Origin of the sequence: Pseudomonas sp. T8, from assembly GCF_024610635.1 — a bacterium.
GTDB classification, from domain to species: domain Bacteria; phylum Pseudomonadota; class Gammaproteobacteria; order Pseudomonadales; family Pseudomonadaceae; genus Aquipseudomonas; species Aquipseudomonas chlororaphis_I.
The window spans coordinates 57,672-113,914 of sequence record NZ_CP102374.1; the positions used below are offsets into that span (position 1 = coordinate 57,672).

Annotated in this window: 50 protein-coding genes and 1 pseudogene (2 of these 51 cut by a window edge); 31 read left to right on the top strand and 20 right to left on the bottom strand. The window is 62.5% G+C overall.

Annotation, left to right across the window (positions count from 1 at the left end; all coding sequences use genetic code 11):
* From NRG23_RS00205 to mhpT, 4 genes are all read right to left on the bottom strand, one after another.
* Window positions 1-715 carry the 5' end (the start) of a dipeptidase gene (locus NRG23_RS00205; RefSeq protein ID WP_257373457.1) on the bottom strand. The gene continues 1,025 nt to the left of window position 1, outside the view, so the window shows 715 of its 1,740 coding nt (coding positions 1-715); the start codon lies at window positions 713-715; its stop codon lies beyond the left edge, outside the window.
* A gap of 210 nt (window positions 716-925) precedes the next feature.
* Window positions 926-1,150: a hypothetical protein gene (locus tag NRG23_RS00210; RefSeq protein WP_016704029.1), complete on the bottom strand. Its 225-nt coding sequence runs from the start codon at window positions 1,148-1,150 to the stop codon at window positions 926-928.
* Window positions 1,147-2,223, bottom strand: coding sequence for a colicin E3/pyocin S6 family cytotoxin (locus tag NRG23_RS00215; protein WP_257373458.1), 1,077 nt, complete (start codon window positions 2,221-2,223; stop codon window positions 1,147-1,149). The genes NRG23_RS00210 and NRG23_RS00215 overlap by 4 nt, the downstream gene beginning before the upstream one ends.
* A 451-nt stretch (window positions 2,224-2,674) precedes the next feature.
* On the bottom strand, window positions 2,675-3,910 hold the full coding sequence (gene mhpT / locus NRG23_RS00220) for a 3-(3-hydroxy-phenyl)propionate transporter MhpT (RefSeq protein ID WP_257373459.1): 1,236 nt from the start codon (window positions 3,908-3,910) through the stop codon (window positions 2,675-2,677).
* Between the two features lie 331 nt (window positions 3,911-4,241).
* Here mhpT and NRG23_RS00225 point away from each other — a divergent pair, with 331 nt between their 5' ends.
* Window positions 4,242-5,552 carry an OprD family porin gene (locus NRG23_RS00225; protein WP_257373460.1) on the top strand — a complete coding sequence of 437 codons (1,311 nt, stop codon included), beginning with the start codon at window positions 4,242-4,244 and terminating at the stop codon, window positions 5,550-5,552.
* Between the two features lie 492 nt (window positions 5,553-6,044).
* On the opposite strand, the gene NRG23_RS00230 is transcribed toward NRG23_RS00225, so the two are convergent.
* A complete protein-coding gene (locus NRG23_RS00230; protein WP_257373461.1) occupies window positions 6,045-6,536 on the bottom strand; it encodes a MarR family winged helix-turn-helix transcriptional regulator in 492 nt (163 codons plus the stop codon).
* A 213-nt stretch (window positions 6,537-6,749) separates the two neighbouring features.
* On the opposite strand from NRG23_RS00230, the gene NRG23_RS00235 reads away from it, so the two are divergent.
* From NRG23_RS00235 to NRG23_RS00250, 4 genes are all read left to right on the top strand, one after another.
* Window positions 6,750-7,580, top strand: coding sequence for a p-hydroxycinnamoyl CoA hydratase/lyase (locus NRG23_RS00235; protein WP_016704034.1), 831 nt, complete (start codon window positions 6,750-6,752; stop codon window positions 7,578-7,580).
* A gap of 108 nt (window positions 7,581-7,688) precedes the next feature.
* Window positions 7,689-9,137 (top strand): aldehyde dehydrogenase, encoded by a 1,449-nt coding sequence (locus tag NRG23_RS00240; RefSeq protein WP_257373462.1) that lies wholly within the window; start codon window positions 7,689-7,691, stop codon window positions 9,135-9,137.
* A gap of 99 nt (window positions 9,138-9,236) precedes the next feature.
* Entirely contained in the window at window positions 9,237-11,120 is a 1,884-nt protein-coding gene (locus tag NRG23_RS00245) for a feruloyl-CoA synthase (protein ID WP_257373463.1), read from the top strand.
* A 384-nt stretch (window positions 11,121-11,504) separates the two neighbouring features.
* Window positions 11,505-12,521 (top strand): GlxA family transcriptional regulator, encoded by a 1,017-nt coding sequence (locus tag NRG23_RS00250; RefSeq protein ID WP_257373464.1) that lies wholly within the window; start codon window positions 11,505-11,507, stop codon window positions 12,519-12,521.
* A 19-nt stretch (window positions 12,522-12,540) separates the two neighbouring features.
* On the opposite strand, the gene NRG23_RS00255 is transcribed toward NRG23_RS00250, so the two are convergent.
* From NRG23_RS00255 to NRG23_RS00275, 5 genes are all read right to left on the bottom strand, one after another.
* Entirely contained in the window at window positions 12,541-13,023 is a 483-nt protein-coding gene (locus tag NRG23_RS00255; RefSeq protein WP_257373465.1) for a DUF4265 domain-containing protein, read from the bottom strand.
* 96 nt (window positions 13,024-13,119) lie between these two features.
* Complete coding sequence (locus tag NRG23_RS00260) at window positions 13,120-13,497, bottom strand: cytochrome c (RefSeq protein ID WP_080684179.1); 378 nt, start codon at window positions 13,495-13,497, stop codon at window positions 13,120-13,122.
* 259 nt (window positions 13,498-13,756) lie between these two features.
* Window positions 13,757-14,089 carry a helix-turn-helix domain-containing protein gene (locus tag NRG23_RS00265; RefSeq protein ID WP_257373466.1) on the bottom strand — a complete coding sequence of 111 codons (333 nt, stop codon included), beginning with the start codon at window positions 14,087-14,089 and terminating at the stop codon, window positions 13,757-13,759.
* A 42-nt stretch (window positions 14,090-14,131) separates the two neighbouring features.
* Window positions 14,132-15,343 carry an MFS transporter gene (locus NRG23_RS00270; RefSeq protein WP_257373467.1) on the bottom strand — a complete coding sequence of 404 codons (1,212 nt, stop codon included), beginning with the start codon at window positions 15,341-15,343 and terminating at the stop codon, window positions 14,132-14,134.
* A gap of 274 nt (window positions 15,344-15,617) precedes the next feature.
* Window positions 15,618-16,667: an NAD(P)-dependent alcohol dehydrogenase gene (locus NRG23_RS00275; RefSeq protein WP_257373468.1), complete on the bottom strand. Its 1,050-nt coding sequence runs from the start codon at window positions 16,665-16,667 to the stop codon at window positions 15,618-15,620.
* Window positions 16,668-16,834: 167 nt separating this feature from the next.
* Between NRG23_RS00275 and NRG23_RS00280 the strand changes: the two genes are divergently transcribed.
* Window positions 16,835-17,752: an AraC family transcriptional regulator gene (locus NRG23_RS00280; protein WP_257373469.1), complete on the top strand. Its 918-nt coding sequence runs from the start codon at window positions 16,835-16,837 to the stop codon at window positions 17,750-17,752.
* Between the two features lie 151 nt (window positions 17,753-17,903).
* Here NRG23_RS00280 and NRG23_RS00285 read toward each other — a convergent pair whose 3' ends face one another.
* Together NRG23_RS00285 and NRG23_RS00290 are read right to left on the bottom strand one after the other, a co-directional pair.
* Entirely contained in the window at window positions 17,904-18,794 is an 891-nt protein-coding gene (locus tag NRG23_RS00285; RefSeq protein WP_257373470.1) for an LOG family protein, read from the bottom strand.
* A 30-nt stretch (window positions 18,795-18,824) separates the two neighbouring features.
* Complete coding sequence (locus tag NRG23_RS00290) at window positions 18,825-19,802, bottom strand: endonuclease/exonuclease/phosphatase family protein (RefSeq protein ID WP_257373471.1); 978 nt, start codon at window positions 19,800-19,802, stop codon at window positions 18,825-18,827.
* A 468-nt stretch (window positions 19,803-20,270) separates the two neighbouring features.
* Between NRG23_RS00290 and NRG23_RS00295 the strand changes: the two are divergent.
* The 4 genes and pseudogenes from NRG23_RS00295 to NRG23_RS00310 all read left to right on the top strand — a co-directional run.
* Window positions 20,271-20,735: pseudogene (locus NRG23_RS00295) on the top strand (helix-turn-helix domain-containing protein); the annotation flags it as partial.
* Between the two features lie 162 nt (window positions 20,736-20,897).
* Complete coding sequence (locus NRG23_RS00300; RefSeq protein WP_257373472.1) at window positions 20,898-22,691, top strand: ATP-dependent endonuclease; 1,794 nt, start codon at window positions 20,898-20,900, stop codon at window positions 22,689-22,691.
* Window positions 22,692-22,903: 212 nt separating this feature from the next.
* Window positions 22,904-23,644 carry a hypothetical protein gene (locus NRG23_RS00305; RefSeq protein WP_257373473.1) on the top strand — a complete coding sequence of 247 codons (741 nt, stop codon included), beginning with the start codon at window positions 22,904-22,906 and terminating at the stop codon, window positions 23,642-23,644.
* Window positions 23,645-23,654: 10 nt separating this feature from the next.
* On the top strand, window positions 23,655-23,942 hold the full coding sequence (locus tag NRG23_RS00310; protein ID WP_257373474.1) for a hypothetical protein: 288 nt from the start codon (window positions 23,655-23,657) through the stop codon (window positions 23,940-23,942).
* A gap of 92 nt (window positions 23,943-24,034) precedes the next feature.
* On the opposite strand, the gene NRG23_RS00315 is transcribed toward NRG23_RS00310, so the two are convergent.
* The 3 genes from NRG23_RS00315 to NRG23_RS00325 all read right to left on the bottom strand — a co-directional run bounded on the left by NRG23_RS00315 (window position 24,035) and on the right by NRG23_RS00325 (window position 26,230).
* Window positions 24,035-24,580, bottom strand: coding sequence for a histidine phosphatase family protein (locus NRG23_RS00315; protein WP_257375114.1), 546 nt, complete (start codon window positions 24,578-24,580; stop codon window positions 24,035-24,037).
* A 174-nt stretch (window positions 24,581-24,754) separates the two neighbouring features.
* Window positions 24,755-25,807 carry an SDR family oxidoreductase gene (locus NRG23_RS00320; RefSeq protein ID WP_257373475.1) on the bottom strand — a complete coding sequence of 351 codons (1,053 nt, stop codon included), beginning with the start codon at window positions 25,805-25,807 and terminating at the stop codon, window positions 24,755-24,757.
* Between the two features lie 3 nt (window positions 25,808-25,810).
* Window positions 25,811-26,230, bottom strand: coding sequence for an ester cyclase (locus tag NRG23_RS00325; RefSeq protein WP_016704050.1), 420 nt, complete (start codon window positions 26,228-26,230; stop codon window positions 25,811-25,813).
* Window positions 26,231-26,347: 117 nt separating this feature from the next.
* Between NRG23_RS00325 and NRG23_RS00330 the strand changes: the two genes are divergently transcribed.
* Window positions 26,348-27,250 carry a LysR family transcriptional regulator gene (locus tag NRG23_RS00330; RefSeq protein WP_028682332.1) on the top strand — a complete coding sequence of 301 codons (903 nt, stop codon included), beginning with the start codon at window positions 26,348-26,350 and terminating at the stop codon, window positions 27,248-27,250.
* A 74-nt stretch (window positions 27,251-27,324) separates the two neighbouring features.
* Here the strand turns inward: NRG23_RS00330 and NRG23_RS00335 are convergent, their stop codons facing one another.
* Window positions 27,325-28,089 carry a lipopolysaccharide assembly protein LapB gene (locus tag NRG23_RS00335; protein WP_257375115.1) on the bottom strand — a complete coding sequence of 255 codons (765 nt, stop codon included), beginning with the start codon at window positions 28,087-28,089 and terminating at the stop codon, window positions 27,325-27,327.
* Window positions 28,090-28,418: 329 nt separating this feature from the next.
* Between NRG23_RS00335 and NRG23_RS00340 the strand changes: the two genes are divergently transcribed.
* A complete protein-coding gene (locus NRG23_RS00340; protein WP_257373476.1) occupies window positions 28,419-28,919 on the top strand; it encodes a GNAT family N-acetyltransferase in 501 nt (166 codons plus the stop codon).
* Between the two features lie 73 nt (window positions 28,920-28,992).
* Here NRG23_RS00340 and NRG23_RS00345 read toward each other — a convergent pair whose 3' ends face one another.
* Window positions 28,993-29,664: a bifunctional 2-polyprenyl-6-hydroxyphenol methylase/3-demethylubiquinol 3-O-methyltransferase UbiG gene (locus tag NRG23_RS00345; RefSeq protein ID WP_028682335.1), complete on the bottom strand. Its 672-nt coding sequence runs from the start codon at window positions 29,662-29,664 to the stop codon at window positions 28,993-28,995.
* Between the two features lie 512 nt (window positions 29,665-30,176).
* Here NRG23_RS00345 and estP point away from each other — a divergent pair.
* The gene (gene estP, locus NRG23_RS00350; protein WP_257373477.1) at window positions 30,177-32,081 is read left to right on the top strand and encodes an esterase EstP; all 1,905 of its coding nucleotides are present in this window, start codon (window positions 30,177-30,179) and stop codon (window positions 32,079-32,081) included.
* Between the two features lie 230 nt (window positions 32,082-32,311).
* Here the strand turns inward: estP and NRG23_RS00355 are convergent, their stop codons facing one another.
* Window positions 32,312-33,295, bottom strand: coding sequence for a TerC family protein (locus NRG23_RS00355; RefSeq protein WP_009049490.1), 984 nt, complete (start codon window positions 33,293-33,295; stop codon window positions 32,312-32,314).
* Between the two features lie 311 nt (window positions 33,296-33,606).
* Between NRG23_RS00355 and NRG23_RS00360 the strand changes: the two genes are divergently transcribed.
* Entirely contained in the window at window positions 33,607-36,003 is a 2,397-nt protein-coding gene (locus tag NRG23_RS00360; protein WP_257373478.1) for a TonB-dependent siderophore receptor, read from the top strand.
* 181 nt (window positions 36,004-36,184) lie between these two features.
* Complete coding sequence (locus tag NRG23_RS00365) at window positions 36,185-37,510, top strand: LLM class flavin-dependent oxidoreductase (RefSeq protein ID WP_257373479.1); 1,326 nt, start codon at window positions 36,185-36,187, stop codon at window positions 37,508-37,510.
* A gap of 4 nt (window positions 37,511-37,514) precedes the next feature.
* Here NRG23_RS00365 and NRG23_RS00370 read toward each other — a convergent pair whose 3' ends face one another.
* Window positions 37,515-38,414 carry a LysR substrate-binding domain-containing protein gene (locus NRG23_RS00370; protein ID WP_009049486.1) on the bottom strand — a complete coding sequence of 300 codons (900 nt, stop codon included), beginning with the start codon at window positions 38,412-38,414 and terminating at the stop codon, window positions 37,515-37,517.
* A 207-nt stretch (window positions 38,415-38,621) separates the two neighbouring features.
* Here NRG23_RS00370 and NRG23_RS00375 point away from each other — a divergent pair, with 207 nt between their 5' ends.
* The 10 genes from NRG23_RS00375 (at window position 38,622) to NRG23_RS00420 (ending at window position 49,404) form a co-directional block, all read left to right on the top strand.
* A complete protein-coding gene (locus NRG23_RS00375) occupies window positions 38,622-39,569 on the top strand; it encodes a branched-chain amino acid ABC transporter permease (protein ID WP_038633198.1) in 948 nt (315 codons plus the stop codon).
* Window positions 39,566-40,669, top strand: a complete 1,104-nt coding sequence (locus NRG23_RS00380) for an ABC transporter ATP-binding protein (RefSeq protein ID WP_041989363.1) — start codon at window positions 39,566-39,568, stop codon at window positions 40,667-40,669. The genes NRG23_RS00375 and NRG23_RS00380 overlap by 4 nt, the downstream gene beginning before the upstream one ends.
* On the top strand, window positions 40,666-41,439 hold the full coding sequence (locus tag NRG23_RS00385; protein WP_038633193.1) for an ABC transporter ATP-binding protein: 774 nt from the start codon (window positions 40,666-40,668) through the stop codon (window positions 41,437-41,439). Before NRG23_RS00380 ends, NRG23_RS00385 begins: the two co-directional genes overlap by 4 nt.
* Window positions 41,432-42,148 carry an ABC transporter ATP-binding protein gene (locus NRG23_RS00390; RefSeq protein WP_257373480.1) on the top strand — a complete coding sequence of 239 codons (717 nt, stop codon included), beginning with the start codon at window positions 41,432-41,434 and terminating at the stop codon, window positions 42,146-42,148. The genes NRG23_RS00385 and NRG23_RS00390 overlap by 8 nt, the downstream gene beginning before the upstream one ends.
* 86 nt (window positions 42,149-42,234) lie before the next feature.
* Window positions 42,235-43,392 carry a branched-chain amino acid ABC transporter substrate-binding protein gene (locus NRG23_RS00395; protein ID WP_016702488.1) on the top strand — a complete coding sequence of 386 codons (1,158 nt, stop codon included), beginning with the start codon at window positions 42,235-42,237 and terminating at the stop codon, window positions 43,390-43,392.
* A 67-nt stretch (window positions 43,393-43,459) separates the two neighbouring features.
* Window positions 43,460-43,951, top strand: a complete 492-nt coding sequence (locus NRG23_RS00400) for an L-2-amino-thiazoline-4-carboxylic acid hydrolase (protein WP_038633187.1) — start codon at window positions 43,460-43,462, stop codon at window positions 43,949-43,951.
* On the top strand, window positions 43,948-45,183 hold the full coding sequence (locus NRG23_RS00405; RefSeq protein ID WP_257373481.1) for a M20 family metallo-hydrolase: 1,236 nt from the start codon (window positions 43,948-43,950) through the stop codon (window positions 45,181-45,183). The genes NRG23_RS00400 and NRG23_RS00405 overlap by 4 nt, the downstream gene beginning before the upstream one ends.
* Window positions 45,184-45,342: 159 nt before the next feature.
* Window positions 45,343-45,864 (top strand): sigma-70 family RNA polymerase sigma factor, encoded by a 522-nt coding sequence (locus NRG23_RS00410; protein WP_009049478.1) that lies wholly within the window; start codon window positions 45,343-45,345, stop codon window positions 45,862-45,864.
* On the top strand, window positions 45,861-46,820 hold the full coding sequence (locus NRG23_RS00415; RefSeq protein WP_257373482.1) for a FecR domain-containing protein: 960 nt from the start codon (window positions 45,861-45,863) through the stop codon (window positions 46,818-46,820). Before NRG23_RS00410 ends, NRG23_RS00415 begins: the two co-directional genes overlap by 4 nt.
* Before the next feature lie 103 nt (window positions 46,821-46,923).
* Window positions 46,924-49,404 (top strand): TonB-dependent siderophore receptor, encoded by a 2,481-nt coding sequence (locus tag NRG23_RS00420; protein ID WP_103331842.1) that lies wholly within the window; start codon window positions 46,924-46,926, stop codon window positions 49,402-49,404.
* Window positions 49,405-50,251: 847 nt separating this feature from the next.
* Here the strand turns inward: NRG23_RS00420 and NRG23_RS00425 are convergent.
* Window positions 50,252-51,904 carry a hypothetical protein gene (locus NRG23_RS00425; RefSeq protein WP_257373483.1) on the bottom strand — a complete coding sequence of 551 codons (1,653 nt, stop codon included), beginning with the start codon at window positions 51,902-51,904 and terminating at the stop codon, window positions 50,252-50,254.
* A gap of 232 nt (window positions 51,905-52,136) precedes the next feature.
* Between NRG23_RS00425 and moaC the strand changes: the two genes are divergently transcribed.
* The 6 genes from moaC to NRG23_RS00455 all read left to right on the top strand — a co-directional run.
* Window positions 52,137-52,622: a cyclic pyranopterin monophosphate synthase MoaC gene (moaC, locus tag NRG23_RS00430; protein WP_257373484.1), complete on the top strand. Its 486-nt coding sequence runs from the start codon at window positions 52,137-52,139 to the stop codon at window positions 52,620-52,622.
* Window positions 52,619-52,864, top strand: a complete 246-nt coding sequence (locus tag NRG23_RS00435) for a MoaD/ThiS family protein (RefSeq protein WP_007929122.1) — start codon at window positions 52,619-52,621, stop codon at window positions 52,862-52,864. The genes moaC and NRG23_RS00435 overlap by 4 nt, the downstream gene beginning before the upstream one ends.
* Before the next feature lie 4 nt (window positions 52,865-52,868).
* Window positions 52,869-53,312, top strand: a complete 444-nt coding sequence (locus NRG23_RS00440) for a CopD family copper resistance protein (RefSeq protein ID WP_257373485.1) — start codon at window positions 52,869-52,871, stop codon at window positions 53,310-53,312.
* Between the two features lie 92 nt (window positions 53,313-53,404).
* A complete protein-coding gene (locus NRG23_RS00445) occupies window positions 53,405-54,763 on the top strand; it encodes a coproporphyrinogen III oxidase (protein ID WP_257373486.1) in 1,359 nt (452 codons plus the stop codon).
* Between the two features lie 129 nt (window positions 54,764-54,892).
* A complete protein-coding gene (locus tag NRG23_RS00450; RefSeq protein WP_257373487.1) occupies window positions 54,893-55,684 on the top strand; it encodes a CbbQ/NirQ/NorQ/GpvN family protein in 792 nt (263 codons plus the stop codon).
* On the top strand, window positions 55,668-56,243 hold the 5' portion of the coding sequence (locus NRG23_RS00455; protein WP_135006701.1) for a cytochrome c oxidase subunit 3. Its footprint extends 24 nt past the window's final position; the window shows 576 of its 600 coding nt (coding positions 1-576); the start codon lies at window positions 55,668-55,670; its stop codon lies beyond the right edge, outside the window. The genes NRG23_RS00450 and NRG23_RS00455 overlap by 17 nt, the downstream gene beginning before the upstream one ends.

A 56,243-nucleotide genomic window follows, 5' to 3' on the forward strand; every position in this document is an offset into this window, starting at 1 on the left:
GCTTGAAGTTGCGCGCCAGCGGCAGCTTCTCTTCCTTGATGATCTTCATCGCGTACAGGGCTACGACTATGCCGTTTTTGTCGTCCTCGGTGCCGCGGCCATACATGCGGTCGCCGACCAGGGTGACCTTGAACGGGTCGAGCTTGGTGCCGTCCTGCAGCACCCAGTTCTCCGGCGTCACCGGCACCACGTCGGCATGGGCGTGGATGCCCACCACTTCTTTGCCGCTGCCTTCCAGGGAGATCTCGTAGACGCGGTTGTCGATGTTGCGAAAGTTCAGGTCGAAGGCCTTGGCCAGGGCCTGGATCTTGTCGGCGATCTTGAGGAACTCAGGGTTCTCGTGCTGGGGCACACCGTCGACGCGCACGGTGGGGATGGCCACCAGTTCGCGCAGGGTTTCGGTGGCGGCCTTGCCGTACTTCACCCGCGCATAGAGGCCCAGCAGGCGATGGATCTCGTTCTGCTGCTCGGCGGAAAGCGTCTTGTTGTCGAGGAAGGCGGTGATGGCCGGACCGAGGTTGGCGCTCTTGGCCAGCTCGCTCTTGCCCAGGGTGCCGAGGAACTGGCGGAAGTCCTTGACCGATGCATCGGCGAAGCTCTTGAGAATCGCCGCGTTCTGCTGCGGGGTGATGTTGGCGTGGGCGGTCGTGGTGAAGGCTGACAGGCTGGCCAGCATCAGGGTGGCCGCGGCCAGTTGCTTGAGGGAAAAATCCATTGCGGGAGGCGTTCCTTGCAGATTGTTAGGAAATATCTGACCTCCCACGCTAACACCACGGGGGACTGGTACGGGAGTCCCCGAAGTGGGATCTGTCGCACAGAAATGCAAAAGCGGCGCAGAAACGAAAAAGCGCCGGGAGGGCTAATGCCGATCAGTTAAGGCCGATAATGGGGCTACTGTAGGCGCGAGCTTGCTCGCGATGGACCATCAGGCGCTACACGTTAGAAAAAGCTCCAGATTCCTGGGTAGCTCTAGCGAACAGAGCTTTTCGATAGCGCTAATTTGCTCCGGGGTCAGCCGATAATCGTAAACACAATCATCATCCGCTGCCCAACCCATAATTGGCTTAAGGTCCGCGACAGAAACTGGAAGATCCTTTTCAAAGGATGCGAAGTCCTCGCCTTCGGGAACTCCCATAATCGTGTGCTTCATGGTTCTACCTTCCTTGTTGGATCTGCGGGTTTATTCTGAGCGCCTGTCTCGTGGTTGTACTCACCAAGGTGCTTACCGCGCTTGTTGTACACCTCGACCGCGCCATGCTGAAAATCCCATTCGTAGATTGTGCCGTCTCTGCTCTTCCAGCGTGGGCGTATAGCGCCACCACCTTGAACCGAGGTCTTTGCTTTGGCCCATTTAGCGTCTGGAAATGCTGGCAAGGAGTTAGGCTTAGGATGGTAGCGGCCACCCAGCACGCTGAGCGCAATATAAATCGGTTGGATGCCCGTGCTGGGGAACCAGATGATTGCGTCTTGGTAGTCGGGGGGATGCTTCGGGTTGACCAGTATCTTATCGGCCTGCTCGGTCGGCGGGTACACCCAGACCCCAGGTCTCAACGAGGCGCCTTCCAGTGCGGGAATGCCCAATACAGCATTTGGGTCAGCCGCCGGAGTCCATATGACCTCTATGCCATTCCCAATGTCAGCTACCAGTTGATTGCTGCGTGCCTTCGCTTCGATCACACGCACCTGCTGCCACTCCGTCTTTGTCCCGGTATAGAACCCGTACACACTCACAGAGCTATCTGGCAGGTGTTTTACGTTGACTCGTACGCGGGTGTTCCCTTGGCTCAACTGCGCGTACTGCTCGGACGTATAGAAGGCGCTGTCAGTCGAAGTATCGTTAGGCAGCAGTAACGCAGCGAAGCCAACAGCTGTGGGACCGGCCAGCGCCAAAGTACCGCCAAGACGGGCCAAGAGGGTAGAAGCACTGCCTGAGCCACCAATCCATTGCAGTAGAGTTCCGCTTGCGGATATCACTGGACCGGTGCCCATCACCGCATAGGTGCCGTACTGCTTCAGCGACTCGACAGGTACGAAGCCGCCTGGGTTGCTGTGGTTTATCACCCCATTGGGCAATGTGCAGGACTTGGCAAAGACACAGCCTTTGAGCAGTGGCGGAGGTGTCTTTCGGGGAATCGGTTCGGGGTCTTTAGGAGGCGGCGGCTCTTTGATGGCTCGTCTGCGTTTATCGTGCAAAAGCTTTTCGAGCCTTGCTTTCTCTTTCATTGCTTGGTCATAGCACACTTTGCAATGGTGACCTTTCCAGCTCCCTGCGGCCATACAGCAATCATCCCATGATAAGTAGACCGAACAACCTACAGTGGGAGGGTACTCAGGGGCTTTAGGACAATTCTCAATGTGGGTGAAGATTTACCACCCCCCCTTCGAGAATCTGCAAAAAAACTGAATGACCACATCAATACGCATATGTGCCCAGGCTCCCCCGTGGGGGCCTTATCGCGGACATGCGCGCCTCTGGATTGGCCGCCAGGGGTCACCAAGGAAGCGCCAAGCCTTGTCCCAAGGGCGTTACAAGAGTATTCACCGTGCCCACTGGTCCCGCTACGATGGCCGCATAGCTCTTTCATTGCTCATTTTTGACGGCAACCTTTAGCGTGCGTCAGCCTGGATAACCGAGCTGCAACGGCAGTCGTCCAGGCTGGCGTGTGAGTGTACGTCAGGGTTTGGGTGCGGCCGAGCTCGCCGCAGCCAGCCCGGGTTCGACCCGCGACGCCGGGCGGGCGATCACGCTGAGGATGCTCAAGGCGGCGATCACCAGCCCCGGCGAGGTCGCCAGCAAGACCCCGCTGGTGCCGGCGCCGGCCGCGAGGATCTGTCCGGCGGCGAGGGGGCCGGCCACCGATCCCAGGCGGCCGATGGCCACTGCGGCACCGACGCCGGTGGCGCGCACCAGGGTCGGGTACGAGGGTGGGGCCAGGGCGTACAGCACCAGTTGCGCGGCCATCACGAACAGCCCCGCGGCGAACCCGGCGCAGGCCATGGGCAGCAGGCCCGCCGACAGGCCGACCCCGGCCAGCGCCGCGAGCAACCCGGCGTAGACGAACAGCACCACCTTGATGCCGTTGCAGCGATCCAGCAGCAGGCCGCCGAGCAGCGAACCGAGGGCGCCGCCGAGGTTGAACAGCATCTGCACCAGCCCGGCCTGGGGTTTGCTGAAGCCTTGCTCCAGCAGCAACGACGGCAGCCAGTTGAGCAGCATGTACATCACCGTCAGGGTGAAGAAATAGCTCAGCCACAAGGCCAGGGTGGTGCGCGCCCGGCCTTCGCCGAACAGCGCCTGGCCGGTGGAGAGGCGGGTCAGGCCGGGGTTGCCTTGTTGCTGGCGAAAGGCGCTGGACTCGGGCAGCAGCAGGAGCATCAGCGGCACCACCAGCAGCGGCGCCAGGCCGCCGACGATAAAGGTCGCCTGCCAATGGTCGGTGAACAGCATGGCCACCAGCGCCGCCAGGGCGCCACCCATCGGCACCCCGGCGTACATGATGCTGATGGCGGTGCCACGGCGTTGCTCGCCCGCGGCCTCGGCGCACAGGGCGATCAGGTTGGGCAGGGCGGCGCCCAGGCCCAGGCCGGTCATGAAGCGCGCCAGCAGCAGGCCCGACAGACTGCCGACATAGGCGGTGGCGAGGGAGAACAGGCCGAACAGCAGCACGGCGCCGATGAGGATTTTCTTGCGGCCGATGCGATCGGCGATCCAGCCGCCGAAGAAGGCCCCGGGCAGCAGGCCGACGATCCCGGCGCTGAACACCCAGCCCAGCATTTTCGGGTCCAGGGCGAAGCTCTGGCGCAGGCCCGCGGCGGCGGTGCCGGCGGCTTGCAGGTCGAAGCCTTCGATCAGGGCAACGATAAAACACAGGGCGATGGTCAGCGTCGTGCGACGCGATGGAGTGTCCATGGCAAACCTCATTGTTGTTTTTGTTGGGGGCGGACGCAGCGGAACGCGCCTGTTCGCTCAAGCGCTGGCAGGCGAAATTAAGATTAACAAAGATAACTAAAAATTGAAGGGTGAGCGGATTGGCCTAAAAGATTGATTTAGTTTTATGTAAATCAATGACTTGTTGGTTTTATCTGGTGTTATCTAGAAAATAGATAAGAATATTAATGTTCGATTATCGGTCACTGTGGATTGACGCCAGCCCTTGGCTGTTTCCATTCTCTGGCCGTGGACGCCTGCCATGGCCGGGCGATCCCGTTCCGCAAAACAACAACAATAAGTGGACTCGAACATGCCGAACCTCTCACGCAACGCCCTTGCGGCGCCGCTGGCCCTACCTGTTCGCCTGTGCTGCCTGGCCCTCTCGGGGCTGGGCGTGGTGGCTGCTCCGGCGCAGGCCGCGGGCTTTATCGACGACAGCCACGGCACCCTGACCCTGCGCAATTACTACCTCGACCGCGACTACAAGGACGGCGGCGCGAAAACCGCGGCCCGGGAATGGGCCCAGGGAGCGATCCTGAACCTGGAGTCGGGCTTTACCCCGGGGACCGTCGGCTTCGGCCTGGACGCCCGCGGGCTGCTGGGGATCAAGCTCGACTCGGCGCCGGACCGCAGCGGCACCGAACTGCTGCCGGTGTCGGCCAGCGACAAGCGCGCGGCGGACGAATACTCGCGCCTGGCGATGACCGCCAAGCTGCGCCTGGCCCAGACCAGCGTGAAGACCGGCGATGTGTCGATCTTCCTGCCGTTCGCCTTTGCCAGCCCGTCGCGGCTGCTGCCGCAGACCTTTCGCGGCACCACCCTCAGCTCCAAGGACATCGACGGCCTGACCCTCAACACCGGCTATATCGACCGCATCAACAAGCGCGATTCCACCGACTACCAGGCGCTGAGCATCGCCTCGCCGAACCGGCGCTTCAACGGCGCGGCCACCTCGTCGCACATGGCTTACCTGGGGGGCGATTACCAGGTCAATCCGGACCTCAGCCTGCGCGCCTACCACGCCGAAGTGGCGGACCTCTACCAGCAGGACACCCTGGCCCTGCTGCATAACCTCAAGCTCGGGGACGGGGTGCTGAGCAGCGACCTGCGCAGTTTCTTCAGCCGCGAAGACGGCAGCGCCAAGGCCGGCAAGGTGGACAACCGCAACCTCTCGGCGCTGTTCGCCTATCGCTGGGGCGGGCATCGATTGAGCCTGGGCTACATGCACGCCAGCGGCGACACGGCGACGCCTTACCTGTCGGGCACCGAATTGATGGGCATGAGCGAACTGACCATGAGTTCCGATTTTCTCAATGCCCGGGAACGGATCTGGCAGGCCATCTACGACTACGATTTCGCCGCCGCCGGGCTGCCCGGGCTGAAGAGCCGCCTGCGCTACGTGCGCGGCGACCATATCGAACTGGCGGCGCTGAATGCCGAGGACCGCAAGGAGCGGGAGTTCCAGATGGAGCTGGGGTACGTGATCCAGAGCGGGCCGCTGAAGAACCTCGGGCTGCTGGCGCGCAAGTCGATCTACCGCAACGATTTCCCCGCCGGCGCGGCGTTCCGCGATGAAAACCAGACCCGCTTCCTGGTGCTCTACACACTGCCGATCTGGTGACGCCGCGAGCCGCAGCTCCTGACCCTGTAGCCGCTGCCGAGCCTGCGAGGCTGCGATCGGCAACGTAGTTGCCGCAAAACCTGCCTCCGCGATCTGCCTGAATAAAGGCGTTCGCCGGGTTGCGACGGCTGCGCCGTCGATCGCAGCCTGCGGCAGCGGCTACAGGGATCGCGGTGTCGGGGTAGCCGCTGCCGAGCCCGCGAGGCTGCGATCGGCAACGCAGTTGCCGCAAAACCTGCCTCCGCGATCTGCCTGAATAAAGGCGTTCGCCGGGTTGCGACGGCTGCGCCGTCGATCGCAGCCTGCGGCAGCGGCTACAGGGATCGCGGTGTCGGGGTAGCCGCTGCCGAGCCCGCGAGGCTGCGATCGGCAACGCAGTTGCCGCAAAACCTGCCTCCGTGATCTGCCTGGATAAAGGCGTTCGCCGGGTTGCGACGGCTGCGCCGCCGATCGCAGCCTGCGGCAGCGGCTACAGGGATCGCAGGCTGGCGGCTACTGCTGGTAGACCTTTTTCAGCAGCCTGAGCAGTTCTTCGCGTTCCTGGGCGTCGAGGGCGGCGATGGCGTCCTGGTCGCTCTCGGCGGCGATCAGCTTCAGTTCCTTGAGCAGGGTCTCGCCGGTCTTGCTGAGGAAGATCCCGTAGGAGCGCTTGTCCGGTTTGCAGCGCACCCGCACCGCCAGCGCCCGTTCTTCCAGCTTGTTCAGCAACGGCACCACCTGCGGTGGCTCGATGGCCAGCGCCCGGGCCAGGTCGGCCTGCATCAGCCCGGGATGCTGCTCGATGATCACCAGGGCCGAGAACTGCGCCGGCCGCAGGTCATGGCTCGACAGGCGGCTAATCAGGTTCTGGAACAGTTTCAGCTGCGCCCGGCGCATGGCGTAACCGATCAGGTCGTCCAGGGCGGAGTCCAGGGGCGCCTGGGTTTCGCTGTCGGCGACGGGGGCCTCGGCGGCGGTGGCTATCTTGTTGGAAGACTTGGCCATTGCAGGGGAAATCCTCGGGCTGGCAGTTAAGAAGGCTATCTAGTTTGCCGGGATTAAGCGGGGATAGCCATGACCGATGGCCGATGTTTTGGCCTTGAAACGCTCCGGGCGTCTGTGAAAGTTTGGTTAATTTTATTAATAGTTAATTGACATAACTAATTTGCCGGTTTAGTTTTTGCCCATCTCAAGTCAAGAACAAAGAGAGCAATCGCCATGAGCAACTACGAAGGTCGCTGGACAACCGTCAAGGTCGAGATCGAAGAGGGAATTGCCTGGGTCATCCTCAACCGTCCGGAAAAACGCAACGCCATGAGCCCGACCCTGAACCGCGAGATGGTCGAGGTGCTGGAGACGCTGGAGCAGGATCCGGCCGCCGGCGTGCTGGTGTTGACCGGCGCGGGCGAAGCCTGGACCGCGGGCATGGACCTCAAGGAATACTTTCGCGAAGTGGACGCCGGCCCGGAGATCCTCCAGGAAAAGATCCGCCGCGAGGCCTCGCAATGGCAATGGAAGCTGCTGCGCATGTACGCCAAGCCGACCATCGCCATGGTCAACGGCTGGTGCTTCGGCGGCGGCTTCAGCCCATTGGTGGCCTGCGACCTGGCGATCTGCGCCGATGAAGCGACCTTCGGCCTCTCGGAAATCAACTGGGGCATCCCGCCGGGCAACCTGGTGAGCAAGGCCATGGCCGACACCGTGGGCCATCGCCAGGCGCTGTACTACATCATGACCGGCAAGACCTTCGGCGGGCAGAAAGCCGCCGAGATGGGCCTGGTCAACGAGAGCGTGCCGCTTGCGCAACTGCGCGAAACCACTGTCGAGCTGGCGCGCAACCTGCTGGAGAAGAACCCGGTGGTGCTGCGGGCCGCCAAGCACGGCTTCAAGCGCTGCCGCGAGCTGACCTGGGAGCAGAACGAGGATTACCTGTACGCCAAGCTCGACCAGTCGCGCCTGCTGGACACCGAAGGCGGCCGCGAGCAGGGCATGAAGCAGTTCCTCGACGACAAGAGCATCAAGCCCGGCCTGCAGGCTTACAAGCGCTGATGCAAACCCGGCGGGCGGCAGCGTCCGCCTGCTGTTCGACGCAGCGCCCAGGTGCTGGCGTGAACCGCTCCAATGCATTCCCGATAAAGACAATAAAGAGGAATCACCATGCTGGACGTGCCCCTGCTGATCGGCGGCCAGTCGTGCCCCGCCCGCGACGGTCGAACCTTCGAACGGCGTAATCCGGTGACCGGCGCCGTCGTCTCGCGCGTCGCCGCCGCCACCCTGGATGACGCGGACGCCGCCGTGGCCGCGGCCCAGGCGGCATTCCCGGCCTGGGCGGCGCTGGCGCCCAATGAGCGGCGCAGCCGCCTGCTGCGCGCAGCCGGGCAATTGCAGGCCCGTAGCGCGGAGTTCATCGCCGTGGCCGGCGAGACCGGGGCCATGGCCAACTGGTACGGCTTCAACGTGCAACTGGCGGCGAATATCCTGCGCGAAGCCGCGTCCATGACCACCCAGATCAATGGCGAGGTCATCCCCTCCGACGTGCCCGGCAGCTTCGCCATGGCCCTGCGCCAGCCGTGCGGCGTGGTGCTGGGCATCGCGCCGTGGAACGCCCCGGTGATCCTCGCCACTCGCGCCATCGCCATGCCGCTGGCCTGCGGCAACACCGTGGTGCTCAAGGCGTCCGAGCTGAGCCCGGCGGTGCATCGGCTGATCGGCCAGGTGTTGCAGGAGGCCGGCCTCGGTGACGGGGTGGTCAACGTCATCAGCAACGCGCCCGAGGATGCCCCGGCCATTGTCGAGCGGTTGATCGCCAATCCGGCGGTGCGCCGGGTCAATTTCACCGGCTCGACCCGGGTCGGGCGCATTGTCGGCGAGCTTTCGGCGCGGCACCTCAAGCCGGCCCTGCTGGAGCTGGGCGGCAAGGCGCCGCTGCTGGTGCTGGAGGATGCCGACCTGGATGCCGCGGTGCAGGCCGCGGCCTTTGGCGCCTACTTCAACCAGGGGCAGATCTGCATGTCCACCGAGCGCCTGATTGTCGATGCGCGGGTGGCCGAGGACTTTGTCGCCAGGCTGGCGGCGAAGATCGCCAGCTTGCCGGCGGGCAACCCGGAGGCTGCGGACTCGGTGCTCGGTTCACTGGTGGACGCCAGTGCCGGCACGCGCATCAAGGGGCTGATCGACGATGCCCTGGGCAAGGGCGCGACCCTGGTCGCCGGTGGCCAATTGGCGGGCAGCATTCTGCAGCCGACCTTGCTCGACGACGTCACCGAGGCCATGCGCCTGTACCGCGAGGAGTCCTTCGGGCCGGTGGCGGTGGTGCTGCGCGGCGAGGGCGACGAAGCGCTGCTGCGGCTGGCCAACGACTCCGAGTTCGGCCTGTCGGCGGCGATCTTCAGCCGCGACACCGGGCGCGCCCTGGCCCTGGCGCAACGGCTCGAGTCGGGCATCTGCCATATCAATGGCCCGACCGTGCACGACGAGGCGCAGATGCCGTTTGGCGGGGTCAAGGCCAGCGGCTACGGCAGCTTTGGCGGCAAGGCGGCCATCGAGCAGTTCACCCAGTTGCGCTGGATTACCCTGCAGAACGGTCCCCGGCACTACCCGATCTGAACTCCGGCCCCCGGACCCAACAATCACAAGGCCCCAGCCCCTGGCTGCCAGGTCCCCGGTCGAACTTGCCGGCGATGAGCCTTGATGGAGGACAAACACGTGAATTCCGAATTCAGATCGCCAGCGCCGAACGCGGCCGGCGCGCCGCCTTATCGCCAGGTGGCCATCGCCCATCCCGCGGTGGAGGTCAGCGAAGAGCAGGGCATCCTGCGGATGCGTTCCCTGGAGCCCCTGGCCGAGCTGCCGGGGCGCCTGCTGGACCGCCTGGTGCATTGGGCCTGGGTGCGCCCGCAGCAGACCTTTGTCGCCGCACGCCAGGACGGCGGCGACTGGCGCCGGGTGAGTTACGCCGAGATGCTGGCCAGCGTGCGCGCCATCGCCCAGAGCCTGCTGGGGTATGGCCTGTCGGCCGAGAGGCCGCTGGTGCTGCTTTCCGGCAACGATATCGAACACCTGCAACTGGCCCTGGGGGCGATGTACGCCGGGATTCCCTATTGCCCGGTGTCGCCGGCCTATTCGCTGTTGTCCCAGGATTTCGCCAAGCTGCGGCATGTCTGCGACCTGATGCGGCCCGGGCTGGTATTCGTCAGCGATGGCTCGGCTTTCCAGCGGGCGATCGATGCCGTGCTGCCGGATGACACGCCGCTGATCGTGGTGCGTGGCGCCGTGGCGGGCCGGCCGCAGCGCGACTTTGCCAGCCTGTTGCAACACCCCGGTGACGCCGAAGCCGAAGCGGCGTTCGCCGCCACCGGCCCGGACAGCATCGCCAAGTTTCTCTTCACCTCGGGTTCGACCAAGCTGCCCAAGGCGGTGGTCACCACCCAGCGCATGCTCTGCGCCAACCAGCAGATGCTGTTGCAGACCTTCCCGGTGTTCGGCGAGGAGCCTCCGGTGCTGGTGGACTGGTTGCCGTGGAACCACACCTTCGGCGGCAGCCACAACCTCGGCATCGTGCTCTACAACGGCGGCACCTTTTACCTGGACGACGGCAAGCCGACGGCCCAGGGCTTTGCCGAGACCCTGCGCAACCTCAAGGAAATCGCCCCCACCGCCTACCTGACGGTGCCCAAGGGCTGGGAAGAGCTGGTCAACGCCCTGGAGCAGGACGGCGAGTTGCGCGAGCGTTTTTTCTCGCGCATGAAGCTGTTCTTTTTCGCCGCGGCCGGCCTGTCCCAGAGGGTCTGGGACCGCCTCGACCAGGTGGCCGAAGCCCATTGCGGCGAACGCATCCGCATGATGGCCGGGCTCGGCATGACCGAGGCGTCGCCGTCCTGCACCTTCACCACCGGGCCCTTGTCCATGGCCGGTTATATCGGCCTGCCAGCCCCGGGTTGCGAGGTGCGCCTGGTGCCGGTGGACGGCAAGCTGGAAGGGCGTTTTCGCGGGCCGCACATCATGCCGGGCTACTGGCGCGCGCCGCAGCAGACCGCCGAAGCCTTCGACGAACAGGGTTTCTACTGCTCCGGTGATGCGCTGAAACTGGTCGACGCCGCCGACCCGCAACTGGGCCTGATGTTCGACGGGCGCATCGCCGAGGACTTCAAGCTCGGCTCCGGGGTGTTCGTCAGCGTCGGCCCGTTGCGCAATCGCGCGGTGCTCGAAGGCTCGCCCTATGTGCAGGACCTGGTGGTGACCGCGCCGGACCGCGAGTGCCTGGGGGCGCTGGTGTTTCCGCGGCTGTACGAATGCCGGCGGCTGGCCGGCTTGCCCGCGAATGCCAGCGATGCCGAGGTCCTGGTCAGTGCGCCGGTGCGGCGTTGGTTCGGCGATTGGCTGCAACGCCTCAACCGCGAGGCCAGCGGCAACGCCAGCCGCCTGGAATGGATCGCGCTGCTCGACGAACCGGCCTCCATCGACCGTGGGGAGATCACCGACAAGGGCTCGATCAACCAGCGCGCGGTGCTGCAGTGGCGGGCCGCCAAGGTCGAGGCGCTGTATCGCGGCGAGGAGCCTTCGATCCTGCGCGCCGAGCCTGGCCTGTGAGGGGCGTGGCCCCCTGAGGGCCGCAATATCGCCAGTGCCGTGGCCACGGCACTGGACATCCCCCGGAAGCGCTTTGCCATCGCTGCCGAGGTCGCCATCTTGCGCAAGAGTCCTTTGGCGCATGGTCATTCGGACCACCTTCACCTATGACCCGAGCATCCAAGTGACGCCACAGCGGACCGCTGCGCTGAATGTCTGTTTTCCCTGGTTGCAATCCACGCCCCTTGCATTCAACTGAACCGGCTTCTGGCCCGCGAGTTTTTTCTATAGCCTACGGCACCGGTTCGCCCGAGCGATGGTGGCTGGCGCGAGCAGGATTTTTTTTGGATGCCAGGATTCGACATACACTGAATCTGCGTTCGTTAAGTGAAGAGGCGAGGGCGTATGGCGGTTGAGCGACGGGATTTCAGTGGCGGCATGAAGGGCAAGAACCTGCGTTACCTGGAAGAAACGCGGGTAGCGCCCGCGGCCACTACCCGGGCGGGTTTCCTGCTGCTCGAACACTTCTCGTTGCCGGCCTTCACCCAGGCCCTGGATACCATCGTCACCGCCAACCTGCTGCGTCCTGCCTTGTTCTCGCCGCGCACCTTTGGCTTGCAGGACGGTGAAGTCACCAGCGACCTCGGGCTGGTGATCCGTCCCGATGCGCGCCTGAGCGCTCAGGCGCTCAAGGAGCTGGACCTGCTGGTGATCTGCGGTGGCTACCGCACGGAGCTCAAGGCCGATCCCGAGCTGGTCAGCCTGCTGAAGGCCGCCGCCGATCTGGGCATCACCCTGGCCGGGCTGTGGAACGGGGCGTGGTTCCTCGGCGTCGCGGGGCTGCTGGAGGGCTATCGCTGCGCGATCCACCCGGAACACCGCCCCGCGCTGGCGGAGATTTCCAAGGTCACCCATGTCACCAGCGAGGCCTTTGTGGTGGACCGTGACCGGCTCACCGCCTCCAGTCCCGCCGGCGCCTTCCATATGGCCCTGGAGTGGATCAAGGGGCTGCACGGCAAGGCGCTGGTCGAGGGTATCGAGGACATTCTGTCGTTCGAGGAGTCCCGCTACCGGCGCATCAAACCGACCCTGCACATCTCGTTGAGCGCGCCCTTGCGCGAGGTGGTCAATCTGATGGACGCCAACCTCGAGGAGCCGCTGCAAATGGAGCAACTGGCGGAGTACGCCGGGCGTTCCCGGCGGCAGATCGAGCGCCTGTTCAAGGAGCAACTGGGCACCACGCCACAGCGCTATTACCTGGAGCTGCGCATCACCGAAGCGCGCCGATTGCTGCAGCACACCGAGCTGTCCCAGGTCGAGGTGCTGGTGGCTTGCGGCTTCGTGTCGCCGAGCCATTTCAGCAAGTGCTACAGCTCGTATTTCGGCTACCGGCCTTCGAAGGAAAAGCGCCTGGTGAAATGACCGCGGACGTCAGCGTCCATCAGCGTTCGAGCCACCAATATAAAAGTGTCTCATCCTCGTCATCATCCAGGTTTTTATAGATGTTGGAGTAGTACCACTGAGTCGCTGATCTATCTCGAAACCTGTTAAAGACATCGTTGATCTTCTCCATCCCGTTGCGCGCCGGAATCGCCAATGACAGGTTTCCCTCAAATACCCCGTCCAGTGTTCCACCCAACTCGCAGGCCACGGCGTTTTCCAGCCAGGCTATTTCTTCTTGAGGAATAGCGTCCGCATAGATCTGGATGCAGAAATTCCCGCCTCGTTTCAAGACGACGGCAGGTGCTTCTCTGTCTTTGATTGAAACAATATCTCCCCGTGCCAGGTTCAGCGCGACACCAGGAGAAGAGAGCAACTCGTAAATATCCTGATCGATCTTGCGAGCAGGCAGCTCTTCAAAAAAAGGGCCGTCATCATCTGTGACATAGACTTGAATCAGAACGGCTGCTTCTTTGTCGTTCATGCACTGCTCCGTAGCTGTAGCTCTTCGCTGAATAATTGGCTTGTAACCAACCCTGAAATGGCTCTTGGATTTCTGTGCCCACATCTCATCTCAAGATCATCGATTTTTTGAAATAACCCCCGTCATGTATTGATGCAGGTCGCGCAGATCCTTAATGCTCCAAGCGTGCGGCGGTATCTTTACACCGTTCTCTTGCAGGGTTCTTGGAATCAGGTCTCCATTTGGGCGAAGTATGATCGATGACACAATAACGCCCGGGTAATCATTGAGCCGTTTCTTGAAAGCGGATGTCGTAAGGTCGGGTGTTGGCGGGGTGCTTTTATTGGCCAAGGGTCCGGTTCCCTTGATCTCGGCTCCGTGGCACACGGCACATCTCTGCGAGTAGAGTTTTTTCCCGTTGGCATTGTCCGCGAAGGACAGTGGTGTTTGAGCGAGCGCTAGAATTCCTAGCGAAGCGATGAATAGTACTTTCACTTTCCATGTGGCCTTGTTGTATGAATTAGTCTGGATCGAGGGCAAACCCCGGCGGTGCCACTGCAACACTCAATGCTCTCGATAACATTTGAAGCGAAGCAAAGCCTGCCCATCTCAAACGCTCGGCAATTGTGACTCAAGAGACTCAGTGTCTTCGATTTCTTGAGGGGCGATCATATTGCTTTTTGGCGCCTGTAAATGACATGGATTCAATCGTTATCGCCTTCCGGCAAGCGCTGCATGGCCCGGTCGGCCGGGTTTAAACCTGCTTGGCCTGGCGTCCGCGCGGCTTGGGTTTTGCCGGCACGCTGTCGCCATATTCGCTCCACCAGATGGCCAGCGCCTCCATCGTCGGGCCCAGCGCGCGGGCCTTGGCGGTGATCTCGTATTCGACCCGTGGCGGCACTTCGGCGAAGACCGTGCGCGACACCAGCCCGCCCTTTTCCAGCTCGAGAAGTTGCGCGGTCAGCATGTGCTGGGTGATGCCGCTAATGGCTTTTCGCAACTCGCCGAAGCGGTAGACCCGCTGATTGAGCAACCACATGATTTCCAGCTTCCACTTGCCTGAGAGCAGGGCGAATGCCCGGCGCATACCCAGCCCTGTCCTGTCGGTTTGTTGAACGCCCACCAGCGCTCACGCCGCCACGTTCGATGCCCGGAAAGGCACGCGCGTGGCGGCGCGGGCCGCCAATGCCGCCAGCCCGGCGGCCACCACCAGCACTGCCGCGCTCAGTTCGAAGGTCGCCTGATAACCGCTCAGGTCGAAGGCCAGGCCGCCCACCGTGGCGCCCGCGGTTATCGCCAGCTGGATGATCGCCACCATCAAGCCGCCGCCGGCTTCCGCATCGTCCGGCAGCGCGCGGGTCAGCCAGGTCCACCAGGCGACCGGAGCGGCAGTCGCCACCAACCCCCAGAGGCCCAGCAGGACGCTGGTGACCGACACCGAAGCGCCAAACGCCACCAGGGCCATGGCGATCGCCGCCATCATCAGCGGGATGATGATCAGCGTGCGATACAGCGCGTTTTTCAGGAAGGCTTCGATCAGGAAGGTGCCGGCCAGGCCGGCGACGCCGATTACCAGCAGCATCAGCGACAGGGTCGACACCTGGACCTGGGTGACCGTTTCCAGGAAGGGCCGCAGGTAGGTGAACAGCATGAACTGGCCCATGAAAAACAGGCTGACCGCCAGCATGCCCAGGGCCACCGGGATTCTTTTCATCAGGCTGAAGACATTGCCGGTGCCGGCGGCAGGCTGCGCTTTCAGCGGTGGCAGGCTGACCAGCAGCCAGAGGGCGGCGAGAGCGGCCACTGGCACCACGCAGAAGAACGCCCCGCGCCAGCCGATCAGCGAGCCGAGGAAGCTGCCCAGGGGCGCGGCGATCACGGTCGCCAGGGCATTGCCGCCGTTGACGATGGCCAGGGCGCGCGGCACCTGGTTCTGCGGCACCAGGCGCAGGGTGGTGGCCGCCGACAGCGACCAGAAGCCGCCGATCGCCACGCCGATCAGCGCGCGGCCGGCCATGAAACTCAGGTAGTCCGGGGCGAACGCCACCAGGGTTCCGGAGACGATCATCAGCAGGGTCAGGGACAACAACAGCCGCTTGCGGTCGACCCGGGCCGCCACCGAGGCGATCAGCAGGCTGGTGAACAGGGCAAACAGGCCGGAGACGGCAATGCCCTGGCCGGCTTGCCCCTCGCTGACCTGCAGATCCGCGGCGATAGGCGTCAGCAGGCTGACCGGCATGAACTCGGAGGCCACCAGGGCAAAGGCGGCGAGGGCCATGGCCAGCACGGCGCCCCAGGTGTGCCGGCCCTCGGGCGATTCGGCGTGGAAGGTAGCGGTCATGGAGACAGGTTTCCTGTGTGGCTGGAAGCACCCGTGCTGACCGACAACCTTGTGGGCCGGGTCTTGCGGGTGCTTCTGTTTATAAGTGGGCGCACGGCAGGTGCGTGAATGACGACTGACAGCCTTGCCTGTCAGCCGCCCCGGCGCTGGAGGAGGTCCAGTCGAGACCGGGGGAAAACGCGGCACCGGAACCGGTACCGCGAAGCAAAAGGGTGCCCAACCTGGGCACCCGCCGGACCGCTTAAGGTGGCTCGGGATCAGGCGATTGCCGCGCTCAGCCCGCCAGGGTGGCGTTGTCGATGACGAAGCGGTACTTGACGTCGCCCTTGAGCATGCGTTCGTAGGACTCGTTGATCTGGTCCGCGCGCACCAGTTCGATGTCGGCGACGATGCCGTGCTCGGCGCAGAAGTCGAGCATCTCCTGGGTCTCGGCAATGCCGCCGATCATCGAGCCGGCGAGGGTCCGGCGCTTCATGATCAGGTTGAACACATTGGGCGAGTCATGGGGAGTCGCCGGGGCGCCCACCAGGGTCATGGTGCCGTCGCGCTTGAGCAGTACCAGGAGCGCGTCGAGATCGTGGGGCGCGGCCACGGTGTTGAGGATCAGGTCGAAGCTCTTGGCGTGGGCGGCCATTTCCTCGGCATTGCGCGACACCACCACTTCGTCGGCGCCCAGTTGCAGGGCGGCCTCGCGCTTGGCGTCGGAGGTGGTGAAGGCCACCACATGCGCGCCCAGCGCGTGGGCCAGCTTGATGCCCATATGGCCCAGGCCACCGATGCCGACCACGCCGACCTTCTTGCCGGGGCCGACGTTCCAGTGGCGCAGCGGCGAATAGGTGGTGATGCCCGCGCACAGCAGTGGCGCGACGGCGGCCAGTTGCTCCTCGGGGTGGCGGATGCGCAACACGTAGCGCTCGTGAACCACGATCTGTTGCGAGTAGCCGCCCAGGGTCCAGCCCGGGGCGTCCGGGGTCGGGAAGTTATAGGTGCCGATCATGCCGTCGCAGTAGTTCTCCAGGCCGTCCTCGCAGTCGGCGCAGTGCTTGCAGCTGTCGACGATGCAGCCGATGCCGACCAGGTCGCCCGGGCGGAAACCGTGCACATGGACGCCGACCGCCGCGACCCGGCCGACGATCTCGTGGCCGGGCACGCAGGGAAATTGCGTGCCTTGCCACTCGGCGCGTACCTGGTGCAGGTCCGAGTGGCAGATGCCGCAGAAGGCGATGTCGATCTGCACGTCATGGGCGCCGGGGGCGCGGCGGGTGATCTGCAGGGGTTGAAGAGGTTGGTCGCCCGCATGGGCGCCATAGGCGTTGACTAACATTGCACACTCCATCCAGCGTTACGTTGGATGGTCATTTTCCCGGCCAGGCCCAAGTGGCCTGTAGTGCATTACGCTGGAATTCTTGCCCGATTCTCTGGACTTTGCTTTTTTCGGTAGGACGCTCGCAAGGGCCGGGTTAACGTCTGGCGAGGAGGGTACACACCGACATGACACACCAACACGACAGCCGCGCCCAGACGCCCCAGGAAACCCTCGCGCGCCTCATTGGCGCCCGGATCAAACACTCGGGAGACTACTCGACAGCGATCCCCGGCCTGGGTTTCTTTCGCCGAGACATCCCTGCGCCGCCCTCCGTGTGCATGGTCGAGCCGAGCATCATTCTCGTCGCCCAAGGGGCAAAACAGCTGTGGGTCGGCGGCGAAGCCTACCCGTACGACACCTCGCGCTTTCTCGTTACCTCACTGGACCTGCCGGCCAATTCCGAAGTGACGGCGGCCAGCCTGGAACAACCCTGCCTGGGGCTGGGCTTCACGCTCGACCCGCGCATGCTGGCGGAACTGGCCGCCCAGGGTGGGCTGCTGCAACCTCGCGATCGAAGCACAGGCAAGGGCGTGGGCATCGGCACCGCGACCCCGGCCATGCTCACCTCGTTCGTGCGCCTGCTGCAGCTGCTGGACGAGCCCGAAGCCATCCCGGTGCTGGCCCCGTTGATCCAGCGCGAGATCCACTACCGCCTGCTGATGAGCGACCAGTCGGCGCGGCTGCGGCAGATCGCCTCCGTCGACGGCCAGGGCCATCGCATCGCCAGGGCCATCGACTGGCTGAAACTGAATTACACCGCGCAACTGCGCGTCGACGAACTCGCGTCCCGCGTGCAGATGAGCACACCCACCTTCCACCACCACTTCCGCCAACTCACCGCCATGAGCCCGTTGCAATACCAGAAATGGCTACGGCTGACCGAAGCCAAGCGCCTGATGATGAACGAACACCTGGACGTATCGAGTGCCGCCTTCAAGGTCGGCTATGAAAGCCCGTCGCAGTTCAGCCGCGAGTACAGCCGGCTGTTTGGCTTGGCGCCTAAGCGGGATATTGCGCAGTTGCGGGGGCAGGTGGGCGGGTAAGATGTTTGCTTCGGTTGTAAGCGCATTAGGTGCTGACTCTAACTAGTCCTGGTTCTAACACTACTGTGTAAGTACTCTCAGTCAAGGTAACAACAAATCTGCCCCATTTCTGCTCTTTAGAGGATAGCCAAGATTGATGTCGTAAGTTTGATCATTTGACATTCAATTTTTTCTCCAGTAGCGCGAGTACGTCAAGCGGATTATCGACATGAACAAAGTTTGCATAAGCTTCGTGGCGTCTAAATGTTCCACGAGAGATCATGTCCTCCAAACGGTCATAAAAGCTTTTCCAGTGCGTATTTTTGTCGCCAACCAAATAGATAGGTACGGGTTTTAGTTGGTCGCTTTTTATTGATTCGAGGATTTGAAATGTTTCCCACTCAGTACCAGTTCCACCCGGTGCGATAATAATTGCAGCAGAGTGAAGGATCATTGAGTATTCTCTGATTGCGACACTTGAGAAGATCAATCCATCCGTAATTATACGCCTTTGTTCGTCTGTTGAAGTTGCAGGGTCATCATATGTTTGAAAAGCCTTCTTCGGATCACCATCCCGCGATTTTCCGTAGTAGGTTGTGTAACCTATGCTGGGACCTCCAGCCTCGTGAGCTCCTCGGCTACCAGCTTCCATGAGTCCCGGGCCTGCGCCAGTCATAATCGGATAGATTGATGAGTATAGTTTTGTCCATTTGAAGGAAAGTTCTTTTATTTCTTTGTAAAGCTTGTCGTTTTCCTCTTTGATTTTCTTGTCGGTCTGGTTGTTGTTCTCTATAATGCGAGAGCTTCCGTAGATTGTAATAAAGCCATTAACATATTTTTCTGATTTAAATCGATTTGCGCAATAAATATCTTGATACATATCCTCGCTGCTGAGGTTGTTGTCCACTCCTTTATAAGGCCCAGCGTAGTAAGCGCCAGCAATTGGCGTGCATGCTATGTCACCGTGCGCAGGTTGCAGAGAAAATATAAAGCCGGTAAGCGATAAAATAACAGCGGTCGGCCTTCTTGGAAAAGTAGTGGTGACTCTCTTTTTAAATGACATAAATGAATTTCCTCGATAGTGGCTTATAAGTCAAAAATCAATATCGACGGAGATGAGGCAATGATCACTGGCTTCAGTATGCTGGAAGCTAACTGTTGGATATCTTGGTCCGGTGTATTGCTTGCAACGTTTGGACAAACCTTTTCGGATAATCTTCCTATCCCCTAAAGCTAACCTGTCATCAACAAGAATATAGTCAAGGCGGCTAACGTCAGAACCATAGTCATAAAAGTGAGTCCAGCGGTCACTTTCGGTCGAAAATGCATCAACTACACCAAACCCTTTTACAAGGCCAAGTAGTGAATCTCCGGCAGCAGTTCCTCTATCGATATCAGCGTTCAGATCACCTAAAACAATGGGAAAGCGATTTCTCTTCGCTTCAGAAAAAATCTGAAAAACCCTATCGGCCTGTGCTTTACGGCGTTCGTCAGATTCAGTTTTTCCATCCTGTGCTTTGAAATGATTACCCAAAAAACATAAGGTGTGATCTCCAATAGTTACGTCAACCTCCAAGCAGTCCCTTGAAAATAGAGCATTGTTGGCCAAGTAACCGAAGTTTGGTCTTGAACCCCAGGTAACTGAGCCGGTTGCGCCAGATTTTAACTCGTTAACATGTGTGCGAATGCTGTCAATTTTTCCTGAGAACCCCTTTCTCACCAATAAGCCAACATCTATCCCTCTGGGGTCATTTCCGTCAATTAATACTATTTGATCGAAGTAGTCGCTGAGGTAGTCATGGTTAAAGATCCTCAGTGTATGAATGTTCTCTACTTCGCAGAGTAGCAAGACATCTGGCTCGGCCTCGAGAATAACTTCTGCGGTGTTGTTTCGTTGAGTGTGAGTTGTTGCATAATCAACTAAGCTGCCATCGCGACCAGCCAAAGATACTAAGCCGACTGCCTGAATCATTTTTTCGTAATTTCGTCCCTCCCAAGGCTTGTCGAGAATTGCATAGCGATTAAAGAGGTTCTCCACATTAAACGATGCGACACGGACTCTTGTGCTCATAGTGAACTCCTTTGAGTTTTGTTTACTAATTGGAGGCAACCTAAAAGCGCTGTTGTGCTTATAGCAATACTGCCGTATAAACTCCCAGAAAACTGGGAGAATGAAGTTCTGAAGAGATAGCGCATCACTGGGCTGCTATGCGACATCCACAAAACGTATAAAACAGTAAGGTAGATGAGCGCCATGGCGACAAATCCCTCTGTGCATGACCTGTTGATTGTGTGAGGGTAGCTCTAGATATCCCAAAGGCAAGTCTGCGCAGGTAGAGAGGTCATGATGGATTCAGAAATAGGGGAAGTGCTTCTGCTCTAAATGTCCATGTGGTGTGAGGGGGAGCGTGTTCAAGCTTTCTCTGAGCGAAATTGTTCTGGTGGGGACGTTCGGCAAATGTGTTTGGGTACGAGCCTATTCTGCTCGATGGTTGGCGGAGAGTGAGTGCCTGAAGGTAGGCTACGCTCGCACTTCTTTCCGGTGCTAGCCCCGCTGATCCAGCGCGAGATCCACTACCGCCTGCTGATGAGCGACCAGTCGGCGCGGCTGCGGCAGATCGCCTCCGTCGACGGCCGGGGCCACCGCATCGCCAAGGCCATCGACTGGCTGAAACTGAATTACACCGCGCAACTGCGCGTCGACGAGCTCGCGGCCCGGGTGCAAATGAGCACACCCACCTTTCACCACCACTTCCGCCAACTCACCGTTATGAGCCCGTTGGAATACCAGAAATGGCTACGGCTGACCGAAGCCAAACGCCTGATGATGAACGAACACCTGGACGTATCGAGTGCCGCCTTCAAGGTCGGCTATGAAAGCCCGTCGCAGTTCAGTCGTGAGTACAGCCGGCTGTTTGGCTTGGCGCCGAAGCGGGATATTGCGCAGTTGCGGGCTTGTGGGGGAGGGGGTGAGCAGGAGGGGCTGGGGCTTGCGGGCATTTGATTACACCCTCGATTGAATGTCCGCGGTTCCTAATTTTCGACGTCATTAGAACTGTGGTCTATCGTTGCCATTACTTGGCTATCAATGCCAGCAGATTTTCCAATCTCAACCGCCACACAGAAATACCTAAGCTAGCTCATAAATTGTTTAAGGAAGGAATTTATGCGACTTCATAGGCTTTCAATCAAAGGTTTCAAACGTTTGCACTCTGCTGAAGTTGAGTTTGGTAATGCTACTTTTTTGATCGGAGCCAATAATGCGGGAAAAAGCTCCGTACTAAAAGCTATCGGATGGCTGCTGTCGAATAACAAAAGAATGGATATTGACTGTTTCTGTTCTGAACTTGACGAAGAGACTGGCGAAACAAAAATTACGTGTGACACGGTTGTTTTAGAGGCTGAATTTAGGAACGTTCCTGAGGTGGCGTCTAGTTGGCGGGGCTTTAAAGGGCGAATTTTTGCCTACGATCCTAAAGAAACAGGGGAAACCGGGAAAAGCATTTTCTACCGTAAAACATACAAAGTGCTCGAAGATGTAAAAATTGAGTTAAAAACCTTCAAGCGGCTGTTGAGGCCAGAGTTTGCAGATGCTCAAAAACCAGTTGATCTTCTGACTGCTGGTGCTGATCAAAAAATAATTTCGGAATTATTTCCTTCTTTGGATAAAAAGATTGCAGCTGGAGAAAAGGACAAGCTGGAATTAATAGATGAACTGTGGGCAACCACCGACGAGGAAGAGTGGGCTCTCAACCCAGGCGGTATCGGCAGCGTTGTTCTAGCCAAGCTTCCCTCTGTGCTCATCATTCCAGCCGACGCCGGTTCACATGAAATTGATCAGAAAAATGGTGTGCTTCATAAAATATTGAATGAGCTATTCAAAGATGTTCGCGAGTCTTCCGCCAACTACAAAGACGCTCAACAATGTTTAAGTTTGCTCGCAAAAGAGCTTGACCCAGGCGACGCCAATTCTGAATTCGGCAAAATGATGACTGAATTGAACACGGTTCTTGGTGGTGTATTCCCAGAGTCCCGAATTTATGCTTCTGCTGATCTATCCAGTCCAGATGCATTGGTGCCAACTTTTGCTATAGAGATGTCAAGCAACATTAGAACTAGCGTGGCGAATCAGGGCACTGGCATGGTAAGAGCTGCCGTATTCGGACTACTGCGCTTTAGACAGCAGTGGCTAAAGAGGCGTGCGGGAAATGATGACAGAGGTCTTATTATAGGCTTCGAAGAGCCTGAGATTTATCTACACCCAAGCGCCGCCAATCAGATGCGTGATCTCATTTACGAGTTGTCCGATCAGAGCTCTCAGATAGTGGCCACCACTCACTCGCCGTATCTTATAGATCTGTCTCGCAAGCCTAAACAGGTACTCAACCGTTTCCAGTACGAAAGAGACCATACTACGGTTCTACCTTTTTCAGTGTCTGAGGAGTTTATGAAGCTCCAGGGTAACGATAAAGACCAAGTGAAAATGCTAATCAAGCTTGATGATCATGTATCGCGGATATTTTTCACTAGAAAGGTATTGGTCGTAGAGGGTGACACTGAAGAAGTTGTGATTAAAGAAGCCATTCGAAGAATGCCTCCAGAAATGAAAGCTCTCGTGCTCTCAGGCAGCGAGATCGTAAAAGCTAGAGGAAAGGCTTCCATTATTGGTCTCGTAAAATATCTGACCGCGCTGAACGTGGATTTTTTTGTTGTTCATGACAGAGACAAGGGAGTCGAAGGAGCAGAAAAGTTTAATGAACCAATCAAAGCAGCGGTTGGTAATGAGAAAAAAATTATAGTTCTTGAGGAGTGCGTTGAAGATTTTCTCGGCTACCCTGCGCCATCTTCAGAAAAGCCGTTTAAAGCGTACAAGCAAACGCAAGAATGGGGAGAGAGCTGGGAGAGAGTCCCCAAACAGCTCAAAGAGCTGTTGCAAGAAGTGTATAGACCTTTGATCTAGTGCCAATGAATCGTCAATTGCTTCCTAGAGGTACCTGACGGCTTGAATCCACAGCCGTTTGCAGCTATTCGGGAAGGCTGCAATCGGCCAAAAGCAGTTATCGATAGTGGTTGAAAGCTGCATCCAGAGAGAACAACCTTAAGTGGCTATTCAGGGTAATGTTGAGATGTCAATATGGTATCAATTCAATCACTAATGACACGGCCGCACTCATGAGCACTATTGTCTTAAAATCTTGGCGACACCTTCGAGACCTACCCGTCTTGCGTTACGTGGTGTTGTTGTTTATCCCTTTGTTCGTACGCCCTCTGCACTTTTCAAAAGCACCTGACCGCCCCATGTACACAAGGTTGAAGGGGCTGATGACTCTACCGATATTTGTTGCGACGCTTTGGCAGTCCACGACTCTTTCGATGTACCAGTGGCTTGGCAAAAGAGAAAGCGAACGACTGGCTGTTGGGGTAAATCAGGGTGACATCTGGGATCATTTGCACAGTACACAGAGTTGGATTGGATTGGCGGCGTTAGCTACCGCTATGTTCAGTATGTATGCGATCGCAATGTTGCGTTGGGGCTACCACGCAGGTGCCGTCTCCCTATGCCGGAAGCTAGGTTTGAGCTGCACGCCAATCTCATTCTTGTACTTCGTCGTCACAACGTCGGCCTGGGGTTTATGGATGGGCTTACTCGTGAAGGGGATCGATTACAGTTTATGGCTTTCAAATGGCGACCTTTCCGGATTCTTCAACGAACTATCGGCGAAATATCCATACCGAGCCCTCGGCTTCTTTCTTGTCGTTGGGTTAGCAACATATCGAGCGTCCATCAATAGTGGTCATGGTATGACCGCGATTTATGCCAACTCTAAACTGCTTGCGTTGGGTGTCGGTTTCCTGCCAATCATTCTGTTATTAGCATTCGCGTATGCGCTCGAGACGTTCGCATCCGCTTAATAACTAGCTCATGAAAACACTGTTGATCGCAATCGCCCTGGCACTACTGGCGGTGTTCTATGTCGGCTATTACCAGGCGCTTGAAGATGGCGATATCGAGACGATCGTCTTCATAAAGCAGCACCCGACGGTTCAGACGAAGTTCTACAACCTGCACGCCAACGATGGTGAGATCAGGAAAGTCGAGCGCCTCACCGAGCAGGAGCGGCGCTGGATCATCGACTGCTGCCGCTATCGGCTGGGCATCGACACCGCGTTGACCCGCCAGGACGATGTGGAAATCTGTGGGAAAAAATAGCTATTGATTAGGGGCCGGAATGTTTCGCGTCGTGCGCTCCTGAACGCGGCACGGGACCACGGATGCCAGCTCTGCCGCCCAACGGCCACCTCTTAAACCCCACCATATCGATACACCGTCGCACTCCAATAGCGGCTGCCGCCATCAGGTGTCTGGCGAGTCCATCCCTCTGCTTCCAATTGTCTGGCGATCAGTCGATTCATGAAGCCATGGCCGAGCAGCAGAACCGGTCCGTCGCTGGCGAGGGCCTGAAGGCGTTGCGCGGCGGTGTTGGCGCGGGTCTTTGCAGTGGCGACGGATTCGACGCTGGGTGAGTAACCGCACAACCACAGGACCCGAAGGATAAATGCCCAGGTAAACGGCGACAGCCGTGGCCGTTTCCAGCGTCCGTAGGGCAGTTGCGCTTCAGCGAAAAGCGCGTCGACCAGGGCGGGTTTCAGGCCAAGCGCCTGGACAGAGGTCAGGGCCCGCGGCGCGTTGCTTGAGACAATCACCCTGGCGGTTGCGGCGAGTTGCAGGCTGGCCTCCGGGACGGGTTGTTGGGTGATTTCGCTGCGGTTGTATTGTTCGATCCAGTCCTGCATATCGAGCGCGGACAGTTTGTCGGTGGCGGCCAGTTTTGGCTGGCCGTGGCGCATCAGGATGATTTCCCTGTTCACAGTCTTTTACGTCCTTGAGGCGATTGTGGAGAGGGTACGCGAAGTGCGGTTTCGGGCGCTCGGGACATCGCTCTGATGCCAGCACGAAACCGCAGCAATGCGAGGCGAGACCAGCGGCTTCACGGGCTCGACGGTCACGCCATCTGCAACAAGTCAGTCTTCGGCCATGACGCGGGTGTGTCTTGCGCGCTGGGTTTTAAACCAGTTGCGGTCGCGGTACCACGCCACGGTGTCGGCGATCGTCAGTTCCAGTGCCCGGAAGGTCAGGCCCAGTTCTTCTTCGCTCTTGCGGTGGTTGAAGCGGGTGCGGTCCTTCTCCCGTACCAGCAGGCGCAGGGTGGCCATGCTCAGCAGGATGGGCCTGCCGGTCAGGCGCGCGTAGAGCTCCTGCACGGCCGCCAGGGTGTAGAGGAGGGGGAGCGGCACGTGGCGCGTAGGTGTCTTGACCCCGGCGATACGCCCGAGCACAGGCACCAGTTCGGCCATGGTCATATGCCGGCCCGCCGCCAGATAGCGTTCACCGCTGCGCCCGTGCCTGGCCGCGGCAATCTGCGCCAGGGCCACATCGCGGGCATCGACGACGGAGAAACTACCGGGGATCAGCCCGGGCAACTTGCCGCGCAGGACATCGTTGACCAACTGCCCCGAGGAGGTCGGGCCGAGGTCGCCGGGGCCCCACATCCAGCCCGGCAGGACCATGCAGGCCTGCATCTCGGGATGGGGCTCGAGGAACGCCAGGATGGCTCGGTCGGCGAGGATCTTGCTGCGGTAGTAGTCATCGGCGTTGGCGTCGGCGCGCAGGCAGGTTTCATCGATGGAGGTTCCCGGCGCGCCGTCGAGCACGGCAATCGAGGAGGTATGGATGAAGCGGCGGATACCGGCGTGGTAGGCCTGGGCGATCAGCTCCTGGGTACCGATGACATTGATCTTTTCGAGTTCCTGCCAGTGGCTGCCGCCCTGGTAGTTGTCGCGAAAGAACGCTGCGGTGTGAAACAGCGTATCGCAGCCTTGCAGGGCCGCGGCGAAGGCCTCGACATCGCCCATGTCGCCCACGACCAGCTCCACGCCGGGCAGGTTCTTGAACTGCTGTTCACCCTTGGCCCTCGAGCGCACCAGGGCCTTGACCGCGCAGCCTCGCGCGACCAATTCCCGCACCAGGTTGTTGCCCAGCAGACCGGTGGCGCCAGTCACGAATGCATGACGCATGGCTCAACCCTCGCTCGGTTCGGCTGATGGCAGTAACACCGTACTGTCGAAGAACACCTCTTCATGGATGGCCAAGCCGTCCTTGAAGGTGAAGTGCGCGGCGTAGTACACGGCAATAAAGCGCCCATGGGGTGGAATCACCCGGCCCGGCAGCACCAGGGGCGCGGCGAAGGTGCCGCTGAGCATGGCCGTCAGCGCCAGGCGATCGACGCCGACGGCGAACGGGCTGAGGATCACGTGGGCATCGGGGAAGGCTTCGAACAACGCGATTTCTCGTTGGCGCATGGCTTCGCGACCCACTTGTATCCCCGCGCCATCGAGGTAGGTGAAGTCTTCGCTCACCAGCGCCAGCATCGCCTCCACATCACGGCGATTGAAGGCATTGGCGGCGTGTTGCGCATAGTCGTTGGGGCCAATCGGCATACAGTCCATTCCATTCGTTTCCAGGGCCTGTAGATATACCGTCGAGACCCCCTCTCGAAAAACAGCGACTCCTGCATAATGGCTTTGCAAATCTGCAAATCAGGGAGGCGATGAAGCATGGTGTCGGAAGCGAATTGGGACGATCTTCGCCTGCTGTTGGCGGTCTCGCGGCGTGGCAGTTTTTTGCAGGCGGGCCAGATGCTGGGGATCGCCGCGTCTACCGTGTCCCGCCGGTTGACCCAGCTTGAGAGCGCCCTGGGCGAGCCGCTCGTCGAGCGCGGCGTCGAGGGGTGCTGGTTGACCTCGCGGGGCCAGTCCCTGGTGGAAGTGGCCCTGGCGGCGGAAGCGGGTTTGAGGCGGCAAACCGTTGCCGGCCTGTCCGCGCTGGACACCGAGTTGTCGGGCAGTGTCCTGGTCAGTGCGGGGGAGGGCTTTGCGTCGTGCGTGCTGGAGGCGGCGAGTCGCTTCACCGCGCTTCACCCGCGTTGCACGGTGGAGTTGCTGGTGGCCGCCGACTTTCACAAGATCGTCCGTGGCGTGGCCGACATTGCAGTGCGTACCGCGCACCTGGGCGAGCCGTCGCTGATTTACCGACCCATAGGCCGGCTCGCCTACGGGGTCTTCGCCGATGCGGATTATCTGCGGCGCTTTCCACAGGTGACGCCGGCCACGGCAGTCAATATCGGCCTGCTGCCGCCGCTGGACATGTTGCCGCAAGTGCGGGTGGCCAAGGCCGCCGGCCTGGAGCGCGCGCAGATCAGCGTGAACTCGTTCGCCCTGCAGTTGGACGCGGTGAAGCGAGGCCTGGGGGTAGCCGTGCTGCCGCGTGTGCTGGCGCAGGACCTGATCGAGCTGTTCCCGGAGCTCCAGCTTCCCGATATGGAGGTCTATCTGGTGACCCGGCCACAGGCCTTGAAGCAGGCTCACATCAAATGTTTTTTTGCCATGCTGGAGCAGGTGCTGCTCGAAGCCCTGGCGCTGGAGAAGGTTGAAGCTGACGCCTTGGGAGGCGAGGGCTGAGGTGTGAAGCGCCCCCGGTTTTCCTGTGTGTTATGCATGATCGGCAGAGAGCGCCCAGAAGCGTGCTCGGACACTCAACCCCGCACCAGGTAGGCTCCGGGCGGAACCCGATCGCGCAGTTTCTTGCATTTGCCGGGCTTGGGCTGATGCCCCGGCGGGCGATCGGGAAACCAGATTCGACATTTACCCGGAGGCGGCCGATGGCCACGGGGAATCTCAATCTCGTCGTAGGTGGAGGCTGGCTCGGCGGACGTCATTCGCAGTTGCCCTTCGGGGCTTGGCCTGTCACCCGTTGGCCAGTTTGCTGCGCTTTCCGCCGTTTCGCGGGTGAGTGTCTCAGGGCGGCGTTCAGTGTCCGGCGTGGGCTGCTCGGCGGCGACAGTTTCTGCTGCACGGCGCCTTTTAACCTCTTCCTCCAGGCCCTCCTGTACGGCAACCAGACGCTCATCGGTGTTGGGTGGGTTATTCGACGCCTGGGCCTTCTGCGCCGCCTGGATCAATTGGAGGTTGCGATTGCGTAACGCGAGGTTGCGACCGACCCGCATGTTGGAGCGCGTCGCCAGCGCTTCAGCCTGCTGATACTGCCCCTGCTGGAGACGCAACACGCCGAGGTAGTGCAGGGTCGCGGGGTTGTTCGGCTGGATATGCAGGGCACGCTCCAGCGTGGCGGCGGCCTGGTCCAACTGGCCATCTGCATACTGCTGCGAGGCGGACTCAATCAGGGTTGTTGATGCGGTGTTACTTTGCTGAGAGGCTTTGCGCTCGGCCGCAACCGGACAATGCGACGCGACTGCGCAGAGCGCCAGGATCAGACCCGGCAGAAAACGCTTGGTTGGCATCAGGGGGCAGACTCGGTTGATCATCGACGGCACGCTCGTAAAACAGGCCTTCAGCGCTGTTCGGCCGGGGTGTGTTCACTGTCCCGTCATGACCGATGAAGGGGCTGCTATCGACCTGGCCAGTCACCTGAAGTTCCCGCAGGAACGGCCCCAGTGGCGATAGCCGACGAGTAGCCGAATCAGTGCTACAGATGACGCGGCCTGGAGCAGGGCGGAGTCCTGCGTGGTTACGCAAAAAATGGCTCAAGTAGGATGTATGGCGAGTCGGGCCGAATGCGGACAGGTGGGCAAGTCCGTGCAGTTACCCATGAAAAAAAGGAGAGGTGTGTATGCAGTCGTTCAAAGTGCGCGAGCTACGCAGTACGGATACGCAAGCGCTGCTGGCCTTCGAAACCCGGAGCCGTGAGTGGTTCGAATCCCATATCAAGGCGCGCGCCCCTGCTTTTTATTCGGTGCAGGGCGTCGCCGAGCATATCGAGGGCTACCTGGCCGGTTTCGCGGCTGGCACCTGGCACCCCTTGGTGATCGAGGATTGCAGCGGAACCATCATCGGCCGCGCCAACCTGAAAAACATCGATAGTGCGCAGGGCTCCGCCGAAGTCGGCTATCGGATTGCCCAAAGCGCTTGCGGCCAGGGGCTTGCGACACAGGCGCTGCGGCATCTGATCCAGCAAGCGCGGACGCGCTGGCACCTGACGCAACTGGTGGCTTATGTCTACAAGGACAATCTCGGCTCGACCAAGGTGGTGGAGCGCTGCGGGTTCTTGCTTGAGCCATCAGCAGAAGACGGCAAGGCGGGAGACGAGCGCCGATTTGTTCTCCCGATCTAGATAAGGGGGCTAGCCGTTTACCGCACTCGCGACTCTGACTGTTGGCCTGCAACCGCTACGCCGCGCCAACCTCTTACCCACGCCGCTCGGCCACCAGCAGCAACGACTGCGGCACCGGGCTTTGCGGGTGTTGCGGTTCCTGCAGGCTGGCCAGCTGGAAGCCGGCCATGTCCAGGGCATTCAGCCAGCTGGACAGGGTGCGGAAGTACCACGGCATGGGCTGCCACTGGCCCTTGAAGCCGGCGAAGGTCTCTTCGCGCCAGCCATCCTGATAGTCGCCGGCCGCCGCGCTCCACGGATGCAGGGTCTGGATCGCCAGCGCGCCGCCGGGGGCGAGCAGGGCGTGCATGGCGGCCAGCAGCGGGATGATGTCCTGGTGCAGCAGGGCGAAGTTGGCGCAGATCAGCTCGTAGTCGCGGCCGATGTCCACCTGCGCTTCCACCAGCGCTTCATAGCTGGCCACATGCACCGTTGCCGAGCCTGCGGCGCGCGCGGCCTCGACCAGGGTTGCATCGCCATCCACCCCGACCGCCTCGATGCCCCGTTGAGCCAGGGCCCGCAATAGCCAGCCTTCGCCGCAACCCAGGTCGAGCACACGTTCGGGCTGACGGCCCAGCACCGCCAGCAGGATCGCCTGGTCGGTGACCTCGACGCGGCTTTCGATGGCGCCGCCACGGATGGCCTCGATCCAGGCCTGGGCGTTGTGCTGCCAGCTGTGCAGAAGGGCAGTCTCGGAGGTGGGCATCTCGGTGTCCTCAGTCGGGAGGGTGGATGCCAAGCATAGGGCAAAAGCAGTTCCTGCCGGGACCCTGCCAGTGCCCGTTCGCGCCCGCGACGCAGGCCGAGCCAGAGCCGGCTGCCACCTTCGTCCTGGTTGCCCCCAAGGCCAAGGGCGAGCCGCAGCGCCTGCTGGTGTACGACAAGAAAATTCAGAGGGCGCGCTTATTCGTCGTCATTCGTCGGCGGGTTCGACTACCGTCTAGGGGCCCTTCAGAACAATCTGAATCTCCATCCCCGCATGTTTCGCGAGATCGGGATCGGGCATTGTGGCAGCTCGAGTCGGCAAGGTTTTCGAGGGGGAACCGAGCGGACGGTACAAGGCTCGCTATCGCCGAGTCGTGCCCTTGAGCCGCTATCGTCATTCAACCGAAAAAAATGCTATGCAAAAGGCCCGGCAATGGGCTGTGACAACCCCTCGCGAAAGTCTTTGGTAATGCCGACTCGTTCTTTACAACAACATATAGAATGGACTTGTTCATGATCAAAAAGACGTTGTTCGTACCACTCGCCAGTACGCTTTTATCGTTGGCCTGCGCTCAAGCGATTGCCTCTCCCTATTCCAACTTCATCGTCTTCGGCGACAGCCTCAGCGATGCCGGGCAATTCGCCGACCCAGGCGGCCCCGCGGGAGCCACCCTGCGGGCTACCAACCGCACAGGGCCGGTCTACCTGGATGGCAGCGGAGAACTCCGTTCCGCCAACTCGACCCAATTGCTCGGCGCCAAACTGGGGTTCTCCGAGGACCAGCTCGCCGCATCGACCTCGGCCACCCGCGCCAGCGAAGGCCTGCCTGACGGCAACAACTGGGCGGTCGGCGGTTATCGCACCGACCAGATTCTCGATTCGATTACCACCACCTCGACCGCCGGCAGCCGTAGCCGCCCGGGTTATCTGGTGGCCAACCATTTGCGCGCCGACCCGAATGCCCTGTACTACCTGTCGGGCGGCGGCAACGACTTCCTCCAGGGCCGCGTCACCAGCCTCGACCAGGCCAACGCCGCGGCCGGTCGCCTGGTCGACAGCGTGCAAGCCCTGCAACAGGCTGGCGCCCGTTACATCATGGTCTGGCTGCTGCCGGATATCGGCCTGACCCCGGCAATCAACGGCAGCCCGTTGCAAGGGTTCACTTCCCAGCTCAGCGCCCAGTTCAACAGCGAGTTGGTGCGGCAATTACGGACAGTCGATGCGCAAGTCATTCCCCTCAATATTCCCGTGCTCTTGAAGGAAACCTTCGCCAATCCGGCGCAGTTCGGCCTGGCCACCGACCAGAACCTTATCGCTACCTGCTTCAGCGGCAGAAGCTGCACGGAAAACGCCCGCTACGGCCTTCACAGCGCCACACCGGACCCGAGCAAGCTGATCTACAACGACGGGGTCCACCCCACCGAAGCCGGCCAGCGGCTGATCGCCGATTACGCGTACTCCCTGCTGGCAGCGCCCTGGGAAATAACCCTGCTCCCGGAAATGGCCCAGGGCACCCTGCGTGCGCATCAGGATGAGCTGCGCAACCAATGGCAGGCCGATTGGGAAAACTGGCAGGGCGTCGGTCAATGGCGGGCGATTGTCGCCGCAGGCGGCCAGCACCAGGACTTCGACAGCCAGCGCAGCGGCGCCAGTGCCGACGGCAATGGCTTCAACCTGAACATCGGCGGCAGCTACCGGCTCAATGAGGCCTGGCGAGTGGGCGTGCTGGCCGGCGCCTATCGGCAGAAGCTCGAAGCAGGCAGCAACGATTCGGACTACAAACTCAACACCTACCTGGGCACCGCCTTCGTCCAGTACCAGCAAAACCGCTGGTGGGTCGACGCGGCGGCTACCGCCGGGCACCTGGACTACGACAACCTCAAGCGCAAATTCGACCTGGGCGCCAACGAGCGCGGGGAAAAAGGCGACACCAGCGGCGACATCCTGGCCTTCAGCGCTCGCCTGGGCTACGACATCGCGCAGCAGGCCGGCAGCCCGTGGCACCTGTCGCCGTTCATCAGCGCCGACTACGCGCGGGCCAAGGTCGACGGTTACTCCGAGGACGGCAGCGACTCCACCGCCCTGACCTTCGATGACCAGAAACGCACCTCACGGCGCTTGGGCATCGGCCTGCAGGGCAAGTATCAGATCACCCAGCAAACCCAGGTGTTCGGCGAAATCGCCCACGAAAAGGAATACGAGGATGACACCCAGAAGCTGACCATGGCCCTCAACAGCCTGCCGGACAACAACTACACCCTCGAAGGCTATACCCCGCAGACCAACCTGAACCGCCTGAACCTTGGGGTCAGCCACAAGCTCACCCAGGACCTGGCCCTGCGCGCCAGCTACAACGTCCGCAAGGACGATGACTTCACCCAGCAAGGCATCAACGTCGGGGTCAGTCTCGACTTCTAAAATCCCCCGCAGCCTCGGCAGCGGCTACGAGGTTTCCACCTGTAGCCGCTGCTTCGCGTCATCAGGCCCGACCGGACGCGAATCAGGTCATCAGCTGTCTCGGGTCCGGGTACGGCAGCACTTGTCGCAGATCGGCCTTATGCCTTGCCAGCGCTTCGCTGCCACCCATCGACAGGCCTGGGCTGCGTAGCAGGGTGGATTCGGTGCAAGTCACGTGAGGAACACAGTTGCTACGGCGTTCGCATCCGGTCCTCGTCAGACGCTTTGTTGCGACTTTTGATCAGGCTCAGCAGCACCGAAGCCAGGATGATTCCACCGACCACGGCCAGCGACCATTCCACCGGCATGTGCAGCCACGGCATCAGCGTCATCTTGGTGCCGATGAACACCAGCACGATCGCCAGGCCGTACTTGAGCAGGTGGAAGCGGTCGGCCATGTCGGCCAGCAGGAAGTACAGGGCGCGCAGGCCCATGATCGCGAAGATGTTCGAGGTGAACACAATGAACGGGTCGGTGGTGATGGCGAAAATCGCCGGGATGCTGTCGACCGCGAACATCAGGTCGCTGGCCTCGATCAGCACCAGCACCAGGAACATCGGCGTGGCCCAGCGTTGGCCGTTTTGCAGCACAAAAAAGTGCTCGTCATGAAACCTTTTGGTGATGCGCAGATGGCCTTGTACCCAGCGTAACAAGGGGTTCCTGGCGAGGTCGGGCTGCTGGTGGGCGAAGAGCAGCATCTTGATCCCGGTGATGATCAGGAACACACCGAACGCATACAGCAGCCACGCGAACTGCGACACCAGCCACACGCCGGCGAAAATCATCGCCCCGCGCATCACGATTGCCCCGAGCACCCCGTACAGCAACACCCGGCGCTGCAACTCCGGCGGCACGGCAAAGTAGCCGAAAATCATCACGAAGATGAACATGTTGTCGATCGACAGCGACTGTTCGATCAGATAGCCGGTAAGGAATTCCAGGGTCTTGTGCCGTGCGATCTCAGGCCCGAACTCGGCTTCCAGGTACCACCAGAGCAATCCCGCGAAGACCATCGCCAGCGTGGACCAGGCAATCACCCAGGACGATGCCTCGCGCACCGATACGCGGTGCGCCTTGCGCCCGCCGAGGACAAACAGGTCCAAGGCCAGCATGGCAAGCACGAAGGCGATGAAGGCGAACCACATCCAGGGTTCGCCGATGTGCAGGGACTGCATGCCGTTCTCCCGGTCAGGGCTTTGTTCTGGAGCCGACAGGTCATGCTAGCGGGGAGCTTGCCATGAAGAAAAATCGATTATTCCTGGGCCATGGTTCGTTATTTACGAAGTGTCGCGGATGCGTTCGGCTTATGCCCTGGTTTATTCGATAACGGTATTTAAAAATTTATCTGATAGCGCTTTAGATTATATGGCCGGTCAACTGGATCCATTCTTAAAACAGAATCGATGATCGCCACCGTCCGCCGCACGGATCGCTCGTCTGCATGCCAGGCGTTGTTCGCCCTGGTTTTGGCGTCAAGGAGAGCGGTATGGGGAGCTACACAAAACACCTTCTGTCCACGGCGATCGTCTCGGCCAATGTGCTGGGCGCCGTGCTCTGGAGTGGCGGCGCAGGGGCCGCGCAGGCCACGGAAGACAGCGACACCGCGGCCCGGCTGGATACGGTGATCGTCACCGGCACCCGGGCCCAGGAGCGCACCGCCAGCGCGTCGCTGTCACCCATCGATGTGATTGCCGGCGAGAGCCTGCGCAGTTCCGGTTCCAGCGAACTGGCCACGGTGCTGGCCAAGCTGATCCCGTCGATCAATTTCCCGCGTCCGAGCCTGGTGGACGGCGCCGAGCTGACCCGCCCGGCGCAGTTGCGCGGGTTGTCGCCGGACCAGGTGCTGGTGCTGGTGAACGGCAAGCGCCGGCACACCTCGGCCTTCGTCAACCTCGGCGGCGCGGTGGGGCGCGGCTCGGCGCCGGCGGACCTGAACGCGATCCCGCTGTCGGCCATCGACCATATCGAGGTGCTGCGCGATGGCGCCTCGGCGCGTTATGGCTCGGACGCCATCGCCGGGGTGATCAATATCATCCTGAAGAGCGCCGACCACGGCGGCTCGATATCCACTAAATACGGCCAGTACAAGAAGGGCGACGGCATTCAGCGCCAGGTCGCCGGCAACAGCGGTTTTGCCCTGGGGGACAACGGCTTTGTCAGCCTGTCCGGCGAGGGCGCGAACAACGACTACACCGACCGCGCCGGTAAAGACTTCCGGTCCGCCAGTGTCGGCTCCACCACCTACGGCCAGCATGTGTTCCGCCAGGGCGAGCCGGAAACCGAGGAGGGCAAGTTCCAGTTCAACTCGGCCTACAGCTTCAACGATGCCGCCGAGCTGTATGGCTTCGGCGGCTACAGCAAGCGCCGGGGCGAAACCGCGGCCTTCTATCGCGCCAGCAATGCCTCGAACAACAACCCGGTGCTGCACCCCAACGGTTACCTGCCGCTGATCAACGGCACCCTGCAAGACACCAGCCTGGTGCTCGGCCTGCGTGGCGAGCTGCTGGACAACTGGCACTACGACCTGTCGGCCAACTACGGCAAGAACACCTATGAACTGCGGACCAAGACCATCAATACCTCGCTGGGCCTGGACACCCCGCACGCGTTCGACAACGGCACCCTGACCAACGACCAGCGGCAACTGAGCCTGGACCTGTCGCGGGAGTTCAGCCTGGGCTGGCTGCCTTACCCGGTGTCGGTGGCTTTCGGTACCGAGTACTTGCACCAGGGGTATCAGATCGAGGCCGGGCAGCCCGAGTCCTACTACCAGACCGGCAGTTCCGGGCTGGGCGGTTTCCGCGATTCGGACGCCGGCAGCTCGTCGCGCCACAACTTCGCCCAGTACCTGGACCTGGAGACCCACTTCACCGACAAGCTGGCGGTGTCGGCGGCGGTGCGGCATGAGGACTACAGCGACTTCGGTTCCAACGTCAGCAGCTCGCTCTCGGCGCGCTACGACTTCACCCCGCGGGTGGCCTTGCGCGGCAGTGTTTCCACGGGTTTTCGCGCGCCGTCCCTGGCGCAGCAGAACTTCACCTTCACGTCGTCGCAACTGATCGGCAACACGATTCAGGAATCCGGCACCTTCGCCGCGGACAGCCAGGTCGCCAGGCTGCTGGGGGCGGAAGACCTGAAGGCGGAAAAATCGCGCAACTACAGCCTGGGCCTGGTGCTCGAACCGCTGGACAACCTGACGGTCACCGCCGACCTGTACCACATCGATATCCGCGACCGGGTGTCGCTGTCGTCGAACCTGGTGCTCAACAGCACCGCGATCGATTACCTCAAGGCCAACGGCGTCGGCAACATCAACTACACCAGCGCGCGCTACTTCACCAACGCCACCGACACCAGCACCGACGGTGTGGACCTGGTGGCCAACTATCGCTACCGGCTGGACAACGGCATCCGCTGGAACAGTACGCTCGGCTACAACTACAACCACACCAAGGTCACCGATGTGAAAGCCAACCCGGCGATCCTCGATCAACTGGGGGTCAACCTGGTGCGGGTCGACCGGCGCGAGCGCATCGGCCTCTTGGGCGACACCACGCCGCAGCACAAGCTGAGCCTGGCCAACGACTTCAACTACGGCAACTGGGCGCTGCACAGCAATCTGGTGCGTTACGGCGAGTTCACCAGCTACCAGGCGGACAAGGTCAACGACCAGACCTTCAGCGCCGCCTGGCTGCTGGACCTGGCGGTCGACTACAAGCTGCAGAACTGGCTGTTCACCCTGGGCGGCGACAACGTCACCGACAAATACCCGGAGAAGGTCAACGCCTACGCCTCCAGCGGCGGCAACCTGGCGTACAGCACCTTCTCGCCCTACGGCTATAGCGGCGCGTTCTACTACGCCAAGGTTGCCTATAGCTGGTAGGGCGTAGCGGGCAGGGCGCAAGGCGCTGTCCAAAGGGCCCGGCGGTTTTCGGGCCCCGTGGGGGATTGGCCGCGCCGCGTCATAACGGCATAAGCCAGCACCTTTGATTATTGGACAGGCCAAGTTTGCCCGGTCGATGCTGCGGGGCCTCTGACCCAGGAGCTGTCACAAGGAGCTTTCCATGCCTGCCCAACGCCAACTCAAGCTGGGTGCCTTCATGCGCCCGGTCAGCATCCACACCGGCGCCTGGCGCTACCCGGGCGCCTATCGCGACGCCAACTTCAACTTCGCCCACCTCAAGCGTTTCGCCCAGACCCTGGAGCGGGCGCGCTTCGATGCGTTTTTCATGGCCGATCACCTGGCCTTGCTCAACATGCCCATCGACGCCTTGAAACGCAGCCATACCGCCACCTCGTTCGAACCCTTCACCCTGTTGTCCGCCCTCAGCCAGGCCACCGAACACATCGGCCTGGTGGCGACGGCTTCGACCACCTATGACGAGCCGTTTCATATCGCCCGGCGCTTCGCTTCCCTCGACCACCTGAGCAACGGCCGCGCCGGCTGGAATATCGTCACCACCGCCAACCCCGATGCCGCGCTGAACTTCGGCCTGGAGCAGGCTTTCGCCCATGACCAGCGTTATGCCCGGGCGCGGGAGTTCTATGAGGTGGTCACCGGGCTCTGGGACAGCTGGGCGGACGACGCCTTCATTCGCGATGCCGACAGCGGGGTGTATTTCGACCCGGACAAGCTGCACCGCCTCGACCACGCCGGCCGCCACCTGAACGTGCGCGGACCGCTGCACATCGCGCGCCCGGTGCAGGGCTGGCCGGTGATCGTGCAGGCCGGCGCGTCGGAGCCCGGGCGCCAGCTGGCCGCGGAAACCGCGGAGGTGATTTTTGTCGCCCCGGGCACGCTGGAGGAGGGCCGCTCGTTTTATGCCGATATCAAGCGGCGCATGGTCGCCGTCGGCCGCGACCCCGAGCATTTGAAGATCCTGCCCGGGGCCTTTGTGGTGGTCGGCGATACCCAGGAGGAAGCACGGCGGATCCGCGCGCACCTCGACAGCCTGGTGCACTACGAGAGCGCGATCGCCTCGCTGTCCATCGCCCTGGGCACCGACGCGACGAAGTTCGATCCGGACGCTTTCCTGCCGCCGATCCCCGAAACCAACGCCAGCCAGAGCGCCCGCGAGCGCGTATTGGCGCTGGCCGACCGCGAACAGCTGACAGTCCGCCAACTGGCCCAGCGCCTCGGTGGATACGCCGGCCTGTCGTTCGTCGGCACCGCGCGGAGCATCGCCGACGACATGCAGCAATGGCTGGAGACCCGCGGCAGCGACGGATTCAACATCATGTTTTCCTGGCTGCCGGGCGGCCTCGACGACTTCGTCGCCAAGGTCATTCCCGAATTGCAGGGGCGGGGGATTTTCCGCCGCGAATACGAGGGAGCTACCTTGCGTGAAAACCTCGGGTTGCCGCGGCCGGCGAATCGGTTTTTTACCTGAGCTTTTATCCCCGCACCAGGCTGCGCTTGATCCACTCATACAGCTCGACGCCTTCGGTGGAGAGTTCGCTGTTGGCGCGGCGGCACAGGTAATACTGACGTCCGTCGTCGACCTCCAGGTCGAACAGTTTCACCAGCTCGCCGCTGGCCACATGGGGCGCCACCAGCGGCTCGCGCAGCAATGAGCAGCCGAGGCCGGTGAGGGTGGCGGTCAGGGCCAGCTGGCCGTCTTCCAGCAGCAGGCCGTTGAGCGCGGTGGCGTGGCGCACCTCGGCGGCCTGCAGCCACTGGCCCCAGGTGCCGCGTTCCTCGTCGTGCAGCAGCGGCAGTTCGCTCAGGGCCTGGGGGCTGTCGATGGGGCCGTGCCGTTCGAGAAAGGCGCGGCTGCAATAGGGCGTGACCGCCCCGGAAATCAGCGGCTCGCTGTGATACCCCGGCCAGTGCCCGGTGCCGAAGCGGATCGACAGGTCCGCCGCGTCGCTGGGGTAGCTGCGGTGGTTGGCGTAAGTGACGTTGATGTCCAGCTCCGGATGGTCCCGCAAAAACTCCGCCAGGCGCGGAATGAACAGGTTGATGCCGAACAGCGGGATCAGGCTGATGGTGACCTGGCGCGTGGCGCTTTTTTCCCGCACATGCTCGGTGGCGCTGCGCAGCACGGCGAAGGCCGAGCGGATCGCCCGGTAATACTCGCGGCCTTCCTCGGTGAGGATCAGGTTGCGGCCCTGGCGCAAGGTCAACGGCTGCTGCAGGAAGCTTTCCAGCAGGTGCAACTGATGGCTGACCGCGGAGGGGGAGACGTCCAGCTCGCGGGCGGCGGCGTTCACCCCGCCATGGCGGGCGAAGGCTTCGAAGGTGCGCACGGCACGCAGTGGAGGGTCATTGGCTAACTGTTCTAAATTATTCATGTGTTGAATTAAATACCAAGATATTTGAGAAATAAAGGGTCGTATCTGCCGTATTTGTGGCGGTTATAGCGTTTCTTTTATTTCGCATAACCATATGAATTTCTGATATTTGATAAAAATAGAATAAATAACTAGTGTGCCGCGTTCTTGCTTTCCGGTCGGCGCGCGGTGCGGTCCGACCCTTGGTACATGGGGTTGATGGTTTTCATGGATGCCTTTATCCAGCAACTGCTCAATGGCTTGATGTCGGGCAGTCTCTACGCGCTCGTGGCCCTGGGTTACACCATGGTCTACGGCATCCTGCGGATCATCAACTTCGCCCATGGCGACGTGTTGATGATTGGCGCCCTGATCGGGTTGTCGGTGATTCGCCTGTTGCAGGCCGCCTGGCCCGAATTGCCCGCGGTGCCGGTCCTGCTGCTGGCCACCCTGATCGCCATGGCCTGCTGCGCCTTGCTCGCGGTGCTGATCGAGCGGGTCGCCTACCGGCGCCTGCGCCATGCGCCGCGCCTGGCCCCGCTGATCAGCGGCATCGGCGTGTCGCTGCTGCTGCAAACCGCCGCGATGCTGGTGTGGACGCGCAACCCGCAGATGTTCCCGCAATTGCTGCCGCTGGAGCCGATCGAGGTGCTGACCGGCACTTCCGGGCATGGCGCGGTCACCAATGCCACCGCCCTGACCACCATCGGCATCGCCCTGGCGGTGATGCTGGCGCTGCTGGTGCTGGTGGAGCGCAGCCGCTTTGGCCGGGCCATGCGCGCGGTCGCCGAGAACCCTCAGGTCGCGAGCCTGATGGGCATCGACCCCAACCGCATCATCGTGCTGACCTTCGCCATCGGCGGCGCCCTGGCCGCGCTCGCCGGGATCATGATGGCCAGCAACTACGGCAGCGCGCATTTCTACATGGGCTTCCTGCCAGGGATCAAAGCCTTCACCGCCGCGGTGCTGGGGGGCATCGGCAACCTCAAGGGGGCGATGCTCGGCGGCCTGCTGCTGGGGCTGATCGAAGCCCTGGGCACCGGCTACCTGGGAACGGCCACCGGCGGCGTGTTCGGTAGCAACTATCAGGATGTGTTCGCCTTTATCGTGCTGATCGCGGTGCTGGTGTTGCGTCCTTCGGGGATTCTTGGCGAACGACTGGCGAGCCGCGCATGACACTCACTACCGCACTGGCAACACCTTCCAGCACCCGCGCCCACTTCGGCCTGCTGCTGTTCACCCTGGCCCTGGTCCTGGCGCCCTGGGTGGTCGGCCATGCGGGCGGCAACACCTGGGTGCGGACCCTGGATTTCGCGCTGCTCTACATCATGCTGGCCCTGGGGCTGAACATCGTGGTCGGTTACGCCGGGCTGCTGGACATGGGCTTTATCGCCTTCTACGCGGTGGGCGCCTACCTCGCGGCGCTGCTGTCCTCGCCGCACCTGCTGGCGCAGTTCCCGGCCCTGGCGGCGGTCCTGCCGGAAGGTTTGCATACCTCGATCTGGCTGATCCTGCCCCTGGCCGCGCTGCTGGCGGCCGGCTGCGGCCTGGTGCTGGGGGCGCCGACCCTGCGCCTGCGCGGCGACTACCTGGCCATCGTCACCCTGGGTTTTGGCGAGATCATTCGCATCCTGCTGCGTAACCTCGACCGGCCGGTGAACCTCACCAACGGCCCCAAGGGCATTGCCCAGGTCGACCCGGTGCACCTGCTGGGGATCAACCTCGGCCGCAGCCAGGAGTTGTTCGGCCTGCGCCTGCCGTCGGTCTACCTGTACTACTACCTGTTCGCCGCGCTGGTGCTGCTGATCCTGTTCGCCTGTATCCGCCTCCAGCGTTCGCGCATCGGTCGCGCCTGGATGGCGATTCGCGAGGACGAGGACGCGGCGCAAGCCATGGGCCTGGATACCCGGCGCCTGAAGTTGCTGGCGTTTGCCATAGGCGCTGCCTTCGGCGGTATCAGCGGCGCGCTGTTCGCCTCCTTCCAGGGGTTCGTGTCGCCGGAGTCCTTCACCCTCAACGAATCGATTGCCGTGCTGGCCATGGTGGTGCTGGGCGGCATGGGCCATATCCCCGGGGTGATCCTCGGCTGCGTGCTGCTGGCGGCCCTGCCGGAAGCCCTGCGCGCGAGCATGGGCCCGTTGCAGCAGGCGCTGTTCGGCCAGGTGCTGCTGGACCCGGAAATCATCCGCCAGCTGTTCTACGGGCTGGCGCTGATCCTGGCCATGCTCTATCGGCCCGCGGGCCTGTGGCCGGCGCCGGCGGGAGGTGCGCGATGAACCAGCCGTTGCTGCGGATCGCAGGGGTGAACAAGCACTTCGGTGGCGTCGCCGCGCTGAGCGATGTCAGCCTGAGCATCCAGCCCGGGGAAATCTACGGCTTGATCGGGCCCAATGGCGCCGGCAAGACCACCTTCTTCAATGTCATGACCGGCCTCTACAGCGCCGACTCCGGAAGTTTCCAGCTCGACGGCCAGGCCTATCGGCCCACGGCGGTGCACCGGGTGGCCCGGGCCGGCATCGCCCGGACCTTCCAGAACATCCGCCTGTTCAACGCCATGAGCGCGCTGGAGAACGTCATGGTCGGGCGCCATGTGCGCACCCGCAACGGCCTCTGGGCCGCCTTGAGCCGGCATCGCCGGGCCCGCGAGGAAGAAGCCCGGACCCGCGAGCAGGCCTGTCGCCTGCTGGAATACGTGGGCCTGGCCGGCTTCGCCGACTACCGTGCCGACAGCCTGTCCTACGGCCATCAGCGGCGCCTGGAAATCGCCCGCGCCCTGGCGACCGAACCGCTGCTGCTGGCTCTCGACGAGCCGGCGGCGGGGATGAACGCCAGCGAGAAAGTGCAACTGCGCGGCCTGCTGGAAAAAATCCGCGGCGATGGCCACAGCCTGTTGCTGATCGAGCACGACGTGAAACTGGTGATGGGGGTATGCGACCGCATCAGCGTGCTGGACTACGGCCGGGTGATCGCCGAGGGCGCGCCAGAGCAGGTGCGTCGCCATCCGGCAGTGATTCAAGCCTACCTGGGAGCCAGCGCCGATGTCTGAGCCACTGTTGAAAATCGACGGCTTGCAGGTGCGCTACGGCGCCATCGAAGCGGTCAAGTCCCTGGACCTGCGGATCGCCGAGGGTGAGCGGGTGACCCTGATCGGCGCCAACGGCGCGGGCAAGACTTCCAGCCTCAAGGCGCTCACCGGGTTGCTGCCGGCGGCCCGGGGGCAGATCCATTTCGCCGGGTGTCCGGTGCTGGGCCTGGCGCCCCATGAACTGCTGCGCCAGGGCATCGCCATGGTCCCGGAAGGGCGCGGCATCTTCGCCCGCATGACGGTGCTGGAGAACCTCCAGGCCGGGGCTTTCCTGCGCCGTGACCGGGCCCAGGTCAACCGCGAGATCGGCCAGTTGTTCGAGCACTTTCCACGCCTGGAAGAACGCTTGCAGCAGTGCGCCGGGCTGCTCTCCGGCGGCGAGCAGCAGATGCTCGCCCTGGCCCGCGCGCTGTTGTCCCGGCCGCGCCTGCTGGTGCTGGACGAGCCGTCCATGGGGCTGGCGCCGATCATGGTGGAGAAGCTGTTCCAGGTCATCGACGACGTCTGCCGCCAGGGTATGACCCTGTTGCTGGTGGAGCAGAACGCCCGGCTGGCCTTGCAGGTCACTGATCGCGCCTACGTGATGGACATCGGCCGCATCAGCCTGAGCGGCGCCTCGCGCGATCTGCTCGACGACCCCGAGGTGCGCGCGGCGTACCTCGGGGAATGAATCAACCACTGACGCTACCGGACGCCCGGCGTGTTCCGACAAGCCCGTACAGGCCAGACATGGCCTGCCTGAAACAGGAAATACCGATGAAAACTTGCGTTCCATTCAAACGCGCCGTACTCCTGGGCCTGGCGCTGAGCAGCCTGGCCAGTGCCCTGGCCCAGGCCGAGCAACAGGTGCTGATCGGCCTCGCCGGGCCGCTGACCGGGCCCTCGGCGCGGATCGGCAAGGACCTGGAAAACGGCGCGCAACTGGCCATCGACCAGGCCAACGCCCGCCACCCGCAGATCAATGGCGAGGCGGTGACCTACACGCTGGTCTCCGAAGACGATCAGTCCGATCCACGCACGGCGGTCTCGGTGGCCCAGCGCCTGGTCGACGCCGAGGTGGTCGGGGTGGTCGGCCACTGGAACACCGGCACCAGCATTCCCGCAGCGCGGGTCTACCACGACGCCGGGATCGCCCAGGTGGCGCCGGTCGCCACCGGCCATGCCTACACCCAGCAGGGTTTCGACAGCAGTTTCCGGATCATGGGCCATGACGACGATGGCGGCCGGGTCGCCGGCGACTATGCGTTGAATAGCCTCAAGGCCCGGCGCATCGCGGTGATCGACGATCGCACCGCCTTCGGCCAGGGTCTGGCGGACCAGTTCGCCAAGGCCGTCGAGGCCGGTGGCGCCAGCGTGGTGGCGCGCGAGTATGTGGACGACAAGACCATCGATTTCAGCGCGGTGCTGACCAATATCCGCAGCCAGAACCCCGACCTGATTTTCTTCGGCGGCGTCGACTCCCAGGCCGCGCCGCTGGCCCGGCGCATCAAGCAACTGGGGATCAAGGCCCCGCTGATGGGCGCCGGTGGGTTTGTCAGCCAGACCTTCCTGCAACTGGCGCAAAACGAAGGCGAGGGCGTGATTGCCCTGGAGCCGGGCCTGGCGGTGGCGCAGATGCCTGGCGGCAAGGCCTTCGAGCAGGCGTACCAGCAACGCTTCAAACACGGCATCGAACTGCATGCGCCATTCGCCTATGACGGCGTCGGCGTGCTGATCGCGGCGATCGAGAAAGCCGGCTCGACCGATCCCCGGCAATACCTGCCGGTGCTGCGCGCCAGCAATTATCCGGGGGTGACCGGCACCATCGCCTTCGATGCCCAGGGCAACCTGAAGAACCCATCGTTCACCGTCTACCAGGTCAAGGCTGGCCAGTGGCAGCCGGTGAGCGTGGCGGGTGGCGAACCGGCGCAATAAGGCTAAGGCCAATCATCGGGCGGGCCCTGTGGCTCGCCCGGTTCCGTGGAGCTGATGGAGGCACACAATGAGCAAACTGCAAGGTGAACTGGGCATCCTCGCCCGGCGGCGGATCGAAGCGGAAATCATCAAGCCGATCTACGACATCCTGGTGCGCGAGCACGGCCAGGCCCATGCCGCGGCGGTGATAGGCGAGGCCGTGGGCAATGCGGCGATCCAGGCCGGCCGGCATTTCGCCGCCCTGGAGGAAAACGGCACCGACCTCAAGAGCTTCGTCGAGCTGCAGGTGCTCTGGGAGCAGGACGACGCGCTGAAGGTCGAGATCATCGCCAGCGACGCCGAGCACTACGACTATGACGTCAAACGCTGCCGCTACGCCGAGATGTACCACGAGATGGGCCTGGGCGAGATCGGCCACCTGCTGTCGTGCAACCGCGACGAGCTGTTTATCGTCGGCTACAACCCGGACATTGAACTGACCCGCACCCAGACCATCATGGGCGGCGCGCCGCGCTGCGATTTCCGCTACCGTGCCAAGCCCCAGGAGCCGCGCTCATGAGTCTTCAGGCACGGGTCAATGGCGAGCGCCTGTGGGCCTCGCTGATGGAGATGGCGCAGATCGGCGCCACCGCCAAGGGTGGGGTCACGCGGTTGGCGTTGAGCGATGAGGACCGGCGCGGCCGCGATCTGTTCGTGGCCTGGGCTGAAGCCGCAGGGTGCACGATCCGCATCGATGCCATGGGCAATATCTTTGCCCGGCGCGCCGGGCGCAACGATGAGCTGGCGCCGGTGCTGACCGGCTCCCACGGCGATTCCCAGCCGGCGGGCGGCAAGTTCGATGGCATCTATGGCGTGCTGGCCGGGCTGGAGGTGCTGCGCACCCTCAACGACCTCGGGATCGAGACCGAGCGGCCGATCGAGGTGGTCAACTGGACCAACGAAGAAGGCTCGCGCTTCGCCCCGGCGATGATTGCCTCGGGGGTGTATGCCGGGGTGTTCGATCTGGAGTACGGCCTGTCGCGAGTCGATGCCGAGGGGGTCAGCATCGGCGAGGCGCTGCAACGCATCGGTTACGCCGGCACTCATCCGGTGGGCGGCCAGGCGGTGCACGCGGCGTTCGAGCTGCACATCGAGCAGGGCCCGATTCTCGAAGCCCAGGGCCTGACCATAGGCGTGGTCAGCGGGGCCCAGGGCCAGCGCTGGTATGAAGTCGAACTGCTGGGCCGCAGCGCCCATGCCGGGACCACGCCCATGGACCATCGGCTGGATGCCGTGCTCGGGTTCGCCCGGGTGGTGGAGGCGGTCAACCAGCTGGGCCTGGAGCAGGGCGCCGAGGGCCGGGCTACGGTGGGCATGGCCAATCTCTTTCCCAACTCGCGCAACGTGGTGCCCGGGCGGGTGTTTTTCAGCGTCGAGTTCCGCCACCCGGACGAGGCGGTGCTGGCCCGCCAGGACCAGCAGCTGCGCGAGGCGGTGGCCCAGATTGCCGAGCGGATCGGCCTGCAGCACAGCGTCAAGCAGATCTTCCAGTACGCGCCCATCGCCTTCGACCGCGATTGCGTCGAGGTGGTCCGCGCCGCCAGCGCAGCCCTGGGCTACAGCCACCGGCCGATGATCTCCGGGGCCGGGCACGACGCCTGCTACCTGAACCGCGTGGCGCCCACGGCGATGATCTTCGTGCCCTGCGTGGACGGCCTCAGCCACAACGAAGCCGAAGCGATCCACCCCCATTGGGCCACGGCCGGCGCCGATGTGTTGTTGCAGTCGATTCTGGCCAAGGCGGGGAACTGAACCCACGGCAGGCTGTGCAGCACTCCGGCAAGCCTGGGGAGAAATACCGCCTGCGGCGCAGCCATTGCGGCTGCGCCAGGCTTCTGCAGAATGTGTTGCAACCCGCGATAACACGGATGACAATGCGAGTCATTATCAGTCGCGAATTATTCCATCGTCATGCCCGCCAACGACCTGTCCTTACGCAGTGCTGTCAACGATCTGTATTGTGACCACCACGGTTGGCTCCAGGGCTGGCTGCGCAAGCGCCTGGGCAATGCCTTCGATGCCGCGGACCTGACCCAGGACACCTTCGTCCGGGTGATCAAGGCCCGCTCCGCGCTGGATATCCGCGAGCCGCGCTCGTACCTGTCGATGATTGCCAAGGGGCTGCTGATCGACCTGTTTCGCCGGCGTTCTCTGGAGCAGGCCTACCTCGACGTGCTGGCCGCCATGCCCGAAGCCTTGCAGCCATCGCCGGAGGAGCAGGCGATGCTGTTCCAGGCGCTGATGGAAATCGATCGCCTGCTGCAAGGGCTGGGGCCGCGGGTCAAGCAGACCTTTATCCTGTCGCAATTCAATGGCCTGACCTATCCGCAAATCGCCGAACAGTTGGGTGTCAGCGTGCGCACGGTGAACAACCACATGGCCAAGGCCATGGAGCATTGCTGCCTGATGCAGATCCAGTTGCAACTCGCATGAGCCTGCCTGCCGAGGAAGTGAAGGCCATCGGTGTCGCGGCGCGCTGGTATGCCCGCTTGCATTCCGGCACCGCGACTGACGCCGATCGCGCCGCCTGGGACAGCTGGCTGGCGGCCGATCCGCTGAATCGCCAGGCCTGGCAACGCATGGCCGCAGTGGCCGAGCAGATGGCCAGCGTGCCGGGCGCCCTGGCGGCGCCGACCTTGAGCAAGGCCGGCAACAGTTCCCGGCGCCAGGTGCTGCGCAGCGCCTTGCTGCTGACCTGTGCCGGCACCCTGGGCTGGCTGGGCTGGCGTAGCCAGGCCGCGCAGAACCTGATGTGCGACTACCGCACCCGGGTCGGCGAGCGCCGCGAATTCCGCCTGGCGGACGGCAGTAGCCTGCTGCTCAACACCGACACCTCGGTCAACCTGCGCTTCGATGGGCGCCAGCGGGTGCTGGAGCTGCTGTGGGGCGAGATCCTCGTCAGTACCGCGCCTGATCCATTGCAGCGCCCGTTCAAGGTGGTCACCCGCCATGCCGAGGTGCTGGCGCTGGGCACGCGTTTTATCGTGCGCAGCCAGCCCGGCGGTGGCGAGGTGGCGGTGCTGGAAAAGGCGGTGGAGGTCAGTGTGCCGGGCAGCGGTACGGCGATGCGCGTCGAGGCCGGCAAGCGGGTGGCGTTCAACGAGCGCAGCCTGGGCATGCAACGCGGCAACGATGTCTCGGTGGGCGCCTGGCAGCAGGGCAGCATCATCGCCATCGACCGTCCCTTGGCTGTGCTGCTCAACGACCTGTCGCGCTATCGTCCCGGCGTGCTGCGTTGGGACCCGGCCATCGGCGACCTGAAGGTCTCCGGGGTCTTTCCCATCGATGACACCGACCTCGCGCTGGCGGCGCTGGAGAGCGGATTTGCCCTGCGCGTGACCCGCTACAGCCGTTTCTGGGTCCAGGTCGCCCGGGCCGATTCGCGCTGACAATCGCCCTTGGATAAAAAAATTTCCGGCGCCTGCACTTTTCGGCCGCACCGTTCGGCTCATCCCTCAGTGAGTTGTCATTGACCGTTTTGGGGGAGGGAGCATGTCTCGGGTGAACGCGCCAGGTCGTCTGGCGAATGCAGTGAAAGTCGCGTTGTTGGCAACCACCATGGCCAGCGCCTGCTCGGCGAATGCCGACCCGGCCGCAGGGGCCGCGGCGCAGCAGAGCCAGGTCCGCGCCTATGACATCGGCGCCGGCAGCCTGGTGGATGTGCTGACCCGTTTCTCCAGCGCCGCCGGGGCGGCGATTTCCTTTGATGCGCGCCAGACCCAGGGCCGGCAATCGCCCGGACTCAAGGGCCAGTTCGGGGTCGACGAAGGTTTCGCGCGGATTCTGCGGGGCAGTGGCCTGCGCGCCGAGCCCCAGGCCAACGGCAGCTATGTGCTGCGCGCGGTGCCGGTGCTCGGCTCGGCACTGGAACTGGGCGCCACCAACATCAACGGCCAGCTGCTGGGCGCGACCACCGAGGGCAGTGGCTCCTACACCACCGGGGCGGTGACCATCGGCAAGGGCGAGCACTCGCTGCGGGAAACCCCGCAATCGGTGACGGTGATGACCCGCAAGATGCTCGACGACCAGAACCTGCACAGCATCGACCAGGTCATGGAAAAGACCCCGGGCATCACCGTCTACGACTCGACCATGGGCGGCAAGTATTTCTACTCCCGCGGCTTTCGCATGTCGGGCCAGTATCAGTACGACGGCGTGCCGCTGGACATGGGCAACCAGTATGTCCAGGCCGACAGCTTCAGCGGCGACATGGCCTATTACGACCGGGTGGAAATCCTCCGCGGCGCGGCGGGGATGATGAAGGGCGCGGGCGGCACCGCCGGCGGGGTGAACTTCGTGCGCAAGCGTGGCCAGGGCACCCCGCAGACCGAGGTCACGCTGTCCGGCGGCAGCTGGGACAACTACCGCGGGCAGGTCGACACCGGCGGTCCGCTCAACGAGTCCGGCACCCTGCGTGGCCGCGCGGTGGTGGCCGAGCAGAGCCGGCATTACTTCATCGACGACGCCAGTCGCAAGGACCAGGTGTATTACGGCGCGCTCGACTTCGACCTGAGCCCCGACACCACCCTCGGCCTGGGCATCGCCTATGAAGACGTCGACGCCAACCCGTGCTGGGGCGGCCTGCCGCGCTACAAGGACGGCAGCGACCTGAAACTCGGCCGCTCGACCTGCCTCGACCCGTCCTGGAACACCTGGCGCAGCAAGCGCACCACGGTGTTCGGCGACCTCAAGCACCAGCTCAACGACGATTGGGCGCTGAAGGTCGCTGGCGTCTATACCAAGAACACCCAGGACATCAAATATGCCTTCGCTTCCGGCGCGGTGACGCCCGGCATCGACACCACCGGCATGCTCGGCAGCATGTACGACTACGACCAGGTCGATTACGGCCTCGATGCCTACCTGGACGGCAAGTTCAACGCGTTCGGCCTGCAGCATGAGCTGGTGGTGGGGGTCAACGGCAGCCGTGCGGACAAGGACGATTTCTTCTCGGTGGCCTTCCTGCCGCAGCGGCAGAACGTGTTCAACCCGGACCGGCATATCCCGAAACCGGACGACAGTTACTTCATCGAGAACTCGACCCGCGGTGGCCCGGTGAAGACCGTCACCGAACAGCGTGGCCTGTATTCGACCCTGCGCCTCAAGCTGGCGGAGCCCCTGACCTTTGTCGTCGGCGGCCGGGTCAGTTGGTATCGCTCGAAAAGCGATTCGGTGTTCCTCAGTTCGGGCACCTCGGAGCACGCCAGGAGCACCGAGACCGGCCAGGTCACGCCCTTTGCCGGCCTGTTGCTGGACCTCAACGACAACCTGACTGCCTATGCCAGCTACGCGGAAATCTTCACGCCCCAGGGCAACTACCGCTCGCAAAGCGGCTCGGCGCTCAAGCCGCTGGTGGGGGAAAGCTATGAGCTGGGGATCAAGGGCGAATGGTTCGAAGGACGCCTGAACAGCTCCTTCAACCTGTTCCAGACCGTGCAGAAGGACCAGGCACAGACCGACTACAACTCCAGTTGCGCATCATCGGACGGCTACTGCTACCTGAACTCCAGCAAGGTCCGCGCCCAGGGCTTCGAAGCCGAGATCAGCGGCGAAGTCATCGAGCGCCTGCAACTGCTGGCCGGCTACACCTACACCCAGACCAAGACCCTCGACGACATCGACAGCGGCCTCAACGGCGCCGCCTTCAACAGCTACGTGCCGCGTCATGTGCTGCGCCTGTGGGGCGACTACGCCCTCGACGGCGCGTTCGAGCGCTTCAACATCGGCGCCGGGGTCAACGCGCAAAGCGACAACTTCCGGGTCTCGCAGGCCAATGGCGAAAAAATCACCCAGGCCGGCTACGCGGTATGGAACGGCCGCATCGGCTACCGCATCGACGACACCTGGTCGCTGGCGCTCAACGGCAACAACCTGTTCGACAAGCGCTACTACACCACCATCGGCACCGAAAGCTTCGGCAACTACTACGGCGACCCACGCAACTTCACCATGACCCTCAAGGCGCAGTTCTGAACCGGTCAGCCAATAAAAAAACGCCACTCCCGGGAGTGGCGTTTTTGTGTGTGGCTGACTCAGCCGATCTCCACCCATCCCCGGGCGTCGCCAGGCTTCACGGAGCATCCAGCAGCACATCGCCGATGGGCAACTTGGGGACTGCACAAATTTCGGAAATTCCCTACAACACGCCTGTAACTTCTTTCAATAGGATGGCCAGCTGACTAAAAGGAGGGTCACGTATGGCTAATCACGGTTACATGCCTGGCGCTTGTTTAGATACGTCAGAGCAGACTATGTGAGCGCTTATAAAAACATGGGGCCGGGCGCGATGGGTTTTGAAATATATACCGACTTCCAGACAGGAAAGCAGGTGTACCGAGAGTCCGGAAAATGATCTTGTGGGTTTTCCCTGTTTTGGCCGCTTGTGGCATTGGTGTTGCCTACTTTCTGAAGGTGCGCCTCTCTGGCAGCGATTTGAATTACGCCAGGTTTTATTTCTGTTTGGTGTTCAATGGCCTTTTTGTCGTGCCTTACATGGATATTCTTCAGAATAATGACTTTCTGTTCTTGGGGCGTCGGCCCGAGATAATTTCAGAGCATCCATTTATTGGGTGGATTGCTTTTGCTTGCATATTTATTCATCTGTTTGCGCTCCCGGTTAAACGAAAAGTCAAAGTGTGGTTTTCACAAAAGTAAGCGCATGCGAATAAATGATTTCTGGATTACGCAGTGGCCGCAATTCACCTTGGGCGAGCTCTTTCGACACTGCGAATAAGCACTGTCCTGATCTGAAAACCTCGGCCTGCTGCGCCCAGCGAATCGGTTTTTTACCTGGGCGTGCAGGCCTGGAGAGCGGCGTGACTCAGCCGATCTCTACCCATCCCCGGGCGTCGCCAGCGCCCAGCAGATCAGCGACCGGCTTCACCGTAATCCGGCCATCCACGGTGCCCAGCGCCAGTTGCCCGGCGTGGGCGTCCATGGCGTGGATGATGGTCGGCAAGCCATCGATCCGCGCCTTGGCGTTCAGTCGCAGTTGGCCGGTCCGGGCCTCGATCAGCATCAGCGTCCCATCCAGGAAAGCCGCCGCCACCAGATCTGCTTCGGGTAGGTGAGTGATCGCGCTGGGCGATGCCGGGGTGGGGTGGCGCCACAGTTCCTGGCCGCGCTCCAGGTGCCGGCGGTAGATGAAACCCTGGTACGGGTCGCAGACCGAAGGGTTGTAGTGCTGGCCGGCGATCACCACGCCCGCGCCCAGGGCATCCGCCACATAAGCGCCGCGGCATTCCATGGCGTGGCTGGCCCGGGTGCCGTCCTGCTTGAGCAGCGGCCAGAGTCTTTGCAGGGTGCCGTCGGGCTGGACGATGCACAGGGACTTGTGTTCATGGGAGCTGGCCGGCGTGCCCTGCAGCGCGAACAGATGGGGTGCGCCGCTGATGCCGATGTAGTGGTTGAAGCAATCGTAGTGGCCGGCATCCATAGGTTGGACGCTATTGTCGGACGGATCGAGCAGCACATCGCCTGCCTTCGAATTGGGCGATCGCAGACGATTGCGACGTCCCAGGAGGCGGCCGTCGGTGGATGCGCAAAAGGTGTATTCGTCGTCGTAGGTCTGCACCAGCTCCAGGCCGTTATCCGTCAGCGCATACAAACACGAATCCCGTTTATAGACCTCGGGCCCGTCCTGCACCTGCACCCCGTGCACCTGCACGCCGGCCCCGCGCAGGATTTCGACGCCGTAGCCAGGACCCGTATGGTGGGCGAGCCGGGTGCCGTCCGTGCTGTAGATATCCAGCAGGCAATCGTCATGGGTGACGCCTATCCGGTCCGGACCGAGCCAGGCGATATCGCGGATGGCGCTTCGGCATTCCAGCTCGGGCACGCCCAGCCATTGGGCCAGGCGCACGGCCGCTGGGCTCTGGTCATCTGCCGGAAGGCCCGAGGCAGCGACGGTCGCGGCCGGGTCCAGTTCCAGCACCTCTGAGGTTCGGGCTGTCCACGTTGCTTCACTGTCGTCGATCTGCACCAGAAACAGCGTGTCGAGGATCACCGACCAGTCGCTGTCGTCCAGCCCGTCCCATTCTTCGTTCCATGGCCGCACCCAGGCTTCGACCCGCTCGCCGCTGGCGTCGTAGCGGCAGCGCACGACTTCGGGAATATCGGCAAAAGGGCGGCGGCTCTGGCCGGTCTGCCAGTCCCACACGGCCAGCTCGCCTTCGAACTGGTAGCCGCCGTCATAGCGGCCGGCACCGATAACGATGCGGGGCAGGGTGGGGTGGAAACCCAGGTCGTTGATCGGCAGGCACAGTTCGTCGAAGATGGCGAACGGCACCGGCTCGCCACGCCGGTACAGGCCGAGCCGATAACGCAACCCGGTGCCGCCATAAGCCGCCCGCGCGGGCGGATTGACCAGCAACGCAAACTCCGAGACCACGGCGGCGATATCCCCCGCCGGGTGGAAGAACGCGCCGGTGATCCTGCCGGTTCCGCGCAAGGTGGGGTCCATGATGCTGGTCATTGCTATTCCCTGAGTGATGGTGAGCTGGCGTTGCCTGCGCATGCTACTCGCAGCCCGCGCGCGCGGGAAATCATCACGTCAGTCTTGGCGGTGGGTCTTGGCAATGCCGGCTTTCTTGATTGACGTCAACCGCGTCCGCGGGCCGGCGCAGTAGTCTCGTTGCCATCCAACGATGTGCGAGGCCGGGGCGATCCCGTCGCGCTTTTCGCCGCCATGACTAAGGCTCCTGTCCATGAACGACGCGGTACTGACCCACCTCGATTCCCTCGGCCGTGCGCGCATGGTCGATGTCACCGATAAACACGTGACCTTTCGCGAGGCGGTGGCCGAGGCCTGGGTGCATATGCGCGCCGAGACCGCGCGGTTGATCGTCGGCGGTGGCCATCCCAAGGGCGATGTGTTCGCGGTGGCGCGCATCGCCGGTATCCAGGCGGCCAAGCGCACCAGCGAGCTGATCCCGCTCTGTCATCCGTTGCTGCTGAGCAGTGTGGTGGTCGAGTTGAGCCTGGAGGACGAGCATCGCGTGCGCATCGTGTCGCGCTGCAAACTGGCGGGGCAGACCGGGGTCGAGATGGAGGCGTTGACCGCCGCCAGCGTCGCCGCCCTGACGCTGTATGACATGTGCAAGGCGGTGGACCGTGGCATGCATATCGAGTCGGTGCGGCTGCTGCGCAAGTCCGGGGGCAAGAGTGGCGATTACCAGGCGCCCTCGGCATGAGGCTGCAGGTGCAGTATTTCTCCCGCTACCGGGAAACCCTGGGCTGCGCGAGCGAGGTGGTCGAGGGCGATTTCGCCTGCCTCGAGCATTTGCGCCGGCACCTGGCGAGCCGCTGCGGCATCTGGCGAGTGCTGGACGAGCCGAGCCTGATGTGTGCCCGCAACCAGGACCTGTGCGGGCTCGACGAGGCGCTGGACGACGGCGACGAGGTGGCGTTCTTTCCCACGGTGACTGGAGGCTGAAGCGATGATCTATCCGCTGCTGCTCAGCCTGCATCTGTTCGCCGCGCTGGTGTTTATCGGCACGGTGTTCTTCGAAGTGCTGTTCCTGGAACACATCCGCAAGCAACTGCCGGCCAAGCTCATGGTGCTGCTCGAACAGGGCATCGCCGGCCGTGCCCGCCAGCTGATGCCCTGGGTGCTGCTGGCGCTGTTCGGCGCCGGGCTGGGCATGGTCTGGGTGCGTTACCTGCCGGTGCTCGCGGCGCCCTTGGCGTCGTCATTCGGCTCCTTGCTGCTGCTGAAGATTGTGCTGGCCGCCAGCGTGCTCGGGCATTTCCTGGTGGCCATGCTGCTGTTCCGGAGCGGGCGCATGAATGCCCGCTACTCGCGCTTTATCCATCACAGCCTGTTCGGCCATATGCTGCTGATCGTGCTGCTGGCCAAGGCCATGTTCTACCTGAACTGGTAGGCCGGCGCCGACCCCACGCTTGATGCAAATCAAGGAGCCCCGGGCGTTAACGCCGGACACTGGCCCTCCACCGCCAGCCATGGAGCCCTGTCATGCCTGATCTACTGCCGCACCGCAGCGAGTCGGTCGTTCGACGCGATCAAGGCGTGCTCGATCCCAACTGCCCTGTCGACACCCGCCGCTTTCACGGCGGCATCGGTTCCCTGGACCTGCTGCGGGCGTTGCGCGGCAGCCGGCAGAAGCGTCGGCCGCTGTCCCTCAACGTGCAGTTTGCGCCGCGTCTGGCGGGCACCTCGGCCGACGCTGGCGAAAGCTACCTGCGGCGGCTGGAACGCGAGATCGACCTGGTGGGCTGCCACCTGGGGCCGGAGCAGCGGATCGAGCAATTCCACCTGGGTGGCGGCACCCCGGACGCGGCCCATCTGCAACGCTTGATGACACACCTGCGCCAGCGCTTTCACTTCCTCGAACACGATTGTGGCGACTACAGCGTCGACGTCGACCTGCACCACACCGACTGGGCGACCATGGGCCTGCTGCGCGACCAGGGATTCAATCAGGTCAGCATCGGCGTGCCGGATATCGGCAGCGACAGCCAGCTGTCGGTGGCCTGCTACCAGAACCCGGCGCCCATCCATTCGCTGATCGATGCGGCGCGGACCTTCGGTTATCGCTCGGTGAATGTCGACCTGGGCTATGGCCACGTCTGGCAGACCCCTTCGAGCCTCGCCTTGAAGCTCGGCACCCTGATCGAGCTGGAGCCCGACCGCCTGCAGGTGTTCGACTACGCCCAGCCGCCGTTGCGCTACCGGCGCCAGAGCCAGGACCGCCCCGCAGCAGCCTGCAGCCAGGAGGCCAAGGAGGCGATGCGGCGGATCTGCTTCGAGCGCCTGCTGGCGGCGGGGTACCAGTACATCGGCCTGGGCCAGTTCGTGCGGCCCGACGACGACCTGATGATGGCCCAGGAGCGCGGCCGGCTGCGCCGCAACTGCCAGGGTTTTACCTGCCACGGTTATTGCGACCATGTGGGCTTCGGCCTGGGCGCCATCAGCCAGTTCGACGAGCTGTACACGCAGAACAGCGAAGTGCTCGGCGACTATCTGCAACAGCTCGACCTGGGCCAGCTGGCGACCTGTCGCGGCTGGCGTTGCGAGGCCGGCGACCAGGTCCGGCAACTGGTCATGGAGCGCCTGGCGTGTGACCTGGAGCTGGATATCCTGGCCATCGAAAGCCGCTACGGGCTGGTCTTCCGCCAGTACTTCGCGTCCGCCTGGCTGCGCCTGCAACAGCTGAGCTGGAACGGCCTGGTGGAAGTCTCGGAGCGCTTTATCAGCATCCTGCCCGCCGGCCGGCTGGAGGTGGACAGCATCTGCCAGCTGTTCCAGGAGGATTTGAACAGCCCGGGGCAGGCCTGCGGTTGCGCGTGCGTGGAGCCTGATTCCGGGCTTTGATTTAGCCCCTTGATTGCAGCCAGGCGCGGTGCGCTTGACGGCGATCAAGTTTGCCCGCCGGTGCGCTTGCCGCGCCCTTGCCTGGCGCCTTAGCGTGGTCGCCGAACCCCGCTGTGAATCAGGTAGCCCATGGATTTCGGAACGGCTTGCGAACCCTTCTATCAACCCTTGAACAATGAGCAGGCGCTGTTCGAACAGGCCTGGCGGCACGGCATGCCGGTGCTGATCAAAGGCCCCACGGGCTGCGGCAAGACCCGGTTTGTCCAGCACATGGCGCACCGCCTGGACCTGCCGCTGCACACCGTGGCCTGCCACGACGACCTCAGCGCCGCCGACCTGATCGGCCGCCATCTGATCGGCGCCCAGGGCACCTGGTGGCAGGACGGGCCGCTGACCCGGGCGGTGCGCGAAGGCGGCATCTGCTACCTCGACGAAGTGGTGGAGGCACGGCAGGACACGGTGGTGGTCCTGCACCCCCTGGCCGACGGCCGTCGCGAGCTGTTCCTGGAGCGCACCGGCGAAGTGCTGCGGGCGCCGCCGTCCTTCATGCTGGTGGTGTCCTACAACCCCGGTTACCAGAACCTGCTCAAGGGCATGAAGCCCAGCACCCGCCAGCGCTTCGTGGCGATGCGCTTCGACTATCCGCCGCCGGCCGAGGAGGAGCGCATCGTCCAGCGCGAGGTGCAGGTGGATGCGGCCCTGGCGCGGCAGATCGTCGGGCTGGGCCAGGCCCTGCGCCGCCTGGAACAGCATGACCTGGAGGAGGTGGCGTCCACCCGGCTGCTGATTTTCACCGCGCGCATGATCGGCGCCGGCATGCCGCCGCGCGAAGCCTGCCTGGCGTGCCTGGCCGAGCCCCTGAGCGACGACCCTGTCACGGTGGCGGCGCTGATGGACGTGGTCGATGTGCACTTCGGCTGACCCTGCTGCCGACACCCTGGCAGCCCCTCGGCGTCATCTGCCGGGGGATCTGGCGATGTGGTTTTTCATCCTCGCCGAGTTGTCGGTGTTCGCCATCCTGATTCTTGCGTTCGCGGTGACCCAGCAGCTCAAGCCGCAGCTGTTCGCCGAAAGCCGCCAGCTGCTCGACAGTTCCACCGGCCTGGCCATGACCCTGAGCCTGCTCAGCGCCGGGCTGCTGGCGGCGCTGGCCCAGGAGCGGGTGCGCCGGGCGCGGCCACGCCAGGGCGCGGCGCTGCTGCTGGCGGCCTTGCTGGTGGCCACGGTCTACCTGCTGCTCAAGCTCGGCGAGTACCGGCATCTGCTGGGCCTGGGACTCGGGCTTGAGCACGACACCTTCTTCACCCTGTACTGGATCCTCACCGGTTTTCATTTCCTCCATGTGCTGCTGGGCATGCTGATTTTCGCCTGGCTGGCGCAGCGCTGCCTGCGCGGCCGGTATGGCGCCGACAACCCTTCGGGTTTCGAATCCGGGGTGCTCTATTGGCATATGGTCGATCTGGTCTGGGTGCTGCTGTTC

What these genes read in the sequence shown, in the direction of transcription:
- moaC (WP_257373484.1), top strand. Translation starts at nt 52,137, where the DNA reads ATGAACGACGCGGTACTGACCCACCTCGATTCCCTCGGCCGTGCGCGC.
- NRG23_RS00290 (WP_257373471.1), bottom strand. Translation starts at nt 19,802, where the DNA reads ATGAGCACAAGAGTCCGTGTCGCATCGTTTAATGTGGAGAACCTCTTT.
- NRG23_RS00275 (WP_257373468.1), bottom strand. Translation starts at nt 16,667, where the DNA reads ATGTTAGTCAACGCCTATGGCGCCCATGCGGGCGACCAACCTCTTCAA.
- NRG23_RS00450 (WP_257373487.1), top strand. Translation starts at nt 54,893, where the DNA reads ATGGATTTCGGAACGGCTTGCGAACCCTTCTATCAACCCTTGAACAAT.
- NRG23_RS00315 (WP_257375114.1), bottom strand. Translation starts at nt 24,580, where the DNA reads ATGCGCCACGGCCAGCCAAAACTGGCCGCCACCGACAAACTGTCCGCG.
- NRG23_RS00370 (WP_009049486.1), bottom strand. Translation starts at nt 38,414, where the DNA reads ATGAATAATTTAGAACAGTTAGCCAATGACCCTCCACTGCGTGCCGTG.
- estP (WP_257373477.1), top strand. Translation starts at nt 30,177, where the DNA reads ATGATCAAAAAGACGTTGTTCGTACCACTCGCCAGTACGCTTTTATCG.
- NRG23_RS00320 (WP_257373475.1), bottom strand. Translation starts at nt 25,807, where the DNA reads ATGCGTCATGCATTCGTGACTGGCGCCACCGGTCTGCTGGGCAACAAC.
- NRG23_RS00440 (WP_257373485.1), top strand. Translation starts at nt 52,869, where the DNA reads ATGATCTATCCGCTGCTGCTCAGCCTGCATCTGTTCGCCGCGCTGGTG.
- NRG23_RS00265 (WP_257373466.1), bottom strand. Translation starts at nt 14,089, where the DNA reads ATGCGCCGGGCATTCGCCCTGCTCTCAGGCAAGTGGAAGCTGGAAATC.
- NRG23_RS00445 (WP_257373486.1), top strand. Translation starts at nt 53,405, where the DNA reads ATGCCTGATCTACTGCCGCACCGCAGCGAGTCGGTCGTTCGACGCGAT.
- NRG23_RS00330 (WP_028682332.1), top strand. Translation starts at nt 26,348, where the DNA reads ATGGTGTCGGAAGCGAATTGGGACGATCTTCGCCTGCTGTTGGCGGTC.
- NRG23_RS00305 (WP_257373473.1), top strand. Translation starts at nt 22,904, where the DNA reads ATGAGCACTATTGTCTTAAAATCTTGGCGACACCTTCGAGACCTACCC.
- NRG23_RS00355 (WP_009049490.1), bottom strand. Translation starts at nt 33,295, where the DNA reads ATGCAGTCCCTGCACATCGGCGAACCCTGGATGTGGTTCGCCTTCATC.
- NRG23_RS00215 (WP_257373458.1), bottom strand. Translation starts at nt 2,223, where the DNA reads ATGAAAGAGAAAGCAAGGCTCGAAAAGCTTTTGCACGATAAACGCAGA.
- NRG23_RS00280 (WP_257373469.1), top strand. Translation starts at nt 16,835, where the DNA reads ATGACACACCAACACGACAGCCGCGCCCAGACGCCCCAGGAAACCCTC.
- NRG23_RS00300 (WP_257373472.1), top strand. Translation starts at nt 20,898, where the DNA reads ATGCGACTTCATAGGCTTTCAATCAAAGGTTTCAAACGTTTGCACTCT.
- NRG23_RS00235 (WP_016704034.1), top strand. Translation starts at nt 6,750, where the DNA reads ATGAGCAACTACGAAGGTCGCTGGACAACCGTCAAGGTCGAGATCGAA.
- NRG23_RS00375 (WP_038633198.1), top strand. Translation starts at nt 38,622, where the DNA reads ATGGATGCCTTTATCCAGCAACTGCTCAATGGCTTGATGTCGGGCAGT.
- NRG23_RS00425 (WP_257373483.1), bottom strand. Translation starts at nt 51,904, where the DNA reads ATGACCAGCATCATGGACCCCACCTTGCGCGGAACCGGCAGGATCACC.
- NRG23_RS00390 (WP_257373480.1), top strand. Translation starts at nt 41,432, where the DNA reads ATGTCTGAGCCACTGTTGAAAATCGACGGCTTGCAGGTGCGCTACGGC.
- NRG23_RS00270 (WP_257373467.1), bottom strand. Translation starts at nt 15,343, where the DNA reads ATGACCGCTACCTTCCACGCCGAATCGCCCGAGGGCCGGCACACCTGG.
- NRG23_RS00415 (WP_257373482.1), top strand. Translation starts at nt 45,861, where the DNA reads ATGAGCCTGCCTGCCGAGGAAGTGAAGGCCATCGGTGTCGCGGCGCGC.
- NRG23_RS00410 (WP_009049478.1), top strand. Translation starts at nt 45,343, where the DNA reads ATGCCCGCCAACGACCTGTCCTTACGCAGTGCTGTCAACGATCTGTAT.
- NRG23_RS00285 (WP_257373470.1), bottom strand. Translation starts at nt 18,794, where the DNA reads ATGTCATTTAAAAAGAGAGTCACCACTACTTTTCCAAGAAGGCCGACC.
- NRG23_RS00230 (WP_257373461.1), bottom strand. Translation starts at nt 6,536, where the DNA reads ATGGCCAAGTCTTCCAACAAGATAGCCACCGCCGCCGAGGCCCCCGTC.
- NRG23_RS00345 (WP_028682335.1), bottom strand. Translation starts at nt 29,664, where the DNA reads ATGCCCACCTCCGAGACTGCCCTTCTGCACAGCTGGCAGCACAACGCC.
- mhpT (WP_257373459.1), bottom strand. Translation starts at nt 3,910, where the DNA reads ATGGACACTCCATCGCGTCGCACGACGCTGACCATCGCCCTGTGTTTT.
- NRG23_RS00240 (WP_257373462.1), top strand. Translation starts at nt 7,689, where the DNA reads ATGCTGGACGTGCCCCTGCTGATCGGCGGCCAGTCGTGCCCCGCCCGC.
- NRG23_RS00360 (WP_257373478.1), top strand. Translation starts at nt 33,607, where the DNA reads ATGGGGAGCTACACAAAACACCTTCTGTCCACGGCGATCGTCTCGGCC.
- NRG23_RS00405 (WP_257373481.1), top strand. Translation starts at nt 43,948, where the DNA reads ATGAGTCTTCAGGCACGGGTCAATGGCGAGCGCCTGTGGGCCTCGCTG.
- NRG23_RS00420 (WP_103331842.1), top strand. Translation starts at nt 46,924, where the DNA reads ATGTCTCGGGTGAACGCGCCAGGTCGTCTGGCGAATGCAGTGAAAGTC.
- NRG23_RS00380 (WP_041989363.1), top strand. Translation starts at nt 39,566, where the DNA reads ATGACACTCACTACCGCACTGGCAACACCTTCCAGCACCCGCGCCCAC.
- NRG23_RS00365 (WP_257373479.1), top strand. Translation starts at nt 36,185, where the DNA reads ATGCCTGCCCAACGCCAACTCAAGCTGGGTGCCTTCATGCGCCCGGTC.
- NRG23_RS00310 (WP_257373474.1), top strand. Translation starts at nt 23,655, where the DNA reads ATGAAAACACTGTTGATCGCAATCGCCCTGGCACTACTGGCGGTGTTC.
- NRG23_RS00335 (WP_257375115.1), bottom strand. Translation starts at nt 28,089, where the DNA reads ATGCCAACCAAGCGTTTTCTGCCGGGTCTGATCCTGGCGCTCTGCGCA.
- NRG23_RS00395 (WP_016702488.1), top strand. Translation starts at nt 42,235, where the DNA reads ATGAAAACTTGCGTTCCATTCAAACGCGCCGTACTCCTGGGCCTGGCG.
- NRG23_RS00255 (WP_257373465.1), bottom strand. Translation starts at nt 13,023, where the DNA reads ATGAACGACAAAGAAGCAGCCGTTCTGATTCAAGTCTATGTCACAGAT.
- NRG23_RS00435 (WP_007929122.1), top strand. Translation starts at nt 52,619, where the DNA reads ATGAGGCTGCAGGTGCAGTATTTCTCCCGCTACCGGGAAACCCTGGGC.
- NRG23_RS00325 (WP_016704050.1), bottom strand. Translation starts at nt 26,230, where the DNA reads ATGCCGATTGGCCCCAACGACTATGCGCAACACGCCGCCAATGCCTTC.
- NRG23_RS00340 (WP_257373476.1), top strand. Translation starts at nt 28,419, where the DNA reads ATGCAGTCGTTCAAAGTGCGCGAGCTACGCAGTACGGATACGCAAGCG.
- NRG23_RS00250 (WP_257373464.1), top strand. Translation starts at nt 11,505, where the DNA reads ATGGCGGTTGAGCGACGGGATTTCAGTGGCGGCATGAAGGGCAAGAAC.
- NRG23_RS00400 (WP_038633187.1), top strand. Translation starts at nt 43,460, where the DNA reads ATGAGCAAACTGCAAGGTGAACTGGGCATCCTCGCCCGGCGGCGGATC.
- NRG23_RS00385 (WP_038633193.1), top strand. Translation starts at nt 40,666, where the DNA reads ATGAACCAGCCGTTGCTGCGGATCGCAGGGGTGAACAAGCACTTCGGT.
- NRG23_RS00210 (WP_016704029.1), bottom strand. Translation starts at nt 1,150, where the DNA reads ATGAAGCACACGATTATGGGAGTTCCCGAAGGCGAGGACTTCGCATCC.
- NRG23_RS00225 (WP_257373460.1), top strand. Translation starts at nt 4,242, where the DNA reads ATGCCGAACCTCTCACGCAACGCCCTTGCGGCGCCGCTGGCCCTACCT.